We start from the raw sequence: 57,671 nt of genomic DNA on the forward strand, positions 1-57,671 counted from the left end.
AAGCTCCACCGTCCAACCTCTTGTTTCGTGTCCCTCGGTGGTACTTTTATAATATAGCATATCAGTTGTTTAGAAGTCAACACTTTTTTAAAAGTTTTTTTAGCGTGATTAAAATTTAATTTACCTTTAAATTAGTGCGGCAACTGCGCAACGATTTCAAATGATAGCATAATAGAACATTCTATGCAACTATATTATTTCTTTTTTTCTATTACATGAATTAACTCAGCGATAGAAGGCTTTAACCAATCCTGCTTCTCCATTACAATTACATCACTATTGTCGTTTTTCAATTGAAGGCTTACCATATTCGGATGGATATTAGCACATAAAAAATATATCTGCTTATCAGGTTCCTTTAGATCAGTAATACGGCCCAGATAGAGCTTCAGATACTCATATAAGATAGATCGATGCTGGATAGACAAAATGTCAGAAGAACTACGATAGCTTTTTCCTGTTAGCTCTTTTACATCTCGAACATCTATACTATTAACTAATGAAGATACAAACAAGTACACCTGTCCGCGGTCAATCTGATATTGTTTACATGCTTCTCTGGCAACCTTATCAATTATTTTATACCAGGCTTTCCCACGGAACCCACCCAAATGCGGAAACAGTTTAATAGCAAGCAAGACCTTCCCAGCCTTTTTCCCAATAATAAAGCCCCCATCCAGTTCAAATTCTATAACTGAACTATGCTCCATCAAAAAACGCAAAAAAACCAACTGAATTTGCTTAGAGAGGCGACAGGATGATTTCCTCTTTAACGCACACTCTCTTTTAATGATCTCTTCCTCTTGATAGACAGCTACAATGCGCTGAAATAATCTCATTTCCATCGAAAGATTCATTTTGTGCTTCAGCCTTGATTGGATCGCACTCCTCTTCTCTTCATCTAAAAGTTGAAGCAATCTTTCCAAGGCCTGAGCAATCCGTTCTAATTCCATATTCTCCTGGAGACTTATCATTATCCTCTCTCCTCCTTGGCGCATCCTTTGATTGTAAGACATACCCACTTGCCTCCCTATTCCACTGACGACCTTCTCGCATAAATTTTCTCTCTCGATCGGAAACGATTTACATGAATGATCTCTATCATACGGGTGAATTTGAGTTCAAACGCTGCTTTTCTCTGCCGTGCTCAATCTCCACAACGCACCTCATTGACAGTCTCTCTTCAGCTGGGTAGTATATCCATGAAGCCGCAACTATTTACAGAATAGAACGTCTTTCCTTAGGAGGGAGTCAGTTGAGTAACTTATCCAAAAAAAAGCTAGAAGCCGAAATCAGCGAAGCTTTTATTAAATTTCAAAGAGAGCTGATTGGACGTGGCCCCCAAGAAGCCAAAACATATATCGTTAGTGACATGATCATTTCTCGCTTTAAAGGAGTCCTCACTGTAGAGGAAAAGCATTTGTCTCATCATGAAAAAGGCCGACGCGTCGTTAAACAAATGCGTGAAATCCTACGTGAAATGTACAGTCAGGAAACCGAGGCAATTGTAGAAAGAATTACGGGCCTTAAGGTTCTTTCCAGCCACAGTGATATCAGTACCAAAATGGGTGAACGGATCGAAGTGTATGTACTGGACAAAGACCTAGAAAAACATCTGCAAGATAATACCTCCAGCAATTAACAGCCTCCCCCATACATGAACACGTAAAGTGAAAACACTCCTCCGCGTTATAGGGGAGTGTTTTCATCATCTTCAGCATTATCCAGCAACCAGCGATACCCGCGATGCTTAGGACTACTGATAAACACATAATGTGCCCCTAATCTCCGATACAGAGCAGCATACCGCGGTAGCTGCGTCATAACATATACGCGACAAGTCCCCAAACTAACGAAAAATTCAATCACTCGAAACGAATCGTTCCATTCATCAGGAAACAAGTACACCTGTTCAAACGAAGCAAGCTTTGTTTCTTCAGGAGCAAATCCCTGTGTAGCCACTTGACGAAACCCTTCTCGAACCATGTCATTTTTCAACGCTTCCCGATAAAAGGCCACAATCTGCAAGCCATCTACTACATTTCGATCTATCTCATGCTTGCTAGCGCTTTGAACAAAATCACAAAAAGCTTCTCCACGGCCTACAATAAGCATACTTTTCATCCTGCTTTCGCCTCGTTCATTCAAATCACTGTGTGACTGGATAATGATCCGCAACAACAAGAACATCCATATGGCGTATTTGCCTTAATAATTTTTGTACAACAGAGCCAGTTTTTATTTCCTCCCATCTCGTCCGAGCAGAATGACCGATGATGACCTGCGTAACGTTTTTGCGATCCATCTGCATGACTAACTCACGAAAAATGTGTCTTCGTTCTTGCACTTGATAAATTTCAAACGCGCCACCCATACGTTCCGTTAAATACTTTAGTTTGTCTAGTAAATCAAGCTCATCTGGAGTAAGGGGTTTATGATCCTGTACATACGCGACATACCAATCTGCCTTTAGCCGATAAGCAATGCGAAATCCGCGTCGTATTAATCGCCCACTGTCTTCACGTAAATTTACACAGACAAAAATAGTCTCTTGTTTTCTCCACGGCCCGCGTAACGCCCCTTTACGTTCCCAAGACTCTAAACGCTCATCCACATCATCCGCCACTTCACGCAAAGCTAATTCACGTAAGGCAATCAGATTTCCAAGCTGAAAAAAGCGATTTAGCGACTGCTCTACCTTATCTAAATTATAGATATTGCCCTCTTTCATTCTCTCTTGTAAAGCTTTTGGAGAAATATCCACCAGCTCAATCTCGTCTGCATCGTGTAAGATATGGTCAGGAACTGTTTCCCGTATTCGAATCCCTGTGATCTGTTCAACACTATCAGTTAAACTTTCTACATGCTGAATATTCATGGTTGAAATCACGGAAATGCCAGCTTGCAGAATGTGCTCGACATCTTCGTATCTTTTTGAGAACCGGCTAGTCGGAACATTGGTATGAGCTAATTCATCCACTAGAACCACTTCCGGATTGCGCCTAATAATAGCCTCAGTATCCATTTCTTCCAAATATACATTCTTATAGGGTGTCACCTTCCTCGGAATAGTCGCTAGTTTCCCTATTTGCTCATGGGTTTCTTTGCGCCCATGTGTTTCCAATAACCCAATTACAATATCTATCCCGTTTTGTAACAGCTCATTCGCCTCGCGAAGCATGGTGTATGTTTTTCCTACACCCGGCGCCGCCCCGACAAAAATTTTTAACTTGCCACGTTTTATTCGCTTAATCTCCTTTTCCATCTCCTCTGTCGAAAGACGACGAAATGGATGAGGAACAAATCCACGGCGGCGTTTAGCAGGGAGAATCCGTCCCCCACCGGTTGCCGAACGATCTGCCACGATGAGGACATCTGTATTTTTGCTTTTGCGTAAGATCTTGTTAATGATGGACCCATGTAAAATTTCTTCCCATCTGCTTCGCTTGGAGTGCCCCATGACAATCCGGGTAATGTTATGTTGCAAAGCGTACTGTACAATCTCTTTAGCAACATCACTATCCTTGGATAAAGGGACCTCTTTAAAGCTTGCTCCCACTTTTTGCGCCAACGTAACCATTGAGCGTTTAAAGGTCGCCTCTTCCTTGGACATCATCCGTTTGCTATTACGAAAGCATGCGATAAGAAGCTCAGCCCCTAAGCGTTTAGCTACCTGTTGTCCTCGACGAATCAAAATCGAACCATTCCAGTGATACTGCACAGTAACCAGAATACGCTCACTCGCTCCAGACGGGCCAAGCATCCCCTGTTGTTCACGATACTTGTCTAAATCATCATTTACTTCCCCAGCCACGAAACGCAATGCCAATTCTCTTAGCACAGCCAAATTATCATGCCGATACAAACGCTGATGCTTTGACTTAAGCTTAGACAACGTTTCTCCTTGATCAGATGAGTGAGGTAAAATCCTTCCCTCCTGCAATCTCTTAAGAATGACTTCCGGTGTAACATCCAAAAGCTTTACCTCATCCGCTTCGGCTAACGTCTCATCCGCTACACAATCGGCTACATGAACAGGTACCCCTGTTAATCGCTGGGCTATGCCTTTCAGTCCCTCGAGCTCGTAGATATTAAGCGTAGTAATCACACTTATATTGTGTTCTAACAGGTAACGAACGTCCTCGATCCGAGTACGACGTATCGCTTCGGGTCGATTCCGATGTGCTAACTCATCCACCAAGACGATCTCTGGGTCACGTCTAACGATTCCTTCAACATCGAGGTCCTCCTTCAAAATGCCCTTTTCTTCCCAAGCAATCGCAGGTACTACGTCGAGTCCTTCCAGCTTCTCGTAATTTTTCCCTTGATTAATGGCACGTGAATGGATCACACCAATAATCACATCCAAGCCTTTTTTCCGGAGGCGTTGCCCTTCTAACAGCATGTGGTAGGTTTTGCCCGAACCACTAACCGCCCCCAGAATAATTTGCAAACGGCCTTTATGAATTTCCGAAATAGAGCGCAAGATTTCCTCTGGCGTTTTTCGGCGAAAATCATCCATACTACTTCACCTGATCCAGCGCCATGTTTAACTCCAAGACATTTACTCGTTTTTCACCAAACAGGCCCAATGAGCGATCCTCTGTGTGGTTACGAATGAGCTGGTTAAGCTGATCCGCAGTCAAGTTGCGCAAGGCTGCAATGCGCGGCACCTGAACACGAGCCGCCTCTGGTGTAATATGCGGATCAAGTCCTGAAGCTGAGTTCGTTACTAAATCTGCCGGTATCTCGGCCTGCCCAATAGTCGGATTCGCAGTCAAGAAAGCTGCTGCGTCTTTTTTAATTCGTTCTACTAATGCTGGATTGGAAGGAGCATAGTTATTCGAACCAGAGCCAGCGGCGTTATATTCTATAGAAGAAACACGTCCAGAAAAGTATTTCGGGTCAGTGAATGATTGACCAATTAGCTTTGACCCTACGACCTTCCCAGTCGCATCCGTAATCAAGCTTCCATTTGCCTGTGCCGGCATTAATGCCTGAGCCAGACCTGTCATGAGCAAGGGATAAATAACGCCGCAGATCAATAACAGCACGAGACTGACTCTTATATTTTTTAACATAATTACTCCTCTTTTCATTTATTAATTTTTCTATTGCAGACCAACTACCACCAAGAGCATATCCAATAGCTTAATACCGATAAAAGGAGCAATGATTCCGCCTAATCCGTAAATAAACAGATTGCGGGATAAGAGCTTGGTTGCACTCATAGGTTTATATGTAACACCCTTCATTGCTAACGGTATTAACAAAGGAATAATAATCGCGTTAAACAGCAATGCTGACAAAATGGCGCTTTGGGGTGTAGCCAGTTGCATGATGTTCAACGCTTGCATCTGAGGAATTGCCGCCATCAGCATCGCCGGAATAATGGCAAAATACTTGGCAATATCGTTTGCAATACTAAAAGTAGTAAGAGCTCCACGAGTCATAAGAAGCTGTTTCCCTATTGCCACTACCTCGATAATTTTGGTCGGATCAGAATCCAAATCAACCATGTTCGCAGCTTCTTTCGCTGCAACCGTTCCGCTATTCATCGCTAATCCCACATCAGCTTGAGCTAATGCAGGTGCATCATTCGTACCATCACCCGACATCGCTACCAGCTTTCCTTCCGCTTGTTCCTTGCGAATAACCGCGATTTTGTCCTCTGGTTTGGCTTCTGCAATGAAATCATCCACACCAGCTTCGCGTGCAATGGTAGCTGCTGTTAACGGATTGTCACCTGTACACATCACAGTCCTGATTCCCATACGCCGCAGCTCCTCGAAGCGCTCGCGCATACCCGCTTTTACCGTATCCTTTAAATAAATGACGCCCAATACTTGGGTACCATCTGCCACTGCTAATGGAGTGCCCCCTTCCCTAGCAATCTGATTCGCTGTCGTATCCAAATCACTGGGAACTTGACCGCCTTCCTCTAGAACATAAGCTTTAATGGCATCAACGGCCCCTTTTCTTACCACACGTCCATCTGAAAAATTAGTCCCGCTCATCCGGGTTTCCGCTTTAAATTCCACACCCTCTGTACCTGAAATGCGCCACTCCGATTCAGGAACTCCCATTTTTTTAGCTAATTCTGCAATTGATCGTCCCTCTGGTGTTTCATCATGCAAGGAGCTGTGCAGGGCTGCCCGATATAGCTCTTCTTGCTTTGAACCGCCTACTGCCAAAAATTCAGAGGCCATCCGGTTGCCATATGTAATTGTTCCGGTCTTATCCAAAATAATGGTATTAATATCTCCTGCCGCTTCGACCGCTTTTCCTGACATCGCAATCACATTATATTGGGTGACCCGATCCATCCCTGCAATCCCAATTGCAGATAATAACCCACCAATGGTTGTTGGTATAAGGCAAACCAACAAAGCCACCAAGGTCGCAACTGGAATCGCTACATTTACATAAGAAGCAATTGGTAACAGTGTCGTACATACGATCAAAAAAATTAAGGTTAAGCTCACCAAAAGAGTATTTAAGGCTAGTTCATTAGGAGTTTTTTGCCGTTTTGCTCCTTCGACCATACTGATCATTCGATCTAAGAAGGATTCTCCTGGATCTGCGGTTACACTTACCGTAATTTGATCACTAACCACGCGAGTACCGCCAGTAACCGAACTAAAATCTCCACCGGCCTCCTTTATGACTGGGGCCGATTCGCCCGTAATAGCCGACTCATCGACTGATGCTACTCCCTGAATAATCTCACCATCGCTTGGTATTAGCTCATTGGTAGTAACGACAACAATATCGCCCTTGCGTAGCTCTGTGGAATTAACCACTTTTATGACTCCATTTTTTTGTAATAGATTTGCTTTCATATCCTGCTTACTTTTTTTCAAGCTATCAGCCTGTGCCTTACCGCGTCCTTCCGCCAAAGCTTCAGCAAAATTCGCAAACAGGATAGTCACAAATAGAATCACGCTCACGATCCTGTTGTAAAAAACATCGGACTCGCCACCAAAGGCATTTGGCATAACGCTTAAAACGAGGGTAACCACAAAACCTATTTCCACCACAAACATAACTGGATTTTTAACCATCAACCGCGGGTTAAATTTCGTAAAGGCATCAATCATTGCCTGCCAAACTATCTCCTTGGTAACCAAGGATTTTCGTTGATTGCTCATAGTGAAGGACTCCTTTTTTCATTAGCGTATCGACAGCCACTCAGCAACAGGGCCAAGGGCAATCACAGGGAAGAATGTTAACGCACCTACAATCAGCACCGTAGCAAGCAGGATGCTCATGAATACTGTATTATCCGTGCGGAAGGTGCCAATGGTTTCCGGCACAGGTTTCTTCATCATAAGGGAGCCTGCCACCGCTAGCATTAAAATAATAGAGAAATAGCGTCCAAATAACATGACGAGACCCGTTGAGATATTCCAGAATGGCGTGTTATCAGATAGCCCCTCAAATCCCGAACCGTTATTAGCTGCTGAAGAAGTAAATTCATATACCACTTGGGAAATTCCATGGAAGCCAGCATTTGAAATGGAGCTTGTTCCTAGTTCGCTAGCCAAAGCAACCGCAGATGGAGCTAGGATGATTAACGGATGAATCAAAATAGCGATTGCGATTAATTTCATCTCTTTACTTTCAATTTTGCGTCCCAAATATTCTGGTGTACGCCCTACCATCAACCCTGCTAAAAATACTGCCATAATGGCATACATCAAAATGTTCATTGTACCGACACCATCTCCGCCAAACACGCAATTTAACATCATCTGAGCTAAAGGAACCATCCCGCCAAGTGGTGTTAAGGTATCATGCATGTTATTAACCGTTCCTGTAGTAGCCGCTGTGGTTACCGCAGTAAATAGAGCCGACTGTGCAATGCCGAAGCGAACTTCTTTCCCCTCCATGCTGCCACTCTCCTGAGACAGCCCCGCTTGAGCCAACGCTGGATTTCCATTCGATTCCGCAACATACACAATCGTCAAGAAAGTTAAAAACATCAGGAACATAGCAATAAATATCATAAGCCCTTGTTTTTTATTGCATGTCATAGCACTAAAAGTAAACGGTAAGGAAGCTGGAATGAGAAACATACATAAGATTTCAATTACATTGGTTAAAGGTGTAGGGTTCTCAAAGGGATGTGAAGAGTTAACTCCAAAGAATCCTCCTCCGTTTGTACCAAGGTGCTTAATAGATTCCATGGAAGCCACAGGGCCACGAGCGATTTGTTGTTCTGCCCCCTGTAGAGTAGCAGCCGTCACTGTTGGACTCATCGTTTGAGGCACCCCTTGAGCTACCAATAATAAGGTAACAACCACGGCCAAAGGCAATAACACGCGAGTATGTGCCCGAATCAGGTCTACGTAGAAGTTGCCAATCTGCTTTTGTCCTGTAATTCCTCTCATAAAGGCCATCACAACCGCAATACCAGTGGCAGGCGTTGTAAACATCAAATAGATAATAACCGTCATTTGGGACAGATAGGACAAGCCTGACTCTCCACTATAATGCTGCAAGTTCGTATTTGTTAAAAAGCTGGCTACTGTATTAAAGGCAAGCAACGGCTCCAAGCCATCAATCCGACTAGGATTCCCCGGCAAAAACCCCTGAAATCTAACAATGAGATACCCAATCGCAAACATGACAAGATTGCTAAGCAATACTGCTCCTGCGTACTGTTTCCATGTCATTGCTCTCACTTGAATACCTGAAGCTCTATATATAATCCGTTCTAATCCACTGAATATTCGGTCTACTTTGGTTGCCTCCCAGGAAAAAGCTTGCGCCAAGTAACGACCAAATAAAATGGCTAGGACCAGCAAGATTCCTAATACTGCGGCAATTTGCAACAAATCCACAACAGTTCCTCCTAACGTTTCTGCAGTTTACAGCTGGTGCTATTAATACTTTTCAGGACGAATTAATGCATCAATGAGGTAGAGAATAACCCCTGTAACGATGATCATGAGTATAGTCACCGCTTTTCTCTCCCTTCTTCTGTTACCACTTTGTCACAGAATGCCATCGTCCCAAAAAACAGACCGAATGCACCTGCCACCAGTAAAATTGCAACAATATCCATCCTTTTTCCTCCTCTGCCAACTGTCTGATCAACGTTCGACAATCTTTGGTTCCCCTGTGTTCTCCCTTTTATTTGAAGTCCACCTTGGAACAAAAAATAGACCAATGCTTACTCCTATCCAGACGGCAAAAAGAACATGATACAAACCGTAAGTCACAGCCTATCCCAGCGAAGCTTACCTATTGCCTCACCAGAGCCTGCCTACTCATTTGTTATAATGTTCAACCGTCAAAAAAGAAGCACTCATTGGTCTACCTAACGCCCAGCTAGCCATCGCTCTCTTTGCGTTCTGTCTCCCTAATCCTCTTTCGTACAGTTGTACGTATGATGTTTGAATTAAATGTAAGCAAAACAAAAAGACCTACGCTTTTAGCTCTGAGGGAAAAAGAAAAAAACCCTCAATAAATACAGGTGGTCTCATTGACCTCCTTCGCTTTAGCCGACGAAGTTAGCTGACGGGTAGGATGGCGAAAGAGTTACTCATCCCTTCTACATCTAGTAGAATTAACCCCAATAAAAAGTGGGTCCTCCGTTCCCGAATGCCTCGGGATTTGGCCGTTATGCTATTGGGTGCTTACGAGTCTTATTATACGTCCTCGCTTATCTTCTGTTAACAGTGATCTAGCTACAAAAACTGTCAATTTCATGTAAAATTACGCATTTCTGAGGAAACAATCTCACATTTCCTCAGCCAATCTCATTATTTTATTTATTTTCTTTTGTTTTCGTATTTTGTACAAGCCGATGCCTATCAACAAATTGAAAAATCTCCTCCACTTGATCAATGAAAAAAACAGGAATAGACATCTTCGGTAATGGCAGCCAGCTTACTACTGCCAAGATGTTTTGCACCTTGTCCAGCAACTCCTTATCTTTCTCTCGCCGGATTACCACGATTTTCGGATAGGACTCCCGTTTAAAGCCTTCCACTATGATCAGCTCGGCCCCCTGTTCGCTCATCCTCGAGATAAGCTTGGGGAGCGGAACTGCTTGATTTTCCATCCAAGCGGTTTGTGTAGCCGATTGAATAGCTACCATAGGCGCTCCTGCCTGCCGGAAGTTCCATGTATCTTTTCCCTGATCATCTAATTCAAAGTCATGTCCATCATGCTTAATTACACCCAGTCGTACTCCCATCTGTGTAAAACGCTCAATTAACTTGCATACCAATGTCGTTTTGCCTGAGTTGGAATACCCCACAAATTGAATAACAATATCTGTAGATTCCATTTGATTTACTTCATTGTTCATTTGTTTTCTCCTAACAAATTTTTGCTGTCCCATACTTTTTTTGCTTCTTCATAATCAGCAGGGGTATTCATATTAAAGGTAGTCAGATCATCCCAGCATTCATCCGTTGCTTCCTTTACCATCATCTCTTCTAACGCATGCATTACCCGGAAATCTTCCCGATCCAGAGCTGCCTTCCAAATTTCTTTGGTTTGTTGATGATAAAGCCCAAATAACGGCTGTAATCGCCCGCCCGCTTTCGCTACTACAGCATTTACATCTTTATCTAAACGATCGTTTAAATTTTCGAATAAACGTTGTACATGCTCCGTACGCAAAAATGGCAGGTCACAGGATACAACCAAATACCACTCTTCCTGCCTTACAGACATACCCGAATAAATACCGCTGATCGGCCCATGTGAAGCTACGATATCACCTGTGATAAACACTTTTGTTCCAAGCTCATTGATGGGAGGCAATCGTTTTCGATCATTCGTCACAATCACACAGGGGCGACCCAGCGGCAACATCTGCTCTAGCATATGTAAAATGAGTGGTTTCCCCTGCCATTCCAGTAGTTCTTTGGGCTTACCCATACGGCTGCTTTGTCCCCCTGCTAAAATTACAATACATAATGAATCCACCATTTTTCATCACCCCGCTTATTTTTCATACTTCTTTCATACATTTATGGACAAATGGCAAAATAGTTATGATGCTATATTCATATGCAACAGTAATTGATATACTAAGACCGTACCTTGTAACAAGTATCACTTACAAGAGAGAAAAGTATGAAGTGAGGGAAAATCTTCATGCCTGTAGAAACGAAAACCTTCGTGGATCAAATATCTCGAGCATTTTGGGAAGATATGAAACGTATGTCGACCCTCGTAGAAAGTATTCCGGGTAAGCCGTTATTTTTTGACGGAGACCCTGCTGATTATGTTTATTTGGTAGAAAGCGGTAAGGTCCGGCTATCTAAGACTAGCACAGACGGAAAAGAATTAACCCTTCAAGTATATAATCCGGGTGAGTTATTTGGTCTGTTCGGGCTGTTTAATTCATCCCTGTGTTATAGTGCTACTGCCGTGGTCCTGCAGCCCGGCGAATTACGAGTCATCTCTCGTGCGTCCCTAGAAGAGCTTCTCACTGCAAACGGTGCCTATTGTGTAGAGTTCCTGCGTTGGATGAGTCTAGAGAACCGCCGTATGCAATCTAAGTTCCGCGATCTTTTATTAAACGGAAAAACAGGTGCGCTCTATTCAACTCTCATTCGCATGTGTAACACATACGGCCGCAAGCTTCCACACGGTATCCTGATCGATCTATCACTAACCAATAAAGACTTAGCTCAATTTATTGGACTTACACGGGAAAGCGTTAATCGGTTATTAGGTGATTTAAAAAAACTAGATGTAATTGAACCTCTGCCAAATGGCTACATTCTAGTAAAAGACATTCACTATTTACGGGAAAAAATATGCTGTGATGATTGTCCACCAGATATTTGCCGTTTGTAGCGCATGCCTATATTACTTTCATTTTAATGAAAAGAACGATACACAATCAAATACAAGAAGCCTGTTGAACGACTCAACAGGCTTCCTTTTTTATTTTTCGATATCTTATTCAGCAATGTAAGACCATTTGTAATCGACGAAACCAAGTGCATCAAGCAATACGCCTTTTACTTTGTCATTTTGAATCCAGTTTTGTGTACGGTAGTAGATTGGAATTACAGGCATTTCATCCATGATGATTTGCTCTGCTTCAGCAAACAACTGTGTACGTTTCTCTTGATTTGGTTCAGAAGCAGACTTGATTAATAGCTCCTTGTATCTTGGATTTTCCCAGTTTGTATCATTGTTACCGCCCTTTTTATCACGGTACAGCTCTAGGAAGTTAATTGGATCATTGAAGTCAGCAGACCAAGCCATACGCCCGATTTGATAGTTACCTTGGTGCAGCTTATCAATGTATACTTTCCACTCAGTATTTTCCAGTTTTACATCTACGCCCAAATTCTTTTTCCATTGGTCTTGGATGGCTTCTGCAATTTTCTTGTTACCTTCCAACGTATTAAAGGATAGTGAAATTGGAGGCAGCTTGGTGATGCCTAGCTCTTTCATGCCTTCGTCTAACAATTTTTTAGCTGTTGCTGCATCGTTATCTTTAAAGTAGCCTTCTGGTTTAATTGCCATAGTTGGAGGCAGGATACCAAGTGCTGGTTGCTCTCCAGCTTGCGTAATGTTTTCTACAATCGCTTTACGGTCTACCGCATAAGCAAAGGCTTTACGAATTTTTGCATTAGTAAACGGTGCTTTTTCTGTATTGAACTTGTACCAATAAATGGATGCAGTAGGTTTCACCTTCAAGGCACCCTCTGCTTTTTTGATAGGCACAACGTCTGTCGGCAAGTCTCCAACTGGTTTACCTGCCCAATCCAAATCGCCGTTTTCAAACATGGAAAGCTCTGTATTGCCATCATCAATCATGGAGAATTCAATTTTTTCCATTTTTACTGAATCTTTATCCCAGTAGTTCTCGTTCTTGGTCAACACAATCTTACTCTTATGCTCCCAAGTATCTAGCTTGAACGGACCGTTACCCACGTGGGTTTTTGCGTTTTTCGCCCAGTCAGGATTTTCGGTATCTACTTTTTGATTAATTGGATAGTATGTGTAGAAGGCTGTTAGCTCCAAGAAGAATGGAGTAGGATTTTCTAACGTAACTTCTAATGTGTTATCATTAATAGCTTTGATACCTACATCTTCAATTTTTCCTTTACCCTTATGGAATGCTTCTGCACCCTTAATGTAATAAAGCTGGTAAGCATAGCTAGCTGCTGTTTTTGGAGTAAGAACGCGTTTCCAAGCATATTCGTAGTCTTTAGCAGTAACAGGGTCACCGTTAGACCACTTTGAATCACGCAATGTGAATGTATATGTTTTTAAATCATCTGAAATTTTAACATCGGATGCAACAGAATTGTGAGGCTTGCCGTCTTCACCCAAACGAGTTAGACCATCAAAGGTAGAACGAACAATCGCCCCGGAAGTAGCATCTTCTGTAAGACCAGGATCAAGCGTAGGAGGCTCAGATGCAAGGTTTAAATGAAGGGTTTGATTGCCGCTTGCTTTTGAATCTTCAGACTTTTTAGATTCGTTACCAGCCGGAGCAGCTCCATTACCGTTACCTGCACCACAGCCTGCAAGAGCGGCACCTAATACAAGAACGGAACTCATCAACACAAATATATTTTTCTTCATAGTTGTACATCCCCCTTTTATGTTTATAGCGAAAGATATGAATAGATTTTATACTAATTTTATTTTTACGTTTTATCAAATAAAACAAAATTAAATATTATTAAATCTATTAACATAAACAAAAGAGTCATTACGTAAAATATGCGTAATGACTCTTTTGTACATTTTATTTTTTTTCATATCCATTTATCACTACATCTAGCTTACCTGTACTTGGGTCAATGATTAAACCATGGATTGGCACCGATGGAGGCAGTAACGGATGATTAAGGATCATATCGACACTCTCTTTGACAGCATCGGTCACGTTATCAAAACCTCGCAACCACTTTTCCAAATTTATTCCAGCGCTTTTCAAGAGATGTAACGAATCTGCCGAAACCCCTCGTTCTCGCACCTTTTCTAAAAAATGCGTAGGATTAATCGCACTCATTCCGCAATCGTAATGACCTACCACTATGACTTCTTCTGCTTGTAACTCATAGATAGCCACTAAGATACTTCTCATAACCGCCCCAAACGGATGAGAGACAATAGCTCCTGCTGTCTTAATAATCTTGACATCTCCATTTTTGACGTTCATTGCGTGAGGAAGAAGTTCGACCAGTCTTGTGTCCATACATGAAATGACAACCAACCGTTTATCAGGAAACTTGGTTGTTGTGAACTCCGTATATCTCTGATTTTCTACGAACTTTTTATTGTACTCTAAAATCTCTTCAAGTTTTCCCACGCTTCTTCACCTCGACTTTTCTCTCAATTTGGCCTACCCATTTTCTTAGATGCTGTACGTATTGGTAGGTTTTTTTGTACCTTATTATTTTCGTGATTTATCTGTCCAATCCCTTTTTGTAGACAAAATATCTACAACTGCGTAACAGTTTGATAGATCAAAAATATATTTAACGCAATAATAACACCACTTATCAGCCATGCAATAGCAGTAACCCACTTCTTATTAACAAACTCACCCATTTTAGCTTTGCTACTGGTAAACTGCACTAGTGGAATAATCGCAAAGGGGAGCTGGATAGATAAAATGACTTGACTTAGTATGAGTAATTCTGTGGTTCCTTTTTCTCCGTATAATGCTGTGACAATCACCGTCGGAACAATCGCAATCAGGCGAGTAATTAAACGTCGAAGCCACGGTGTTATCCGAAAATTAATAAAACCTTCCATGACAATCTGACCAGCCAATGTACCCGTTAAAGTGGAATTCTGACCAGATGCTAGCAAAGCTACCCCAAACAGGATACTCGCTGCTGTTGTTCCTAGCACAGGAGTCAGCAGATAATAAGCGTCTCCAATCTCAGCTATATCTGTCATGCCAGCCTGATGAAACGTGGAAGCTGACAAAATCAAGATAGATGCATTGATAAACAAGGCGAAGAATAAAGCAATCGTTGAGTCCAACCGAGCATATTTAATCGCTTCCCGCTTGCCAGTCTGCGTCCGTTCAAAGTCACGAGTTTGGACAACAGAGGAGTGCAGATACAGATTATGCGGCATGACAGTTGCACCAATGATCCCAATCGCGATATAGAGCATCGCAGGATTTGTTACGACTTCAGTACGCGGGATAAATCCTTGCATGATCTCGCTGATTTGAGGCTGAGCCAATAGGATCTCAACTCCGAAGCACACCCCAATGGTGCCGATTAACGCAATAACAATAGCCTCTATATAACGGAATCCTTTATTTTGTAAAAACAATACTAACAACACATCAATAGCAGTAATCAACACCCCATATAATAACGGAATGCCGAATAGCAAATTCAATGCAATTGCTGATCCAATCACTTCTGCTAAATCGCACGCCGCAATGGCAATCTCGCACAGAACCCATAAAACCATTGCTACTGGCTTGGAATAGTGATCCCGGCAAGCCTGAGCTAAGTCTCGACCTGTTACGATTCCCAGCTTTCCTGCGAGGGCTTGTAAAAACATTGCCATTATATTCGAAAGAAGAATCACGGACAAAAGTGTATAACCGAACTGGGAACCTCCCGCCAAATCAGTTGCCCAGTTTCCAGGATCCATATATCCTACAGCAACCAGATAACCCGGTCCCGCAAAAGCTAAAAATTTACGAAATTTGGACGCATTTTTGGGTACACGCATTGAACTGTGCACTTCTTGTAAGGAAGGCTGGGTAATCCCTCTTCTCCATCCTTTTCCCTGCTCTGATGCTACCGCTTCTCGATGCTGATCAGACATTTGAGATCACTCCCTTCCCAGCTTACCCCTTTTATTTACATGTGCTTGTTATGCTGTCTTCCCTTTTACCTTAATAACCGTAATAACCGTTTTTGCACTAAGGAAACTTTGTAATAATTATTATAAACACCTCATTTAAAATGTAAATAGCCCACTCCTGCATCCTATTCACAAAAAGGGGTTTCTGTTTGTTGTTTCCCTAACATAAATGGGCTATACTAAATGGGAATTAATTCTTTATCACTACTTTTGCGTAGAAAGAGGGGAGTGTAGTAATGAACAGAAAGAAAATCGCCGGACTATTTCTACTATTGGCTCTTATCATAAATACGTTGGCCGTCCTTACTATTGGTTTTGTGGCCTATTCCAGCGGAAGCGCATCATCCCAAGATGTCATGAATATCTTCTTTGTCTATAACACATCTGGCGTTCCCTTTTATTTCATCCTATTTATCATTTGGATAAACAACAATGAAGAACGCCATTATCAAAAATAGTCCATTTTTTCAGCAGTGAGGCCCCTACCCAAGCACTTTATTTATGGATACATAGGATAAAGTACATCTGATTGGGAGGGATTAGACCATGAGTATTTTCAGCGGATCCAACAACAACTTCGAAATCATCTTGGTTCTATTTATTCTATTGGTAATTATCGCTTGCTGGTGTTGCAATAAGTAGGCAATGTAGATTGAGAAGTATAACCTTGCCTGATCATAGGCACGCAGCAACGTCTAGAAGTGTTTGTAACCAAAATAATCAAGCTTGTTTATTTATGTATAACAAAAAAATCCAGGGTACACTCACCCTGGATTTTTTACTTTGGATTCATTAGGAGCCTTGTAGACGCAAAGATGTATCTATTTCCTCGTCTCCTAATCGTTTCATAAAGCTTTGACGCCAACTAGCAGATAATGCTTCAACCTTCAAAATTTGCTTTATCGCTTGTTTATTCTTTTTATCGTGGTGCATGATCTGATTAGCAAAGGCAATCGAAATGCCATGAGGATCTTTTTCAACCAATGTCATCGTGTCTTCTTGTGAAATTTCTCCCTCTTGTAAAACCCGCAGATAAAAACCCGTATAGCCTGTATTTTGTACTTGTACCGCCAGATCAATTACATCATAGCGCTTTGCCAATTTATAACATGGCTGTCTTGGCTGAGTGACTTGTACCACAGCACCGCCAATCCGGTAAACATCTCCAATACAAACCTCATCCTCTAGCAATCCTTCTATGGTTAAGTTTTCTCCAAAGGCAGAGGCCGGCAATGCCCTGCCCAGTGTCTTTTCCCAATAGGGATAGTGCTCGGATGCATAAACGCATACTGCTTTATCTGCCCCGCCATGATACTTCAAATCGGCTTGAGCATCCCCCTGTAATTGGGTTTTTGAAAGATAGAGAGGCCCTGTTACTGGTTGTTTACATATGCTTGTTACTACCTCTTGTCCTTTATAAGAAAGAACCTGAGGTTGTCCTACATTTACAGAAAGAATTCTGACTTGTACCTGCGACATGGTGTTTTTCCTCCTTGGCTTTCTAATATTAGCCATTATACAAGGTATGCCGACCTAAATCAGTTTGTTTTTATGTTTCGAACAGCCATGACAACGTAAACAGCACCTAACCCCCAGGTAATCGGGCCAATAGGAACAGGCCATGCAGCCACCACTAGAATCCCTTTAATCAGGAAAGGCACTGTCAAACTGAAGATCGCTAATTTAAACGCTTGACCAAATGTTAATTCCTTTTTCTGTAGGTTGCTTATAATGTAGGCCAAAATACCAAGAATAAATGCGGTAAACATTGTGCTAAAAATCATGTAAATAAAGATACCCGCAAATATAGTGATCCAGATTACCGTTTCCTTGGTTATAAGCCAGTCAACCAGTTCCGTAAATTCTTGCTTGCTTATGTCACGCAAACCAGAATTCAGATAATTTGATTCTCGTACAACAATACCATTTTCAATAAATGTTGCCTTTACCTTCCCAAAAATCACTACATACGAACCTTTGGGATAATTCTCTGCTTTAACTTGGTTGTTAGGGTCGAAGATAAACATTTTGTTAGGGGAATAAATCGGGTGATCAGTCTGCATGTTCAACACATCATCTTTAAAGGTAAAATCCGGTGTGCTGTTTAGTACAGCCTGCGCCTCTTTTAAAAACATGTTTGATGTATGATAAAAACGAGAAAAACCAAACACGCTAATCAGTAAGGCAAGAAACAGGAGAAATCCAAATACGGCCCCAGCTTTCTTGTTTACAAGCTGGCCAAGGTTATTTGGCTTTAACAAACTAACTTTTAATGATTCAAACAAAATATGACCTCCCTTTTTTGCAGATAGATTTTATTATCTCATATCCATCTGCCTAAACCTCGTAAATCAAAATGATGTTTACTTGTTTATATTATAGAGGGAACCAATAGCCTTCTTCACCAAGAAGAATAATCATTTCCCCATTATATGTAAATAGTAGAATTAGTTATTATAACATGTTTGATTTTTTGATTAAAATGTAACATCTAAGTCTTTTGTCCGTGTTACTCTAAATGTAACTGCTTAGGAAAAGAACGGAGGAGAAATCGTGTCATATACCATATTAATCGCCGATGATGAGAGGGAGATTGTTGAACTTTTAACGCTCTACCTGGAGAAGGAAGATTTTCATGTCATAGAAGTTCATAATGGAGATAGCGTTTTACCCGTTTTGGCTCAAAAGAAAGTGGATTTGATCATCCTTGATATTATGATGCCTGGAAAAGACGGTTTTCAGCTTATTAAGGAGATCAGGCAAGCCTATAATATTCCCGTCATGTTTTTATCAGCACGCACGCAGGATCATGATGTGATCTTAGGTTTAGGGCTTGGGGCAGATGACTATATCACAAAACCGTTTAATCCTTTGGAGGTGATTGCACGAATTCAGGCTCTTCTTCGCCGTGTTCATGAATTTACCCCTACTGTGGAAGTCCCTGTAAACCCAGAAGAGCAGCTTATTAAAATTGGGAAAATGACCCTAGATAAAGCGAGCTGTCTCGTCTATCGACATGAGGAAGCTATTTCACTGACTTCTATCGAATACAAAATACTAGAACTCTTGATGGTTAATGCCGGTCAGGTTTTTACCAAAAAGAAAATTTATGAAGCTGTCTGGGGCGACTTCTATGCCAATGATGATAATACCATCATGGTGCACATTAGCAAATTACGTGAGAAAATCGAGGATGATCCAAAACAACCAACTTATATAAAAACCATTCGAGGATTGGGGTATAAATTTGAAAAAATGGTTGAAGCCTAAAAAATCGCGTAGTCTCTATACTTCTCTCATCCTTGATTACTTTGTTTTTAATTTTTTTCTATTGGTTGTTCTAATCGGGCTTGCCATCTATCTTCTCAACGCTACCTTCAATCATATCGAAAATATGGATATTGTTGATGTAAAAATTGATGCTGCCAATTACAAGCAGGAGGATCAACGTAAGGAGCTACTGCCGCATTTAAAAAGCATTGGAGGCTGGTTGGAACACCTCAATGCCAATAAACAACTCGTTCGGGTATACGGCAACAAGCTGGATGATCATAAGTCCTATTCCGAGAATCAGTTATTCGAGCTTTTGCAAAACCATGAGCAACAGCCCTATTACTACTCGATGTACCAGAATACTCTTGATCCAAAAACACCGTATTTATTATTAAAGATACCCAGGAACAATATCCTTGTGTCTAAGGACCTTAAACAGATCGATATTTTCGATCCATTTGCGAAAAGCTTTATGACTTATTTAGGCATGTTTGGTTTCATCATGCTGATTTTTATAGTGTTGTATATTTACTGGACAGCTCGCCGCATTAAAGCTCCGCTGATTATTATTTTAGACGCGCTGAAAAAGATGACAGATGGTGACTATAGTGCCCGTATTAATCTAAAGGCTGAGCATGAATTTGTACAAATCCGCGATACCTTTAACTATATGGCGGATGTACTGGAAGAGACACGCCGTGAAAATGAAATCCTAGAAAAGGGCAAACAACGGATGTTAATGGATATCTCCCATGACTTAAAAACACCGATCACCAGCATTCAGGGTTATGCTAAAGCCTTAAAGGAAGGAATGGCGGCGGATGAGGAACGAAAACAACGCTACCTGGAATATATCTATCAGAAATCAATCCGGGTAAATCACCTTATTAATAATCTGTTTGAGCTGCTTAAATTGGACGCTCCTGATTATCGACTGCATTTACGTTTAGAAGAGATTACAGAGTTTGTCCGGGATATGGTTGTTTTGCATTATACCGAAATGCTGGATAAACAATTTCATCTGCAATTAGACATACCCGAGCGAGAAATCTATCTGTATTTTGATCGGATTCAATTAACTCGTGTATTAAGCAACTTATTGGTGAATGCAATTAAGTACAATCCCGTAGGAACAACGATGCGTATATCGTTGTCAGAGGAAAAATATTATGTGGTCATTAAGATTGCGGACAATGGAATCGGAATTTCAGAAGATATTAAGGAAAATATTTTTGAACCATTTGTCCGTGCTGATTCCTCCCGTCCTAGTGAAGGTGGAACTGGTCTTGGCTTATCTATAGCTAAGCGGATCGTGACCAAGCATGGGGGTACAATCAAGCTTACCTCCACTGAGACCGAAGCTACAGTTTTTGTCATACGTTTACCCAAGCCGCTTAACTAATTATGTATCAAAATAAAAAATCGGCAGAGTCCTTATCACTCTGCCGATTTTTTCATATAGATGATGATGCTTATTTCTCGATGGTAATAATATTTTCTTCACCGCGTTTTACCAAAGCGCCCGGTTTAACAATAACTTGCTCCCCTTCTTGCAAATTGGTAAAAATAATTGGTGTAATCACAGAAGGTACTTTTTCCGCTACCTCTGCTAGTTGAACACGCAGTAATGGCTGTCCTGCTTTAACTTTGTCTCCTTCTTGAGCTAGAGCTTCAAAGCCCTCACCCTCTAGCTTCACCGTATCAATTCCAAAGTGAATCAGAATCTCACGTCCATCATTTGCAGCGATACCAATCGCATGCTTAGTTGGGAAGAAGGTAACAATTGTTCCATCCACAGGAGATACAACCTCTCCATTAGTTGGTTCAATAGCAAAACCATCTCCCATCATCTTTTGAGAGAAGACCTGATCAGGTACATCTTTTAGCTCTAGCATTTTACCTTCTAGTGGTGAAACAAAAACAGTAGAAGCGCTTGACTGCTCAGAGACAGTTTGTGGAGCTGGCTGACTTGCAGGTTTTTCAACCGGTGTGCGCCCAGCCATTACATCTTTGATCTGTTCCTTCAATTGATCGGATTTTGGTCCAAAGATCGCCTGAATATTGTTACCAACTTCCAGAACCCCTGCTGCTCCCAGCCTTTTTAATTGTTCCTTATCTACATGCTTACTATCGTTAACAGATACACGCAAACGAGTAATACACGCATCTAGATTACTAATATTAGCGCTACCGCCCAACGCTTCCAATACACCTGCGGCCAATCCAGAGGTTTGGTTATTACCAGCCTGAGTCTCTACCTCATCTTGGCGACCAGGTGTTTTGAGATTCCACTTTTGAATAGCAAAACGGAAACCGAAATAATAGATAACTGCAAGCACCAAACCTACTGGTATCACTAGCCACCATTGTGTTTTGTTTGGTAACACCCCGAATAGCAAGTAGTCAATAATTCCTCCGGAGAAGGTCATTCCAATTTTTACATTCAGGATTTGCATGACCATGAAGGAAAGCCCAGCAAAAACTGCGTGAATAGCAAACAATACTGGTGCTACGAATAAAAATGAGAACTCAATCGGCTCTGTAATCCCTGTCAAAAAGGCTGTAAGCGCAGCCGATCCCATAATCCCGGCTACCATCTTTTTGTTTTCAGGACGAGCCGTATGATAAATGGCCAAAGCCGCCGCTGGCAATCCGAACATCATAAACGGATACTTTCCTGTCATAAATGTTCCTGCTGTTAACTGCACATTGTCCTTCACTTGAGCAAAGAAGATCGCTTGATCCCCGCGAACAAGTTGTCCAGCTTTGTTTACGTACTCCCCAAACTCAAACCAGAATGGTGAATAGAAGATATGATGCAAACCAAACGGAATAAGAGAACGTTCAATAAGACCAAAAACAAATGCAGCCACGGTTGGATTAGAATCCAACATCACATGTGAGAATGCATTAAGAGCTGATTGAATTGGCGGCCAAATAAAGATAAGGACAAGACCTGTTATTAGAGCAGCGACCGCTGTAACGATCGGTACAAATCGTTTTCCCGCAAAGAAGCCTAAGAACGGCGGTAATTCTATGTTATAAAATTTCCGGTACAGATTAGCCGCAATAACCCCCATAATAATCCCACCGAAAACACCTGTTTGCAGGGTAGGGATTCCAAGCACCATTGCGTAGGCTTTATCATTCTGCGCCATTTCGGCAGTTACACCAAGGAAGACACCCATAACCTGATTCATAATTAAGAAGCCAATGATTGCAGCTAGCCCAGCTACCCCTTCACCACCTGCTAATCCAATGGCTACCCCTACTGCAAATAAGAGCGCTAGGTTTCCAAAAATAATGGAACCGGCCTCTTCCATAACTTTTGCGACTAATTGGATCGCTGGTCCTGATAAAAATGGCAGTTGCTCCAGCAAGGCCGGGTTTTGCAAAGCATTGCCGAATGCTAGGAGAATCCCTGCGGCTGGCAGGATGGCAACTGGAAGCATAAGTGCCTTACCTACCTGTTGCAACACCCCAAAGATCTTTTTGAACATATACGAACCTCCTTTACTTCAAAACCCCATTTACATAGATGACTTGGTTATTTGAAGTATGCCTATTGGACAAACCTACTATGTAAGGAACCAAAAAATAATAATTTGAATCTTTTAGAAACCTACGTAATAGAAAATTTGTCATTTTAAAACATAAAAGAGTTTCAGATAAAAAACAAGATGTCTAGGTCACAAAAATAAGAACAATTGTATATTTCGTTCAAAAAGTTAATAAAAGAACCCTTATTGAAAGCAAAAAAAAAGATGTCCCCTCTTACACAAGGGTCCATCTCTTTTTCAACAATGATAGACTTTCTTATCACTAGATAACTCTGTATCCAATTAATACTACAATGACTAGCAATACTAATGAGCCAACAAAGAAAATAAAGTTCGGCTTGTGTTTATCTGCACGTACCAGTGCCATCTCCATCAAGCCGATGGTACAGACGCCCAAAAGGCCTTTTATGATGAATCGAATGTCGCCCAGATAAAATTTGAACAAGAGCATAGCTCCAAATACAACGATTATGATGTACATAAGTCGAAGTATCATATGCAGGATTTTCGCAATTTTGTTTTTATCTAATCTGTAAAATACATAGGCAAGAATTAATAATACAAGTGCAGCTTCCCAGCCACCTACATGCGATGCCAACATAGCTTCATACCTCATTTAGTAACCTCCTATGCTTTTTTTATTTCCAGCTAATCATATCATACGAATCTTACCTTTCCAAACATTCGATATCCATATGTCTGTTTTTAAAATGATAACTTTTGATCAAATGCAACGATCCTAGATAAGGATATAATGATTCATTATGGTGCTCTGTCATTTACTATCTTTCATGCATGAAAACATAAAAAAAGACCATCTTATGTGAGGAGAAGGTCTTGGTCAAATGTACATCTGTGAACTTCATTTACATGAATATATTCTGTGTTACAAACTCTCTTATTTATTAAGCTCTAAAACAATTTGCTTTCCATTAAACAAAACTTCTATTACCGCCATTGCGATTTCTATTGATTTCTTCATCATTCTCATGTCTGTCATCTCCTCAGTGGTTAGGTTCGTTTCTTATTTCTTGTCTTGATTGTAGTAAAAAGAAGAAAGGCTCACCATCGAATGAGATTACAAAAAGCTTACATGTTTGTAAGCATGCTGTCTTTAGAAACACAGGAAGCCTTATATAAGTGACCTTCACATACTTTTCACAAAAAAGACTGGACTTTGAGGTTTATTAGTATTATTATTAATTTATAATTAATATAAAGTAATACAAATTACAAAAAGGAGTTGTTCTTCTATGGCACAACAAGTAATGGTAAGCAATCAAAAAGTAATTGACGTTCTTAATCGCCAAGTAGCAAACTGGAATGTTTTATTTGTAAAGTTGCACAACTATCATTGGTTTGTTAAAGGTCCCCATTTCTTCACTTTACATGAAAAATTTGAAGAATTGTTTAACGAAGCAACAACTAGAATTGATGAATTGGGTGAACGCGTCTTAGCTATTGGCGGTAAACCAGCAGCAACATTAACCGAATACGCAACACTTGCAACCATTCATGAAGCTTCCTGTAATGAATCTGCTGAGGAAATGGTTCAAGCAATCATCAATGACTTCCAATCCCTGATTACTGAATGTGAAAAAGGAATGGACATCGCTCAAGAAGCTGGCGATGAAAGCACTAGCGATATGTTGCTTGGTACTATTACTGAGCTTCAAAAACACATTTGGATGTTAAATGCTTATCTCGGTAAATAAACACTTTGCCAGCATGAATTGAACAGATAAAAAAGAAGCTCCCCAGCTAGCATCACGCTATGCTGGAGAGCTTTTTACATTTATCATCAATTGTCATTAATGCAATCTATTGTCCGAGTAATAAACTAATAAATACCACAATAATAGCAATCGGCACTATATATTTAAGTAAGAAATACCACGCTTTAAACCAGACTACTTTACCAGTTGAACCCTGCTGTACTTCTGCCAGTAAGATATCGCGTTTCATCTTCCAAGCTACAAATATAGAAATAAGTAAGGCTCCAAGCGGCATTAAGATATTACTTACCAAGAAATCTGCTGCATCAAAGAAGCTTTTGCCAAAGATGGTTAGGTCACTTAACACCCCATATGCTAAAGCAGAAGGGATTCCCAACACAAAAATCAGTAGACCTATCTTCCAGGCCGCAGAAGCACGCTTTGCCTGATTGCCCTTTGTAATCGCGGCTACACTAATTTCTAGCATGGAGAATGCGGACGTTAATGTAGCAAACAAGAACAATAACAAGAAGATGGTCAAGAAAAAGGCTCCAAACGGAATATGATCAAACACTGCCGGCAGAACCACAAATAAAAGTCCCGGACCTTCCGTAGGCTTCATTCCTAATGAGAAAACAGCCGGGAAGATCGCCAAGCCCGCTAACAGAGAAATTACAATGGTCAAGCTTACAATGGAAACTGTAGATTTTGGCAAGCTCTCATTCTTCGGTAAGTAGGAACTGAAGGTTACCATAACCGACACACCTACGCTTAACGAGAAGAACGCCTGTCCCAATGCATACAAAATGGATTTAGAACTTAATTCGCCAAAATTTGGTTGTAGAAAGAAGGCAATTCCTTCCCAAGCCCCCGGCAACGTAACGGAACGGACAATAAGGGCAAGAAAAATCAAAAAGAGTGCCGGCATCATATATTTGTTAGCTTTTTCGATCCCATTCGAGACTCCTCGGGACACAACCAAAATCGTAATCATCATAAATAAGAATTGAACCGACAACACTAGCCATGAGTCTGAAATGGTTTGACCAAATAGTTGATTATAATCCAACCCTTGGCCAAGTAATTGACCCGTAATGCTTTTTATGAAATACAGAAGAATCCAGCCACCTACAACGCTGTAGAAGGATAATAAAATAAAGCAAGTTATAATACCCAGCCTACCTACCCAGTGCCATGGGGTATTAGGTGCGATTGATTTATAGGCAGAAACAGCATCTTTTCCCGTGCTTCGTCCAACTATTAGCTCTCCTAATAATAAAGGAGTACCCAATAATAGCGTAAATAACAAAAACAGTAAGAAAAAAGCCCCTCCACCACTCGTACCAGCAACATAAGGGAATTTCCAAATTGCCCCTAGCCCAATTGCTGATCCTGCGGCAGCCAAAATAAAACCTAACTTTGAAGTCCACTGTTCACTTTTTGACATGTTTTTCTCCTCACTGCATTTGATTTCCGTACATTATAACAAACTTCACATCAAATGGTATGTTTATTTGTAAAATAATTTAGTTTCCACTTTTTTTGAAAAGATTGAACCCAGATGCAGCGCCTTCCTAAGCTTGAGAAAACCGAAAACAACCCGGAGCTTATGTCCGGGTTGTATCTAGGATGGTAACTTACAGGATATTTATCTACTTTTAACCAGTATATCTACAGCTTCTTTAATTACCTGCTCTGGATCATTTCCCTTTTCTAATTCTTCACGTATACAATGCTCCAGATTACTCGCTACAACTAGTCCAATTACACGGTCTACAGCGGTGCGAACAGCCGAAAGCTGGGTAACCACATCTCGACAGTCCTTATCCTCTTCCATCATCTTCAGTACACCGCGCACCTGACCCTCTATTCGCTTCAATCTATTTTTGACGGAATCCTGATAGTCCATGCCGTTTCACCTCGCTATTTGATTATCTTTACTCTTAAATAAACAAATTAAGTCCCGATTCCTGCGCATCGCTCAGATATGAAGCAACTCCGGCCACATCTACTCCGTCAATTAACTCTTCTTGTTTAATCCCCATAATATCCATGCTCATAGCGCAAGCTACTAGTTTTACTCCTGCCGCTTGAGCATTCTTCATTAGGGTCTCTAGGGAATCTACATTTTTCTTCTCCATAACATGCTGCATCATTTTCGTCCCCATTCCAGCCATGTTCAGCTTCGACAAGGTCAGTTTATTGGCCCCTTTTGGCATCATTATTCCAAACATTTTTTCCAGTGTATCCTTCTCAACTGCCGGCGCATGTTCACGACGCAAGATGTTAAGTCCCCAGAAAGTGAAGAACATCGTCACCTTTTTCCCCATAGAAGCCGCTCCAGATGCAATGATAAACGAAGCCATCGCTTTATCTAAATCACCGCTAAATACGACCATTGTAGCTCCGGTTTTGTCAATTTGCTTTTCAGCGTTGGCCTTTTGCATAGCAGCTCCGGCTATTGAGGTGGGCAAGTTTGTCCCCTTTTGAATAAATACATGAGCTACTTTATTGCTATATTCGGAAGAGAGAAGGGTATTTCCTGTTTTATTGCACCACGCGGCAATATCAGCCATAAATCCAGGATCGGTGGCTTTTACTTCAATTATTTGTCCGTCTTGGGCTCCTGATACAGCCTGGAAAACCTGCATAATAGGACCGGGACATTGTAACCCGCATGCATCAATCGTAATCGCCGGACTATCTATGTGAGACGCTGATATTTGGGGGCGCTTTGATTGTGATTGAGCTTCTGTTGCAGGTTTTCCAGCGGAATCTCCTGCCGCTGGTGCTACATCCTCTTTTCTTGGGTTGGGCGTTTCTTCTGTCGATTTGCCCATCCGATATGTTTTATATCCACCATCTACGTTTTTTACCTGATAGCCATATTCACTAAGCAGACGTGCCGCTAAATATCCGCGTAATCCTACTTGGCAGGATACATAGATCGTTTGATCCTTTGGCAGCTCAGCAAGGCGATTGCGCAGCTTTGGCAGAGGAATATTAATAGAACCCTTGATATAACCGGCTTCTCTTTCAATCGGCTCCCGTACGTCAACCAGTAATCCACCGTCTGCTACAATTTGATCTATCTCATGCCATTGCACAATGTCAACTAAGCCGTCAGCAATATTGCTGGCTACATATCCTACCATATTAACCGGATCTTTAGCAGAGGAATATGGAGGAGCATAAGCAAGCTCCAGATCAGGAAGGTCGTGAATGGTTAATCCTCCTTTTATCGCTGTTGCTATCACGTCAATGCGTTTATCGGCTCCATCTGCTGAGATGGCCTGCGCTCCGTAGATTTTGCCTGTTGTTTTATCAAAAAGCAGCTTCATCCAAATAGGCGCCGCACCTGGGTAATATCCAGCATGAGAAGCAGGATGTACATGGATGGCTGTATATTCGATCCCAGCTCGTAGTAAGGTTTTTTCATTATTTCCTGTAGTGGCGACAGTAAGATCAAACACTTTTGCAATTGACGTCCCAAGTGTGCCGTTATATTGAACATCGCGACCATTAATATGATCTGCTACTAAGCGTCCTTGTCGATTGGCCGGCCATGCAAGCGGTATGTGCGTTGGCTGATTATTAATATAGTCTGTTACCTCTACCGCATCACCAATAGCATAAATGGCTGGATCATCCGTTTGCATGTGCTTATTGACACGAATAGCTCCACGTACCCCTACAACAAGACCCGCTTCCTTTGCTAGCTGAGACTCGGGCTGTACACCAATGGCTAAAATGATCATGTCTGTCACTAATTCACGCCCACTGCTGAGACGAACAATCCTTCCTTGATCGCCAAAAGCCTCCACTCCATCCTGCAAAAGCAGCGTAATGCCTTTAGCCCGCATATGCTCATGTACCACAGCAGCCATTTCAATATCAAGGGGTGCCATAACCTGCTTACCCATTTCGACTAGCGTAACATCAAGTCCACGCTCGGACAGATTCTCAGCCATTTCCACACCAATAAATCCGCCGCCAATAACAACGGCGCGAGTAGGCTGTTGTTGATCTACATAGCTTTTAATCGCATCCGTATCTGAAACACTTCGCAATGTGAATAATTGCTTTGCTTCATCAATTCCTGGAATAGCAGGTCGTATCGGTTTTGCACCCGGAGACAGAAGCAGAATGTCGTAGCTCTCTTCATATATCTCTTTGGATTGCAGATTGTGAATCGTAACCGTCTTTTTCTCCCGGTTAATATGAGTAACTTCGCTTCTAATGCGAATATCCATGTTAAAACGCTGAGACATTCCCTCCACTGATTGTAAAAAGAGCTTGCTTCGTTGCTCGATGACCTCGCCAATATAATAGGGAAGACCGCAGTTGGCATACGAGATATGTTCACCCCGTTCAATCATAATCAGCTCATCCCGCTCACTTAACCTACGCAATCTAGCTGCCGCTGTTGCTCCGCCAGCTACTCCACCTACTATGATGATTTTCTTTTTCATAAGTTGTTTGCTCCTTTTGTATGTTGAATGTCATTTCCTGTATTAAAACCAAAGATACCCCATAGGGTATTAATCAAAATAAAAAAATATCTCAATCATACTTACATGCAAAAGAGTTTTATACCCCCATGGGTATATAATAAACTCTAATCTTCTTCCAAGTCAACAGGAGATTAAGCGCTTAAACGAAATAACATTCCAGATTATAAATAAGCTGGTAACCGAAGAAAATTCATCTCGTTACAGCGAGATATGCTACAATAAAAGCTGGGTGAAAGCCTTTTACTTTATCCAGAGGAGTTTTGAACATTATGATCATCAAATTCATTCGTCTACGGTAATGTGAGGTACAGTTCATGTTAATCTCAACCATTTTTTCGAAAATGGCTTGAGCTTGTTTGACTGTGCCTTTTTTCATTCACCGACTACGAATGAATGAGGTGTTTTTGTGTCCAAAACGAAGAATTCCAGAGAATATTCCAATCTGATTTTAGAGGCTGAAGATATCTTTAGATGCCCGGTTTGTAAGAATCAAATGCGAAGGGTTAATCGAAAAAGTCTACTATGCATCAAGGGTCATAATTTTGATCTCTCTGCTCATGGATATATCAATTTATTAACGAGAGCCTCAAACACAAAATACAGTAAACAAATGTTTAAATCTAGAAGGACAATTTGCAAAGGTGGATTTTTTGATCCTTTGAATGAAATCATAAGCGAAAGGATCATGACCGAAACCAAGAAAGAACGGATCACTATACTAGATGCTGGATGCGGAGAAGGCTCGCATTTATCTAGCATTCAGGGAAAAATAAGCAAACATCATACATGTAAAGCTTTAGGAGTAGGTGTAGATATTTCTAAAGAAGGTATTAGCTTGGCTTCGCGGGAGTATCCAAATGCAGTATGGTGCGTTACGGATATAGCACATTGCCCCTTTGCTAGTGAACAATTTGATTATATTTTAAATATATTATCGCCATCTAATTACTCTGAATTTATAAGAATGATGGCTGATGACGGTATGGTCATAAAGGTCATCCCTAACAGAGATTATCTGAAGGAATTGAGAGAGGCTTTTTACAAGGAACCGAATAAGCAGAGGTACTCCAACGACAACACACTGGCTCTCTTTAAAAGTCACTTTCAGCTTGTAGATGTTAAGCAAGTCCGCTATCGTTTTGCTTTGGATCATACCTCCATCGAAGCTCTGCTTCAGATGACCCCATTATCCTGGGGAGCAACGGAAGAAGGAATTAAAGCATTCCTACAAACGGATGTATTAGAGATAACCATTGACCTGACGATTCTATTCGGTAAAAAGCATCGCAGCTAGCGGTTATCAATATGTAATCATAATAAAGAGCTTTATCGCGCATCTGCTGCGTGATAAAGCTCTTATTGTTAGCTGCTTATTTAATAATAAAAACCGGGCACGGTGCTAATTGTGTAATACGATGGCTAACGCTACCTAACATCAATTCCTTAAAATCTCCCAGCCCGCGGCTACCCATCATGATTAAGTCAGCATTCTTTTCTTTAACCAAAGCGAGCAATTCGTTAGCCGGGTCCCCTTGAAGCAGGATAGCTTCACATTGAACTCCTTCTTTTTCCGCCGCTTCGCATGCTTGATCTAGTATTTCTTGACCGTATTTTTTGGCTTCTTCCAGATATTCAGATTGAACGTCATGAACCATAAATACTAATTGACTAGCTACATAGGCAGGTAATTCTTTTACAACATGCACAAAAGTGAGCGAGGATTTATTTTCACGGGCAAATAGAATCGCCGCTTCCTGTACTTTTGGACTTAACTGCGAACCATCCAAAGCTATCACCATTTTATCAAACATCATATGGCCTCCTTGTTATATCGGTTCTTTATTATCATTGTAGCATGTAGATCAGCAAGGATTTCATATATTTATGAAAAATCCGGAAACGTTTTGCGAAAAAAAATGACCAGCTCCAAGTTAAAAGAACTTCCTCGCAAAGGATAATAGCATAATTGCGGCTACCACCATGCAAAGAATAAATAATCCCTTTTCTTGTTTTTTAAACGGATCCATCTCTTCTCCCCATTCCTTCCACCATTCTCCTTAGGTTACCCCTATTATAGAAGGAGAACTCAGCCTTCCCTCTTCTTTTGGATGTCCGTTCTGTGAAGAATTGCACAAGCTTTACCAAAGCAGTGAAAGATCCACAATATCTGTGGATCAATCTATATAAATAGTCCGACCTTCCCGACTGCTTTTAAAAGCCGCTTCAATTAGAAAAATAGTCATCCGCGCCTGTTCTGCATGAACGGGTGCTTGCTTGCCTAAACGAATTGCCTCGTGAAGCTGATCATAGTAACAGTGATAAGAGCCCCTTTCTGAGACGATTTTTTCTGTCACAGGCTTACCTTCAACCATCGTGGTTAGCTCTCCTTGCCATTCTTTTTCTTCCTGACCCCAATTGGACGAGTTGAGAGGCTGATTGTCACGAATAGCCCCCTCCTGCACATCAAATCCAAACTTTATATAGCTCCCCTTATCACCATGCACCTGAAAACGCGGTCCCGGTTGAACTGTCAGCATGTCAGCGTGTAAAATCACTCGCAAGCGATCATAATGCAGGATGACATGAAAATAATCATCTGTTTTAGCCCCAGGACGCTGTGCTTGTACATCTGCTGTAACCGCTTGGGGCATGCCAAACAGCATAACAGCCTGATCTAACAGGTGAGAGCCTAGATCATACAAAATGCCGGAGCCGGAGCCTGCGTTTTCTCTCCACCGATCACGTACTTCAGGCCGATACCGATCGAAATGAGATTCAAAATGATAGATTTCACCTAGTCGGCCTTCCTGACGCAGGCGTTTGATTGTCAAAAAATCGTTATCCCACCGTCTGTTTTGATAAACACTTAGCACCTTACCTGTCGGCTTATTTAGCTCAATGAGTTCATCTGCCTCTTTGGTTGTTACAACAAACGGTTTCTCAACCACAATATGTACCTTTGCCTGTATCGCTTCTTTTACCATATCGTAATGAAGCGATGTAGGCGTCGTAATGATGACCAATTCCACTTTGGGATTTTGCAATAGCTCATGCAATTGCGATGCAACCTGCACATCCCCTAGGTCTGCTCTTACCTTTTCTGGTTTGGAAGATAGGACTGCCACAATCTCATAATGCTCTGATGCTTGTAGAAAAGGAACATGAAAGGTAGTAGCTGACGGACCGTATCCAACAATACCAACTCCGATTTTCTGCATGTGAAATTCCTCCTGCTAAGAGAATTCTATCTCTTTATTTTACCCATGATGATCTAATTGTCTTATCATAAATGAACGCGACTGCTTGTTAAGAAATTGAGCGCCGCACTGAATAATCTTATGAATAATAGTCCAACTTATGCACAAAAGATTACTAGTTTTTGGTCTTCTCTAATGAAGTCATCCTGCTTTATAATGAGCCTAATAGAAGGTAATCATATCGATCATCTTTTGCTTCTATCCAATCTTTGCAAAATACTTGGCAACAGATCAACTGGCAAAGGAGGTTGTATCCATGTCGCTCGATAAACGAAGCGCTGCGATTTTGCATAAAATTATGCAAGCAGACTCATATGTAACGGTACAGGAGCTCTTAGAATCTCAAGGAATTTCAAAACGTACGCTTTATTATGATATGAATAAAATAAATGATTGGCTGAAAGAAAATCAACTCCCTGATGTTCAATATATCCGAAGCACCGGCTACTATATAGACGAACAAACCAAGCAAAAAATACCTGATAAGCTGCAAGGTATGAAGAAATGGCAATATGAGTATTCCGTTAAGGAGCGCAAGGCTTGGCTAACCATCTATCTTTTAACTCAGGAAGGACGAATCCTGCTTGAAGATTTGATGAATCGGCTAGGTGTTAGCCGCAACACCACCCTGGATGATTTAAAAAAATTAAAAACGGAGCTTCAGGCCTTTCATATATCGCTCCATTTTGACCGCAAGCAAGGCTACTTTATTCAGGGCGAGGAACAGGATAAGCGAAAGGCGCTCATTTTCTATCTCTCTCAGGCCGTAACAACCCAAAGCTGGAATCAACTCGTCTCCCACATTCAAACCGTGGCGCATTCCACTTCCATGGTAGAAGAGGAGCAACAAGAGGATTTCTTGAAAACAAAAGAAATTCAAGTAATCCGTGAGGCTTTATCTGTTTGCGAGCGCCTATTAGGCATTCAATATACCGATGAGGTTCTGGAGAGCTTAAGTATTCACATCCATCTGTTCCGTAAGCGCTTCAGCCGTGGACAGCATGTCACCATTGATATGGAAGAGAAAGAGGTATTGAAAAAGACAAAGCATTTTGAAGCGGCGACTTATATTAGCAATGAACTGTCTAAAACCCTGCACATTGATATACCAGAAGATGAGACCTATTACATTGCCACGCATCTCTTAGGCGCTCGCGTGATGAACCAATATCATTCGGATCAGGAGAATTCTCATACTCAAATGCTGTTGGAAGCGGTTCAGCGCATGATTACTGATTTTCAAAAGTTCGCTTGTATAATGTTTGAAAATCCGGAAGGGCTGAAACGCGATTTAATTCTACACCTTAAGCCTGCCTTCTATCGAATCAAGTATGGAATTAATATGGACAATCCGCTGATCGATTCCATTAAAACGCACTATCATGAGATTTTCTTATTAACACAGAAGGTTATTGTTCATTTTGAACAGCTAGTTGGGCAAAAGGTATGTGAAGACGAGATCGCTTATATTTCGATGCATTTTGGAGCGTGGCTACGTAAGCAAGGAGCCAATCCGGCACCACGAAAAAAAGCACTGATCGTGTGCCCAAACGGTATTGGCACCTCACTGATTCTGCAAAACCAATTAGAAAACCTATTCTCTTCTATAGACATTTGTAAAACGGTTTCCTTACGAGAGTATGAAGCCCGCTCTTATGATGTTGATCTGATCTTTTCTACTACCACCCTGACAAAAAGCGATGCGCCTGTCTATGTGGTAAATCCAATTCTTAATGACGCGGAAAAAGCTCGCTTATTAAGACGAGTAGGAGCGTATATTTCTGACAAAGAAAAGCAGCCGACAGAGTCGTTAGAAGGCATGATGTCTATTATTCGTCGTCATGCGGTGATAAAAAATGAAGAAGCTCTCCATCAAGAGCTAAAGGAGTACCTACTGGAACCTGCTGCATTACATAAGGAGCTTACCTATAAGCCCACTGTTGCAGATATCCTCACAAGGGACCAGATTCAGGTAGCACGAACCGTTGCCAACTGGGAAGAAGCGATTCGGCTTGCATCAGCACCTTTAGTCCGCAATGGAAGTATTCTCCCATCTTATGTAGACGCCATGATTCGCTCAGTGTATGATCATGGACCATACATTGTAATCGCGCCCAAAATTGCTATTCCGCATTCCAGGCCGCAGGATGGTGTTCAACGTTTGAGCATGAGCCTCCTACAATTGAAGCATCCCGTATCCTTCTCGGAAAGGCCGGAGCATTCGGCACAGCTATTTATTGTACTGGCTGCTATAGATAATGAAACGCATCTGCGCGCATTGGCCCAGCTAACAGCGGTTCTTTCTTCTCCAGAAGCATTACAGACCTTGTTGCAGACCGATCAAATTGATGATGTTCTTCACTTATTAGAAATTTACTCTCAGCACCAGCTGCCTGCTGGATTATAAAAATAAAGCAAAAACCAACCAAAGCGTCTGCGATGGTTGGTTTTTTCCATTTTCCTCATACCTTAACCTCTGACATTGTAAGTGAAACAGATTGAGTGTTCACCCTTTTAATCGCTTGCTGTTCAGCTGGCTTGAGGGGGAAAAATCGAAGGGATGTAAGATTTACATACAACGACTGAGAAGAATCCTTCCAAAGCTCTCGATACCGCTCTTCACCAAGCTCTAATTCAAACAGCGTACCATCTTCCGCCAGCTGACATTCTAATCGGACAAGCGGACCTAATGATGAGACATGTAATACAGTAGCTTCAGCCCAGCCCTCCCCTTTTGGAATGCTCGATAGCTCCATTTGGTGGGGCCTGATGTACCCAATCGCTTCGGTATGATTCCAGTTCAAAACTTCTTCTGATTTCCATGCTAGCTGTCCTATGTGAATAGTCCCTTCATGTCCACAGACACGAAATTGATTGACCCTTCCTAAAAAGCTGCAAACAAAGGGATTGCCAGGATTCTGGTAGACTTCGATCGGCATTCCCACTTGTTCAATTTTACCCTTATTCATAATTACCACTTGATCTGCCATCTCCAGGGCTTCTTCTTGATCATGTGTCACGAACACAGTAGTGATTTTCAAAGTATTATGCAACCGCTTAAGCCAGCGACGCAGTTCCTGACGCACCTGCGCGTCGAGTGCCCCAAACGGCTCATCCAATAATAATACGCTCGGTTCAATAGCTAATGCACGAGCTAATGCTACTCGCTGTCGTTGCCCGCCAGACAGTTGACCGGGAAAACGTGATTCCAATCCATCCAATTGGACTAAACGGAGAAGTTCCATTACCTTTGCTCGAATCCTGTCTTTAGAAGGACGCTTTGCACGAGGCCGTACCTGTAAACCAAAAGCAATATTATCAAAAACGCTCATGTGGCGAAATAGAGCATAATGCTGAAAAACAAACCCTACTCTTCTTTCCTGAACCGTTGTTTGTGTAGCATCTACTCCGTCAAAGAGGATAACTCCTCGTTCCATTTGCTCAAGACCCGCAATGAGCCGCAGCAAGGTAGTTTTTCCCGATCCTGAAGGTCCCAATAGCGCAACTAGCTCTCCGCTTGGAATCTGTAGGTTAATATGATCAAGGGCAGAAAACGTCCCGAAGCTTTTGGATACCTGTTTAATTTCAATGCCCATGTACACTCTCCCCCGTTTCATAGCCCCAGACAGGTGCGTCTGCCTTCCTTTGATTGTATTGCCGTTCTGTTTTCCATTCCATTATGCTCTTGATAATTAGTGTCACAATAGCTAAAAAGGCTAATAGAGTGGCTACCGCAAAGGCGGCTACAAAATTATATTCGTTATATAAAATTTCCACTTGCAGCGGCACCGTGTTCGTCATCCCGCGGATATGCCCTGATACGACAGATACCGCACCAAATTCGCCCATGGCACGTGCATTACACAGAATAATCCCATATAACAGTCCCCATTTGAGATTAGGCAATGTGACCCGCCAAAAGGTTTGCCATCCCGTAGCTCCAAGTGACAAAGCTGCTTCCTCTTCCTCATTGCCAAGGGATTGCATGGCTGGAATCAGCTCTCGCGCTACATAGGGAAAAGTAACAAACATGGTTGCTAAAATAATACCTGGAACCGCAAAGATGATCTTGATATCGTAGGCTTCTAACCATGTTCCCAGCAATCCTTGCGTACCAAATAACAGGACAAACAAAAACCCAGAGATAACAGGAGAGACAGCTACAGGCAAATCAATGAGGGTGAGTAGCATGCTTTTCCCCCGAAACTGATATTTAGCAATTGCCCAAGCCGCAGCAATCCCAAACAACGTATTTAGCGGAACAGAAATTGCGGCTACCAGCAGAGTAAGCTGTATAGCTTCTACCGCATCCGGCTCGGCGATCGCCTGCCAAAATGGTAGGAGGCCGTGCTTTAGTGCCTCCGTAAACACGGATAACAGCGGCACAATCAAAAACAATCCTAAAAACAGCACGGAGATTACGATCATGAACCAAGCCCCTGGATGTTTATCAATATCAGGCTGGTTAGACAATGACATGTTGTACCCTCCCCTTTTCTATGTGTCCATTCGGTACATTTTCCGGCTCCACCACTGTAGGATATTGGTTAAAAGCAAAATAACAAATGATAGCAGAAGCATGACCGAAGCAATTGCTGTTGCACCTGCGTAATCAAACTGCTCCAGCTTTGTCATGATTAAAAGCGGAGTTATTTCCGTTTTCATCGGCATATTTCCTGATATGAATACAACCGATCCATACTCCCCAACTGCTCTAGCTAGGGCTAACGTGAACCCTGTCAGCAAAGCAGGTACAAGCTGAGGAAAAATAACCCGCCAAAACGTAATCCACCGAGTGGCACCAAGACTGGAGGCCGCCTCTTCCATTTGCCGATCCACATCATGCAATACAGGTTGCACAGTGCGAATCACGAACGGAATTCCGATAAAGATGAAGGCAACCGTAACCCCAAGTGAAGTAAAGGCAACCTTAATACCCAGTGGCTCAATATATTGACCGATCCAACCATTAGGTGCATAAACCGCTGTAAGCGAAATACCAGCTACCGCAGTGGGCAGGGCAAAGGGCAGATCAACCAGTCCATCAAGAATTTTTTTACCAGGAAAGCGATAACGAACCAGCACCCAAGCGATCAGTAAGCCAAACACTGTATTTACTAGGGCAGCCCCCAAAGCGGCTAAAAAACTAAGCTTATAGGATGCTATCACTCGGTCGGCAAGTACAATAGATAAAAATTGATCCCAGCTAAGAGAGCTAGTCGATATCACAAGCACAGATAAAGGAAACAGCACAAGAAGGCTCACATAGACAACCGTATACCCTAGCGATAGACCGAATCCCGGTATGATACCCGACTGCTTCCGTATGTTTTTCATTTGTACACCACCTTGTGTCAGCTACGTCTATTATTCGATTATGGCTGATAGATTTGGTCAAAAATTCCTCCATCGGCAAAATGAGCTTGGTGAGCTTCTTGCCAATTTCCAGCTATCTCTTCAATTGTGAAGAGCTTGATAGGAGGAAATTGATTAGCATATGCTTTAGCTACCGACTCTAAGCGTGGTCTGTAAAAGTTCTGAGCTGCAATTTTCTGCCCTTCCTCCGAATACAAGTATTTTACATAAGCCTCTGCTACCTCTTTCGTTCCTTTTTTCTCAGTGATTTTATCTACAACGGTCACTGGCGGCTCTGCTAAAATACTGACGGAGGGTACGACAATCTCCACTTTGTCCCGCCCGATTTCATTGATAGCCAGAAATGCTTCATTTTCCCAAGCAAGAAGCACATCGCCAATCCCCCGCTCTACAAAAGTCGTTGTGGAACCGCGCGCTCCTGAATCTAGAACTGGCACCTGCTTGAATAACCGCTGTACAAATTCTTTAGCCTTTTCGTCACTGTCGTGGCTGAGCTGTTTGGCATAGCCCCAAGCGGCTAAGTAGTTCCATCTTGCCCCTCCTGAGGTTTTCGGATTAGGAGTTATTACTTGAACGTCCTGTTTTAGCAGATCGCTCCAATCCTTAATCTGCTTTGGATTCCCCTTACGAACCAGAAACACAATAGTGGAGGTGTAAGGCGAGCTTTTTTGTTCCAAGCGGGATTGCCATTCCTTTTGAATCAGTCCCTTTTTTGCAATCGCATCAATGTCATAAGCGAGACCCAGCGTGACAACATCAGCTTCCAATCCATCAATAACCGCGCGGGATTGCTTGCCCGAGCCACCATGTGATTGTTTTATGGTCACGGTTTGGCCTGTTTTATTTTTCCAGTAATCAGCAAAGCTTTTATTATAATCCTGATAAAATTCACGTGTCGGATCATAGGAGACATTTAGCAGCTCAATAGGCTTTGACGAGGATTGATTATTGCTAGAAACGGCTGTGGCAGTACCTGCTGTTTTGGCTCCCATATCATGATTTGAACCTGTAGAGGATGCTCCCCCTCCGCACCCTGACAGTATAAGCGCCAAGCTGCCCGAAAGAAGACAGGTTAGCCACCGCAGCCGCTTTTTACTGCTTAGAAATGTTGCTTTCGTTATGGTTGCAGAGCTTATTTGCATTTAATTACCCCCTTCATCTTGTCTAATCGTCCAATGAGGCATGTTGTGCTTGTATACAAAAAAGACCCCTTCCGTTCACTCTCCACTGGCAAACGTAAGGAGCCTTCGGTTGTCCGATCGGCACTCTACCCTTTTTGTTTTTTCGAAAATTCTTTCTTTTCTAGCGAATAACGATGACGCTCTACTCTCTCAATTTGTGTAATGTTTGAATCATGAATCGTAATATGCACGGAGCCATACTCAATATCTTTCAAAGCATCTGAAATTTTCTGCATCCATAGGTCTTGTCGACTTGCCTGCTGTTCAGACATACCGTTTGCCTCCTTCTTGCCTGTTCCCCTTTTTTGATAGACACCAAAAATTAGGAAACTTTGTATTTGAGTTTAATCACATAATTCCTATCTGTCAAGTTGGAATTAAATAAAAAAAGCATCTTTCCTGCGACATGCACAGAAAAATGCTTTGATGTGAAAACAAGCGTTTAGCAAAGGAATAAACACAATGACTACCGTTTCATTTGCAAATGGATTCCCTGCCGCAGCTCAATAAAAAATTGCTCACGCTCTATCAACAGCTGTTCGGATTCGTCCCTGCTTATCTCTGTAAACACGATCTCCTCCCCGGGCCTCATCTGCGCCAAAATTGGTAAATCAACTGTAGCTACCTGACCAATTCGCGGATAGCCTCCCGTCGTTTGCCGATCGCCAAGCAAAATAATCGGATACCCCTCTGCCGGCACTTGAATGGTCCCAAAGGCAACAGCCTCCGATAATAATTCAATTGGATCTGCTAATTGAAGAACAGCTCCCTGAAGACGATACCCCATGCGATCAGATTGAGATGTGATTTTATAGGAGGAATGAAATAAATTCCGTTGGCTCTCTGAGGTAAACAAGGAAAAATGGGTTCCCCGACTAATGCGCACTTGCGGATTTCTTCGGTACGTTGCTAGGCATTCGGCACTAACACTCCAATCTACACTTGCCCAGCTTCCCACAGATGGCTTCTTCGCTAATCTCTGGTGCCAATTCTTTAGAAAAGCCCGCGTCACATCAGCTTGCTCACCTACTGCTAGATAGTCGCCTGCCTGCAAGCTTCTGCCCTGATAGCCTCCCATTCCGGCGCGAGCATATGTACTGCGGCTGCCTAGCACCTGCTCAACCTCAATACCGCCTGCAACAGCCAGATAAGCCCGACAGCCAGTCCGACAGCCTCCGCCTTTCATAACCGTACCCGCTCTGATAAGAATAGGACGCCACATAGGTAAACGCTCACCATTGATCGTAAAAGACAAATCTGCTCCTGCAATTGCAATGAGACTATCGTGCTCAAAAGCTAACTCCGCTCCTGTAAGCGTCATTTCTAACGTTGCAAGCTGCTCTGAATTGCCCACTAGCATGTTGGCAATCCGCAAGGCTAAAGGGTCCATCGCTTCGCTAGTCACAACCCCGTATTTTCGAAATCCAAACCGCCCTTGATCTTGAATGAAAGTGAGTAATCCCGGTTTAATTACGCGTATGCTCATGACTGTTCCCCTCCCCACTCCAGATATTCCTGTTGGGTAATCGGGCGGAAACGAACTGTATCACCTGCCCGTAAGTAACTAGGCGGATTCTGCTTGGCGCGAAACAACGCAAGCGGAGTCCGGCCGATCAACTGCCAACCACCCGGGGTTTCGATTGGATAGACCCCCGTCTGCTCTCCACCAATACCTACTGAGCCAACCGGAATCTGCAAGCGTGGAGAAGCTCTCCTTGGCGTAGCTATTTCAGTGGACATTCCTCCCAGGTACGGGAACCCGGGTGCAAAACCGATCATGTAAACCTTATATACAGCTGACGAGTGAATACGAATAACCTCTTCTGGAGTAATCTGATGATATTTGGCTACCTCTTCTAAATCTGGCCCATATTCTCCCCCGTAGCAGACAGGAATTTCAATTAATCGTGATTGTTGCTCCAGCTTGCTTGTATGCTCTGCTAACATCCCATTTACTTTATTGACTACAATCTCATACGCGGTGCTGTTTGTCTGTTGGTTCACTACCTGTTTAACCATGATAGGATCATAATAAATCGCCACGCTTGTAAAAGCCGGTACAAATTCAATCATGCCGGGAAACGGATGTTGTTCGATATGAGTAGCAAAAGCCTGTACAAGCTGGTAAATATCCGCATCCTCATTATTCGCTAATTGGAATTGCACCAGCACTGCTGCATCTCCCAGCGGCAGAATCTGAACAGACCATTTTTGCTGGATCGCTTGTTCTTCTATCTGTTTATCTGGCTGTTGCACCTGATCACCTCTACCATTTCTCTCTAACTGATCTGTCCTTCTATCGCCTTAATATCCTGCTCGACTCCTACACTGGTACGAACGATAACCTCCAAAGCTTTTTTCACGCTCATCAAGCCCATGCTTGGCTGTCCGGGAAACCGAACGGCCTGTTCAGGTAAATAAGGAATATGAATAAAACCCCCCTTTGTCCTTGTAAAACGCGTAGCTATCAGATGAGCTAAGCCATAAAAGAGATGATTGCAAACAAATGTACCCGCTGTCTGAGAAACGGAGGCAGGAATCCCTGCCAAACGAACCTCTTTGACAATAGCTTTGATCGGCAACGTAGACCAGTAAGCTACCGGACCTTCTTCTATAATGGGCTGATCGATTGGTTGATTCCCCTCATTATCTGGAATACGGGCATCATCTACATTAATCGCTACCCGTTCTACCGTAATGTCTGGGCGTCCGCCTGCCTGTCCGACACAAATTACGACGTCAGGCTGCACTTCGGCCATGCTGTTCTCCAAGACTTCCAGAGAACGATGAAAGACAGTGGGAATTTGTTTGATGAATACCTCGACATTAGGAATATCAAGCTTGTGGCATTGTTGCACTGCTTCCCATGCAGGATTGATTTGTTCCCCGCCAAAAGGATCAAAACCGGTTAACAAAACTTTCTTCACCATGATATTCCTCCTAAAACATCAAATAGTACATTAAAAAGATATTAATTCCTAACAGCAATAAAGCAGTCGGAGCCTGCGCTTTTATCACTGCATTTTTATCGGGCAAATCTAAGAGAGCCGCTGGAACAATATTAAAATTGGCTGCCATCGGAGTAAGCAACGTGCCACAATAACCGGAAAACATACCAATTGCCCCCAACACGGCTGGGTTTCCGCCGTGCATTTGAACTAACAAGGGCAGCCCAATCCCAGCAGTCATGACGGGAAAAGCCGCAAATGCATTCCCCATTACCATCGTGAACAAGGCCATCCCCAATACATATGCAACGACAACTAGGAAACGATTATCCACCGGAATCGCAGAGCTTACCAGATCAGCGATCACTGTGCCCACTCCTGCGGCTCCAAATAAGGCCCCCAATGTGGCTAGCATTTGCGGCAGGACAGCAGCCCAGCCGATCGCATCCAGCAAACGGCGAGACTCTTTTACTGGCTGAATCCCTTTTGTCTTGGTAATGCTCATCGCTACCAGTAACGAGACTAAACACGCGACTCCTAAGCTCACCAGCGTAACGTTCTGTTGATCGAGTAAAAACATTTCGCCTATTTTCGCATTTTTCAATAAAACACTGCCAATCACAGTCACAACCGGGATCAATAGTGCGGGGATAAACAAACGATTCCCAAAACGTTTGGCACTAGCCTCTCTTTGTTCATCCGTTGTTTGCTGATACGTTCCCAAACGTACTCCGCCCAAACCAGCAATAAGCGCCATTAAGAGTACAATGATGCCCATGACTAAGGAAGATACTAGCTTGCCTCCTAAAAAGGAAAAGGCAAATAAGGCCCAGAAAAGGGAGGTGGTAAAACGACGAGGATTACTTTTGTCTCTTAACGCTAAAATCGCAATAATGACTAGAAACACGCCGGCAAGATAATAGATAAAATCTAACTGGATGAACATAGCGGTCACCTTCCCTTCCATGTATTACTACGCACTTTTGCTCAGTTTTTTGCTTTCTTCCATGTATCTTCTGATTTTTCCATCAAATAAATATAATCTCGTGCCATGAATCAGGAAGGCCGCAATTGCGGTTGGAATCCCCCATACTGCTATATGAAGAGGTTCAAGCGAGATGCCGTTTTGTTGGAAGAAGCCATGCATTAATAGGACGGCACCAAAAGCAATAAAAATGTCTTCTCCAAAAAATAAACCAATATTATCTGTAGCTGCTGATTGAGCTTTAATCTTGTTGCTGAGCTCTTTAGGCAATTGACCGTGTTTGTTCTCGGCTGCTCCTTCCGCCATCGGAGCTACCAACGGACGAACCATCTGAGCATGTCCACCTAAGCTGGTTAGTCCTAGCATGGCAGTCACTTCTCGTACAAATAGATACAAAATCAGCAATCGACCCGTAGTAGCCGCTTTTACTTTGCGAATTAATCGCTGCGACTGTTCCTTTAGCCCGTACCGTTCTAATAGACCGATAATTGGCAATGTTAAAATAAACAACGATAAATAGCGGTTCTTTTCAAAAGCTTCTCCAAATGTAATTAAGATTTGTTCAAACGATAAATTCCCTGCAAGTCCCGTAGCAATCCCTGCCACTGTAACAACGAGTAGTGGATTAAAGCGCAAAGCAAATCCGACAATAACAATGAAAATTCCGATCAGTGATAACATGTACAACCTCCCTTTATCTCATGGAATCTACCTGTTTATCTCTATTTGGTAAAACATTTTTGTTTACTCTTTTACATAGCCTTATGCTTGATGTCCTACCGTTTCAACTCTGATCTGTTCGTTTTCCAATTGTGATCGAATCTGTCTGGCAAAGGATAGCGCATGAGCTCCATCACCGTGAATGCAGACGGTATCCGCTTGAATCCTAACATCTGTTCCTTGCTGTGAGATAACTTTCCCTTCTTTAACCATTCGAATTACTTGACTGACTGCTGCATTCGTATCAGTTAAAACAGCATCGGGCTGTCGGCGGGAGGTAAGCGATCTATCGCTTTGATAGGTGCGATCGGCAAATACCTCATGGGCACTGCGTAATCCAAGCTTTTCGGCTGCCTTAAGCAATCGGCTTCCTGATAGCCCGTACAAAATTAATTCTGAATCCAAGCTATACACCGCTTCTGCAATCGCTTCGGCCAAGCTCTCACTTTGTGCCGCCATATTGTACAAGGCTCCATGCGGCTTCACATGATGCAGAACACCTCCTTGAGCTTTCACAAAGGCATGCAGGGCTCCTATCTGGTATAGCACCATATCATGTGCCTCGCGTGGTGAAATGTCCATCGTACGGCGGCCAAAGCCGATTAAATCGGGCAGTCCGGGATGTGCTCCAATCGCCACCCCTTTTTCCAGAGCCATGCGAACGGTCTGACGCATGGTGGATGGATCTCCTGCATGATAACCGCAAGCGATATTTGCCGAGCTGATAAATGCAAGAATCTCTTCATCATTCCCCATCTGGTACGCGCCAAAGCTCTCTCCCAAATCACAATTCAAATCTACGCGATACATTGCTTCCCCTCCCTTTGAGTTCTACTGTTGTGATACTTTGATCTGCCAGCATCACCCGTTCCGAAATTCGGAATAATCGTTCCATTTTTTATATTTTAACTCATTATAGATTTAGTTTAATAGATTGACAAGAAGCAATTTACAGAAAAAACTACCCAACAAATCGCTAGGTAGTTTTGAGTGAAAGCTATGCCAGCTGGGTCCATCGATGTCGGGGATACTCTCTTTGCCCACCAAGTGCACGCGAGATTCGTTCAGCTGTCTCCATTGTTTCTTTAATTAGCAAGGGCAATTTGTCAGGTTGAAAGCGCACCTCAGGACCTGCAACACTAAGACCGGCTATTAGTTTGCCTCGATGATCAAAAATAGGAGCAGCCACGGAGACGGTTTCGTTCTCTAATTCCGAGTAACTGATCGTATAATAATTTTGACGAGACTCTTCCAGCTTCTTCAATAGCTCCATGCCGTTCGTAATGGTCCCTTTCGCAATACGCTCAAATCGAACGTTTTCCAGATATTCTTCAATTTCTGCATCTGGAAGAAACGCTAAAATAATCCGTGAACAGGCCCCCGCATACAAGGGAGAGCGCCTCCCTACTTTCGTATACAACCGTACCGGATGCCTGGTATCTAGCTTCTCGACATAAATGGCATCCAATCCATCCTTCATAATAAGATGAACAGCTTCCCCCATCTCCTCTCTTAGCTGATTCATCCAAGGAAGAGCTGTTTGGCGAATATCTAACCGATCGGACACCAGCTGACCATACTGCAGAAAGGTTAACCCCAGCGCATACCGCCCCTCATCGTCCTTACGAAGGAATCCCATCTCTTCAAGCGACCCGACCATACGATGCACAGAGGTCTTTGGCTTATCGGTTAATTCTACTAATTGAGCTAGTGTTAAATGTGGATGAGTAAGAAATAGAGAAAGTAAATCTAATGCTTTCACCACTGTCTTATTTTTATGCTGCACCTTCTCCTCATCCTTTCTATGATTATACATAACTCACGAAAATTTATATTATTATGACATATCTTATTACAGGGAGAAGGACTGTGCCAAGCAATTCTAATCAGAAGGCAAAATAAAGTACCTCTGCTCACCTTATGTCAAGCAAGCACGCTGATCTTTTTCCAACCTATTCGCTATAAAAAACCTGAAAAAAGTTTCAAACCTATACTGCTTTTATGTACAAAAAGAAAAAAGCCCGCATTGCCAGGCTTTTACTCCTGCTGTGCAAATGCTAGCTTTTATCGCTACTCATCTTAACCCCACGTATTTATCGTATGCTTGAAACACCGCTCGACTAATATTTGATGCAGAGCGCCCTCCATATCCGCCCTCTGGTACAACCACTGCTACTGCTAGCTTCGGTTTGTCCGCAGGTGCATAGGCGATAATCACACCATTATTGACTCTTGCGTGCTTTTGCCATTTCGTAATGGATTTCCCGTTTGAATTCTCCGAAGTGACAGGAACGTAAATATCCTGTTCAGATGTACCTGTCTTGGCTGCCACCTGATAGGGAAGACCTCGAAATGCATTGACAGAGGTTCCGCCTGGTTGTGTTACCTGTATCATTCCATTGCGTAAAATATCCCAATGTACTTGCGGTTGCTCGATTTTATTTAGAACCTTAGGCTTGGGCTGAAACACAATGTTTCCTTTTTCATCTACGATTTTATCGATAAGCTGAGGCTGTAGTCGAACTCCATTATTGGCTAATGTCGCGGCATATTGAGCTAGTTGAACTGTCGTGGCTCGAACCTGTTGTCCAAAGGAGGCTTGTACCATGGCAGCCAGTGGCCCATAGTTTTGATTCATAACTAGATAATCCTCTTTGCCCTTATTCTCACTCGGTAGGTCCACTTCCGTCAACACGCCCAAACCAAATTGCTGATAGTACTCCTGCAACAGCGAAACTGCTCTGTTCCCCTCCTTTTTAGCAACACCTTCTCCAATGCGCGCCATATACGTATTCGAGGATTTAGCTATCGCCTTTACTGGATTGAGCACACCGTAATTATGACCGTTATCGTTTTTTATTCGATCGTTTCCACGACCATAGTAGTACGTAACCGGATCGGTCCATTGATCGCTCGGCGTAATGATTCCTTCATGTAAACCTAGCAATACTGTAATCGGTTTCATCACAGAGCCGGAGGGTACGATTGATTTTGGGTGTTTATTATTTTCCTGTTCCGCTGAAGGGCCTGTTAATGGCCGAACATCGTAGGGAGCTTCACGAATCGTCCCATTGGTAACCGAGTATTTCATTTGCTCATAAGTAGCCTGATCCGGTCCATGCACCCAAACATTTGGATCATATTCAGGATAGCTGACCATCGAAACTACCTTACCGGTATCCACTTCCATCGCTACTACATAAGCTGTTTTCGCTCCAGAAGCTAATGAAACGCTTCCTCTTAGCTTGGGGAGGAAGTCTTTAATGAAATCTCTAATTTCTAACTGTACACGCTCATCAATGTTTAAATACAGACTTTGACCACGTATGGGAGCCTCTTTCTTTAGCTCGCGTTGTACGGACTGATCGGCCGCCACCTCATATAAGCGATAGCCATTCTTTCCGCGTAGCTCCTTTTCATAGCTGCGCTCGATTCCGTCTAATCCAACCAATTGATCAGGAAGATAATTCTCCTGCTCAGTTTTATAAAACGAACTGTTCAAATTTTGGGCTACATGATATGGACGAACGTAGCCAATTGTTTGTACAGCTATTTGTTTGGCATCGTATTCTCTGATCGATTTCGTTACCACATCTATCCCTGGTAAATCTCCCCGATGTTCCTCTAAATAAGCAATTTCCTCTGGTGTCAGGTCATACTTAATTTCTTTTTCCATATACTTCGGAGCATTACGAGCAATGTTTTTTCGCTGCCCATTCTCCCAGATGAAGCCTACATCCAGCTTTTTAATAATTGCGCTTTGTGTCATTCCTCGGAGAACTTTTTCAAGCTTCTGGGCTAATTCAATAATCTCCTGCTGCTTTATACCCTCTGGTTCATGAAAAACTGCTGTAAATGAAGCTCTGCTATGTACCAGGAGCTTGCCATTTCGATCATAAATATCGCCGCGAACTGCCGGGATTGGGTCTTTTTTGAGGGAGCGAGAGCTTAGTACCTTTTCAAACTCGCTCCCCTGTATAATTTGTAATTGAGCCAATCGCAGAATAATCGCGGAAAATAAAAAGAAGGTAATCAGAAAAATCCATTGCATACGCTTTAAGCGCTGTTCCTGATGCAGTTTTTGTTCTGCTTTATCCACAAAAGGCTCTCCTTATCTTTCTGCTGTCTTTTCACTAGGAATCCCTGCCGGTTTCCTGAGCAAAGATTCGTTTAACCTTGGGATCAAGATAATGACTGCCACCTCGACCTTTTACATTTTCTATCATCATCGTTAGTAATAGCTTTGGCTTATCTACATTAAACACAGCCATCCAGCCATACTCCAACCCATCCTCGCCCTTTTTCGCCTTTAACTCAGCTGTTCCCGTTTTTCCTGCCACACGAATACCCGATGGTTTAGCAAACCTTCCTGTCCCTTGTGAATTTTCCATGACTTGAATCAGGTCAGCTTTAATCAATGCTGCTGTCTCTTTCGACATTACATTTTCCTTCCAAAAGGCTTGCGGCTTCACTTCCTGCTGGGTTAGGGCGGGGTAGACTATATTTCCCGCATTTACAAATGCGCTATAGGTCAACGCCAGATGAAGAGGTGTCATCGTTACTTCTCCTTGCCCATACCCGGAATCAGCTAACTGAATTTCATTTCTGATATCCTGATTAGCTATTTTTGATTTCCTTAATGGATAGGTAACCGGCAAATTTTCACCTATACCAAACTTTTTTGCTCCTTCTAAGAAGACCTGCTGTCCCATCTGTAGTGCCGCTTGCGCAAAATAAATATTATCGGAATACACGAGGGCTTTTTCTAAAGTAACGGGGCTATGAGGATCTTTCACTCGCGTTACCCTGTATTTCCCCCATGAGGAGTCCTTTTGCCAATGCAATCCCTTGACAGTCATGCCTTGCTCAGGCTGGATACTTCCTTGTTCAAGTCCAATCGCCGCCGTAATAGGCTTAAAGGTTGATCCCGGTGCAAACCCAATAGCAAACCGGTTAAGCAGCGGTTTAGCTGGATCATCATTTAGCCGGGTCCATTCCTTATTGGACAATCCTCGGATAAACGCGTTAGGATCATACGCTGGTGTACTCAGCATCGCCAGCACTTCTCCAGTAAGCGGATGAATAGCCGCCGCTGTTCCCGCATCATTCTTCATTTCCTCATAGATTGCAAACTGGAGATCAGCATCAATGGTTAAAGCGAGCTTCTGCCCATCCTGCGCTAGTTTTTTTGCTAGCACTTCCTTTTCCTGTCCCTGCTCATCCGCTATAATAATTCGCGCACCTGGCGTACCGTGTAATTGTTCCTCATAGACCTGCTCCACGCCCGCCTTCCCAACCAAATCCGTAGCACGATAACCTTTTGGCTCGTATAGCTTCCATTGCTCTTCATTCATACTGCCGATATAACCGATTAAATGAGCTGTAGCTTGACGATAAGGATAATAACGCACCTGTTTCTTGCGTAGCATTAAGCCCTCGATCTTTTCTAATTGATCTAAGCGATCGTCTTCCTTAGCTTGCGTTGCTAATGGAACAAATAACTCCGGCTTCACCCATTTTGCATTTCGTTTCGCCGCAATTTGTTCTACGGTCATATCCAATAGAGCGGCGGTTTTTTGTTTCTGACCGTCCGAATTCTTTTCCCATTTTTCAGGTATTAGCCCTACTTCATAAGCGACCCCTGTTGTAGCTAATAAGATTCCATTACGATCAACAATTTCCCCTCGCTGTGGCAGGATGGTTTGGACCCTCACCTTATCTTTCTCCTTCATGCTAGGAAAAATGAGGGATTCATTCCATTTGATATACCAATCTTTTTTTCCACTCTGATTTTCACGTACCATCGTTAGCTTATGTGTAAATGTCAGAGGACCAGCGACTGTATTCATGCTAACTTGGTAGGACAGGTGAAGCTCCTCGTCTTTCGTGATGGATTCACGTCCCATTGAGATATTCTTCACTTGCACATGGTTGGCTTCCATTCCGTTATAAATGGTTTCATAGCGGCTTATAAATGCCGCCTTTGTCATGTTTTTCTTTGTATCCAAGGCTAATTGCTCATACATTTGGGCAAAGTCCTGTTTCCCCCAGTTATCCAGATACTCCTCAAAACGTTTTTCTGCCCGATCCTTTACAACACGAGGATCATCTTCCATCAATTTGGCGTAAATAAAAATTCCTCCTACAGCAAGAAGAACTCCAACAATAGAAAAAAAGAGTATTCTTTTCATGATAAATCCACTCCTTTCTCCTAAAGATAGGTCATACGTCATCCAATAAACATATTGTTCCAGCATTAGATCGCTGATAAATCGCTCATATATACATGAAACAGCCCTTCGTCCCATCAAAATTGCACATAGCAAAAAGCCAGAAGAACAACAGACCTCCCTCTCTTATCAGAACGGAATTCCTCTGTTTTGTCTTCTGGCTTTTCTGCTTTTTATAAGTCCAACATATATCCATACCGTGGTATGGTGATAATTTTATCACCGTACTCACCCAACCTTTTACGTAAACGGTAAACCAATGCATTAATCTCGGCTCGACCTACATCTGGCAATCCATCCACTGTAGATGACCGTTCTGGCCACACATGTACTTTCATCTCATCATAGCTAACAGCTTGATTTACACGCTCGTACATAAGCATCAACAGATCAATATCTTTTCCCGATAAATAAAGACGAACTCCATCCAGCAGGATTTCTCTTCTCTCCACATTGATGGTTAAGCCCTTCACATCCGTACTCCCATTGCCTGCCACTGGCTCAGTCTGTTCCATCGTTTGATCCTTACTCGCACCCAATGGTCGAATAAACTCCCGTGTTACATCCAAGTCATTTTCCAATGTAAAGAAAATAAATTCTGCCTCTCCCTTTGCCAATGAAATACGATCTCCGTATTGTAAAACATGCGGGGCATTCTGGAGCGGTTGCCCATTTACCTCCGTGCCATGTTTGCTGTTTAAATCATAAAGAACGTATTGATTTTTTTCTTGGCGGATGACAGCGTGCTGTCTTGATATAAATAAACTGGTAAAAGATAAATCAGGTTGATACGTCGCCCCACGCCTACCAATTGTGCATTCGGTTTCTGTAATGAATTTTTTGACCGCCGTCTGGTTGGAATCTCCCTTTTTAATGAAGAGATATGCTTCTACTCCCAACATGATATCACTCCAAATAACAGTTAATCCTTCACTCTATTATAAACGATTCTTATACGTCAACAAGAGCTGCTTGGTTTGCAGCCCTTGTTGTTTCCCTTTTTCATCCTATTTGTTCTGGGATGGTGTTGGGAGCATGTTATATTTTTTGAGGATTTGCAATGTAATATTTTTAGCCTTTATACCTGAAGAGCTTCCTTCCCCATTCACATTGGTAACAAAGATATAAGGATGTCCCTCTATTTTAACAAACCCTACAAACCAACCTACTGCTGGTGTATTGCGTGTCCCTGTTTTTCCGTAAAGCGTGTATAAGTCCTCATCCTGCTGGATCATCATGCGTTTCACAGTCTTCATTACCTGCTTGTCAAACGGCAATTCTTCTTTATACAGCTTTTCTAAGAAATCAACCTGCTCCAGAGGTGTGATCTTTAAGGTACTGTTTAGCCAAAATTTATCAATTCCGCCGCTGATATCCTGATTCCCATAGGCGGCTTTATGTAACCATTCCTTCATGCGTTCCGGACCAATATCACGAGCTAGCTGTTGATAGTACCAGACTGTTGAATAGCGCATCCCCGAACCAAGCGTATGATCCTTGTTCCAGACATCAAGATCGCGCTTCACGCCATCCCAGCGCTTCACCGTATATTCATCGTCCACTGCTTTTACTTGAAGACCTATTAGAGCATTCATGATTTTAAAAGTAGACTCAGGTGCTTGCGGTTGTTTCGCTCTCTCTTCATTAAAAATAAAGGTCGAATTTTTCTCCAAATCACGCAGGATAAACGTACCTTCGTCGTTTGGAAAAAATTCCTTCACTTCCATCTTGGATAAATCAACGATCTCTTTTTTCTCAGAAACAATTGCCGGTCTTTGCAGCTCAGATTCCTTTGCCATTACTGAACATCCAGCCATGGCCACACTTAGAAGTAACACCGCGCCATATTTAAATAGTTTCATGATCGGCACCCCCACTGTATTTTTTCCTTCTATTTATAACGATGTAAAATGTTCTATACCGCTTCCTGCCTATACCAATATATGCTAGTAAAGGCACTAATAACATGCTTGAACCGTTATAAACTCATGAGAATCTGATGATAAAATGATGATACGGCGCTCAGCTTGACTGACACTTTACCAAATGATACTCTAAACGCGACTCTTGACCGGGATAACGATACGTAATGGAGGTGTATGTGTGACATGGGACTTCTTCGGGTAACAAACGTCAGCAAAATATACGGGGGAAAAATTCCCTATCGCGCTTTAACCGATGTGAACTTCCACATAGAAGAGGGAGAGTTTATTGCCATCATGGGGCCGTCAGGGAGCGGAAAAACGACCCTATTAAATCTTATTGCCACAATTGATATCCCCACCACTGGAGATATTCTATTAAATGGTGAAAATCCTCATAAGATCAAAAAATCAAAGCTGGCAGTGTTTCGCAGACGTAATTTAGGCTTTGTGTTTCAGGATTTTAACCTATTAGATACGTTGACTCTGGGCGAAAATATCTTATTGCCGCTCGCGCTTGATTTTTACAAGATTCCTGAAATGAAACAGAAATTGGATGAAATCGCTACTCAGCTAGAGATTAATCATATTTTACAAAAGCGCCCCTACGAGGTGTCAGGGGGGCAAAACCAACGTGCTGCCATTGCGAGAGCCATCATCCATTCGCCCTCCCTTTTATTAGCAGACGAGCCTACAGGTAATCTGGACTCCAAATCAACCCGCATCGTTATGGAGACCTTTCAAAACATTAATGCTATCAAAAAAACCACCATGATGATGGTGACACACGATCCTGTAGCTGCTAGTTACTGTGATCGAGTTTTATTTATCAAGGATGGCAAACTATATAATGAAATTCAACGCGGAGAAAGCCGTCAGGTGTTCTTCCAGCAAATTTTAGATGTTCTTGCGCTTTTAGGGGGAAGTACCTATGACCTTTCTACAATTCATCGCCACTAATGTACGTCGTAAATTCAGGTTTTATCTGGCGTATTTTTTAAGTGTTGCATTTGTCATTATGATTTATTTCACCTACGGCATGTTCATTTATCACCCCGGAACAACCACAGAAGGTCTACATCATTTAGTGGTTAACGGAATGACCGCAGCCGAAGTAATCATCTTTTGCTTTTCCTTTGCTTTCATCTGGTACTCCACGAATATTTTTCTTAAGATGCGGAAAAAAGAATTTGCCGTTTTAGCTATACTTGGTATTTCACGCTGGCAGATCAATTTCATGATATTTATGGAAAACCTGCTGTTAGTCACGTTATCCATGGTGGTTGGCATTGGATTTGGCCTGCTATTCTCCAAATCCTTCTTCATATTCGCTTCAGCCATTCTTGATATGGACGAAATACCATTTTATATACCAACTGAAGCTCTTTTGCTTACGATCGTTTCCTTTTATACTGCATTTTTGCTTATTTCCTTTTTTACTCTGTTTACAACGAAGCACCGGAGTATCAAGGTTTTACTTGATGAATCCCGCAAGCCGAAAAAGGAGCCTAAGGGATCGGTTATTTTGGCTCTTTTCTCAATCCTTTGCATTGGATCAGCCTACTATATTACGTTTACCCTTAAGAACGATATCTTTGAGGTTATCAAGTGGATGTTTATAGTCATTCTCTTAACCTGTATCGGTACTTACTTCTTCTACTCCCAGTTTGGAGCATTCCTGATTAATTGGGTTAAAAAAAGACCCATTCTCTACTGGCGTGGAACCCGAATTATTTGGCTGTCCGATCTGGCATACCGCATTAAGGATAATGCCCAGATGTTTTTTATGGTAACCATTGTCTCCACTGTCGCATTTACCTCGGCAGGAGCATTGATCAGTGTCCTAGGTATACTTAATATGGTCAAGGATACGCTTCCACTGACGATCGAGTATTACGATCACAATGAGAAGCTTGAGGGTAAAAAATCGACACAAATCATTGAAGATCATCTAGCCAATTACCACGTAAACTATGAACGAGTCGAGGTAGAGGATTTATATTTTTCCAAGCCTCCTCGTGCAGATGTCATAAGGATATCGGCTTATAATCAATTAGCAGCACTGCTAGAGCGTGAAACGTATCAAATTAAGAAGGGAGAGGCTCTTTGGATTAGAGCGAGCTATTTACCCCAGGATGACAGCCCTGACCTTCTTGCGAAAGACGGCAAGCCTTTTCGTTTGGTAAAAAAGATAGACAAGCCAGTCCTTTCTTATCAATGGAACACGATAGCTGTATCCGATGAAGACTTTGCCTATTTGAAGGAAAAAGCCTCCTCTAACTATACGGTTGTAGGCTATGTGGTTCATGAGTGGAGAAAGGGAGGCCCTATCAATAAAGATGCGATAGCCTTCTCAAAAGAAATCAGCCAAAAGCTAGCCAAAGACCAGCAACCTTTAGTTCGTGACTCCTACTATGCTGAAGCAAAGCGGGCCGTTAGCAGTGCGTTATTTATCGGCTTATTTGTAGCTGTCATATTTTATGTTTGTGCAGGCAGCTTTTTATACTTCCGACTTTATATGGATCTTGATCGGGATAAACAATATTATCAAACAATCTCCAAGATTGGCTTATCCATAGAAGAATGGCAAAAAAGCATGACTATCCAAATCGCTCTGCTCTTCTTTGTTCCATTCACATTGGCTATCGTGCACACGTCAGTAGCTTTAGTCGGTCTGCAAAAGGTGTATTCCAGCGGCACCTTCGTTTCGATTTTCAAAACATCAATTGCAAGCATTCTGATTTTCTTTGTACTTCAGCTTATTTATTTCTTAATTGTTCGCTCTCACTTTTTACAAAAATTAAAAAGACATATTGTTTAGAGATACAAAAAACAACCATTGCTTATCCTGCTAGGCAATGGTTGTTTTTGATTTTCCATAGAATTAAGCTGTTGCTTTGTCCTTACGTTTAAAGCCGTACGTCATCTTTCTCCAGATAAACTCTAACGGCCCCTGCTTGAACTTCAAGAAATACAGATTACTTATGATCAATTGAATAGCAAGGATGAGCATCGCCATGTAGAAGGATTGAACTAATGTATAGCCATTTGACCAACCAAATAGAGAAATGATCACAGATCCAATGATATTTTGTGTGAAATAGGAAGTTAACCCTAGGCGTCCGTAATTAGCAAATGGTTTTAACATCGTAGCCACTCGCTCATTGCGTAATAGAAGGAACAAAGTGCTCATGTATAACAAAGCCATTGGATACGTATCCATGCGGGAGAAAAATGGCTGGAGTATTTCTTGCAGAGGGTTATCTGTAAAATGGCACCACAGAATCCCTGCAAAAGGAACGATACTCAGTACGAATGTAATCAACTGTGTACGTTTCAGCAGGTGTACATGCTTATCTACTTCCGCTACAATCTTTTGTTTTCCTACATAAAGTCCCAGTAAAAACATCCCCAAAATGGCAAAAGTATCGCTCTTTAAAGAACCGATAAACTCTGGCACTGGATTACCAAGATATGTTTGCACAGCCGCAATTCCACTAGCTAATACTGTTACAGCAAAGAGTCCCATTGACCAGATCAGTATGGTTTTCGCTGATCTGCGATAGAAAGGTATCAATGCAAAGCCCAAAATAGCATAATAGAACAGAATATCTCCAAACCAGGTAAGGATGTGCAAAATACCGAACAATAAGAGTGCTGCCAGACGACGAACAAAAAGAATAAACGGTTTATCTCCACGTGCTTCTGCACGACTCATGAAAATATAGAAACCAAGTCCAAACAGGAACGAAAAAATACTGAAAAATTTCGTTGTAATAAATAAATCATATAGAAGGCGTAAGGTAGGATCAAAAGCATGCTGACTTATGCTTTGCCCTTCAATGTAAGTCATATAAGCTGGTGCATTCACCAGCAAAATACCCATGAGTGCAATTCCACGCAGGATATCCATCGAAACAATACGCTCTTTTTTTGTGACCGATAATGCGGTCATAGACATCAGTCCTTTTTTATCATAATAGTTTCGTTCGCTAGCGACTCGTTGTCATTATTGTAATGAATACTAGATTTTTTAACCATGTATGAAGATTACACACCTCTTACATTTTTGTAAGGTTTAATAAAAAAAGCTGCCCAGTATTTCTCTGGACAGCCTTCATTACTTATGAAGCTTGATTCTTAATTTGTGTATGGTACAGGTTATAGTAAAAGCCCTGTTGTTCCAGCAATTCTTTATGATTGCCTCTCTCAATAATCTCTCCTTGGTTAATGACCAAGATTTGATCTGCCTCCTGAATGGTGCTCAAGCGATGGGCAATCACGAAACTAGTGCGTCCTTTCATCAATGCTTTCAAGGCTTTCTGAATTTGCATCTCGGTTCTTGTATCAATACTGCTGGTTGCCTCGTCCAAAATCAGAATGGATGGGTCCGCTAGAATCGCCCGCGCAATGGTCAGCAATTGCCGCTGTCCTTGACTGATATTGCTAGCATCCTCCGTGAGCTTCGTATGATAGCCTTCTGGCAGGCGTTCAATAAAGGAATGAGCATTCGCCATGCGAGCTGCATACATGACCTGCTCGTCTGTAGCATCCAGCCTGCCGTAGCGAATATTTTCGATTACAGTTCCCGTAAAAAGATAGGTATCCTGTAACACCATCCCGATAGAGGAACGCAGATTTTCTTTATCAATCAGACGTATATCCCGTCCGTCTACGATGACACTTCCCTGCTGAACATCGTAGAATCTCATCAATAGATTTACAATTGTTGTTTTACCTGAACCAGTAGGGCCTACTAGAGCGATCATTTGTCCAGGCTCCGCTATCAGATTAATATTTTGTAAGACAGGCTTATCTGGCTTATAGCCAAAAGTTACATCCGTAAACTCTACTTTTCCTTCCACCTTTTCAAGGGAATGCGCCACTGCTTGATCCGCGAATTCCGGTTCCTCATCCAGCACCTCAAATACACGTTCTGCACCAGCAAAAGCTGATTGCAGCATGTTAAATTGATTGGCCATCTCATTTAGCGGACGAGCAAACTGCTTCGAATAATTTAAAAAGGCAGTTATGATCCCGATCGTGATAGCACCTTGTACAGCCATGTACCCGCCGATGCCTGCAACCAACGCAAAGCTGAGATTATTAATAGCATTCATCAGTGGGGGAATGACTCCAGAGAAAACCTGCGCTTGAGCCCCCACTCTTTTCAAACGCTGATTTTTTTCTGCAAATTGATCGATGGTTTGTTGTTCACGATTAAAAGCCTTGACCACCCGTTGTCCCGAAATCATTTCTTCAATATATCCGTTTAATTGTCCCAGCTCTGTCTGCTGTTCTAAGAAGAGCTTACGAGTACGCTCTGCGATTTTTTTTGTAATAAATAAGCCAAGTGGAACTACAATGAGACTAACTAATGTTAAAGATGGACTTAGCGCCAGCATCATTCCAACGGCCCCTATTACGGTAATGAGACTGGAAAAAATTTGTGTTGTTGCTTGCGAGAGCGTGTTATTAATATTCTCTACGTCATTGGTTAGACGACTCATCAAATCACCGCGGGGTCTTTCATCAAAAAAGCGCAAAGGCAGGGTCTGTACCTTATCAAAGATATCCTTCCGCATACTCTTGACTGTCTTTTGCGAGACACTTGCCATCAAATAAGTTTGTACCCAAGAAGCAAGCGCCCCCAAAATATATACGATGATTAGGCTGCCGACAATCTTGGCTAACAATGGGAATTGAACCTGTCCCGTGGTAATCCCCATGCTATCAATGGCCTTTCCAATCAGCAAGGGTCCCATCAAGGCAAAACCGGAGCTAGCCAGTACTAGGAAAAACACCAAGAATAACGACCAGCGTTGCTCTCGTAAATATCCCCAAAGCCGTTTGAGCGCCTCCATGGAATTTTTCGGTTTAACAACCGGCATGCCCGTCATTCCTTTTCCCATGGGCCCGCCCATTCCTTTTGAACGTTCCGGTCCTGATACTCCTCGATTCATCTAAATCGCCTCCTCTCTTACTTGGGAACGATAGATATCCTGATAAACATCCGAGCGTTGCAGCAGTTCTTGGTGAGTTCCAATATCTGAAATCTGACCATTATCTAATACAATGATTTTATCTGCTTCCATCACAGAGCTAATGCGTTGTGCAACAATAAAACAAGTCGTATGTCCTAATTGCTCTTTT

51 protein-coding genes, 1 pseudogene and 1 riboswitch (1 of these 53 running past the window's edge) are annotated in these 57,671 nt (G+C 42.3%); of the genes and pseudogenes, 12 read left to right on the plus strand and 40 right to left on the minus strand.

What is annotated here, in order from left to right; all coding sequences use genetic code 11:
- Positions 1-194 precede the first annotated feature (194 nt).
- Positions 195-974, minus strand: coding sequence for a hypothetical protein (locus QZ995_RS15290; protein WP_301808502.1), 780 nt, complete (start codon positions 972-974; stop codon positions 195-197).
- A gap of 281 nt (positions 975-1,255) precedes the next feature.
- On the opposite strand from QZ995_RS15290, the gene QZ995_RS15295 reads away from it, so the two are divergent.
- Positions 1,256-1,642 carry a DUF2294 domain-containing protein gene (locus tag QZ995_RS15295; RefSeq protein ID WP_003333597.1) on the plus strand — a complete coding sequence of 129 codons (387 nt, stop codon included), beginning with the start codon at positions 1,256-1,258 and terminating at the stop codon, positions 1,640-1,642.
- 47 nt (positions 1,643-1,689) lie between these two features.
- On the opposite strand, the gene QZ995_RS15300 is transcribed toward QZ995_RS15295, so the two are convergent.
- The 8 genes from QZ995_RS15300 to mobA form a co-directional block, all read right to left on the minus strand.
- A complete protein-coding gene (locus QZ995_RS15300; RefSeq protein ID WP_301808505.1) occupies positions 1,690-2,124 on the minus strand; it encodes a hypothetical protein in 435 nt (144 codons plus the stop codon).
- A 25-nt stretch (positions 2,125-2,149) separates the two neighbouring features.
- Positions 2,150-4,522 carry a universal stress protein gene (locus QZ995_RS15305; RefSeq protein WP_301808507.1) on the minus strand — a complete coding sequence of 791 codons (2,373 nt, stop codon included), beginning with the start codon at positions 4,520-4,522 and terminating at the stop codon, positions 2,150-2,152.
- A gap of 1 nt (position 4,523) precedes the next feature.
- Positions 4,524-5,081 (minus strand): potassium-transporting ATPase subunit KdpC, encoded by a 558-nt coding sequence (gene kdpC / locus QZ995_RS15310; protein ID WP_301808509.1) that lies wholly within the window; start codon positions 5,079-5,081, stop codon positions 4,524-4,526.
- A gap of 30 nt (positions 5,082-5,111) precedes the next feature.
- The gene (kdpB, locus tag QZ995_RS15315; RefSeq protein WP_301808512.1) at positions 5,112-7,151 is read right to left on the minus strand and encodes a potassium-transporting ATPase subunit KdpB; all 2,040 of its coding nucleotides are present in this window, start codon (positions 7,149-7,151) and stop codon (positions 5,112-5,114) included.
- 21 nt (positions 7,152-7,172) lie between these two features.
- Positions 7,173-8,846 (minus strand): potassium-transporting ATPase subunit KdpA, encoded by a 1,674-nt coding sequence (gene kdpA, locus QZ995_RS15320; RefSeq protein ID WP_301808513.1) that lies wholly within the window; start codon positions 8,844-8,846, stop codon positions 7,173-7,175.
- 42 nt (positions 8,847-8,888) lie between these two features.
- Positions 8,889-8,954 (minus strand): potassium-transporting ATPase subunit F, encoded by a 66-nt coding sequence (locus tag QZ995_RS23845; protein ID WP_081476729.1) that lies wholly within the window; start codon positions 8,952-8,954, stop codon positions 8,889-8,891.
- Positions 8,955-9,492: 538 nt separating this feature from the next.
- Positions 9,493-9,637: riboswitch (cyclic di-AMP (ydaO/yuaA leader) on the minus strand.
- A gap of 138 nt (positions 9,638-9,775) precedes the next feature.
- Positions 9,776-10,321, minus strand: coding sequence for a molybdopterin-guanine dinucleotide biosynthesis protein B (gene mobB, locus QZ995_RS15325; RefSeq protein WP_301808516.1), 546 nt, complete (start codon positions 10,319-10,321; stop codon positions 9,776-9,778).
- Positions 10,318-10,950 (minus strand): molybdenum cofactor guanylyltransferase, encoded by a 633-nt coding sequence (mobA, locus tag QZ995_RS15330; RefSeq protein ID WP_301808517.1) that lies wholly within the window; start codon positions 10,948-10,950, stop codon positions 10,318-10,320. The genes mobB and mobA overlap by 4 nt, the downstream gene beginning before the upstream one ends.
- Before the next feature lie 168 nt (positions 10,951-11,118).
- On the opposite strand from mobA, the gene QZ995_RS15335 reads away from it, so the two are divergent.
- Positions 11,119-11,826: a Crp/Fnr family transcriptional regulator gene (locus tag QZ995_RS15335; RefSeq protein WP_301808521.1), complete on the plus strand. Its 708-nt coding sequence runs from the start codon at positions 11,119-11,121 to the stop codon at positions 11,824-11,826.
- 105 nt (positions 11,827-11,931) lie between these two features.
- Here the strand turns inward: QZ995_RS15335 and QZ995_RS15340 are convergent, their stop codons facing one another.
- From QZ995_RS15340 to QZ995_RS15350, 3 genes are all read right to left on the minus strand, one after another.
- Positions 11,932-13,575: a peptide ABC transporter substrate-binding protein gene (locus tag QZ995_RS15340; protein ID WP_301808524.1), complete on the minus strand. Its 1,644-nt coding sequence runs from the start codon at positions 13,573-13,575 to the stop codon at positions 11,932-11,934.
- A 166-nt stretch (positions 13,576-13,741) separates the two neighbouring features.
- Complete coding sequence (locus tag QZ995_RS15345; RefSeq protein WP_003343324.1) at positions 13,742-14,308, minus strand: beta-class carbonic anhydrase; 567 nt, start codon at positions 14,306-14,308, stop codon at positions 13,742-13,744.
- Positions 14,309-14,439: 131 nt separating this feature from the next.
- Positions 14,440-15,798, minus strand: coding sequence for an Nramp family divalent metal transporter (locus QZ995_RS15350; protein ID WP_301808529.1), 1,359 nt, complete (start codon positions 15,796-15,798; stop codon positions 14,440-14,442).
- 275 nt (positions 15,799-16,073) lie between these two features.
- Here QZ995_RS15350 and QZ995_RS15355 point away from each other — a divergent pair, with 275 nt between their 5' ends.
- Positions 16,074-16,295 carry a hypothetical protein gene (locus QZ995_RS15355; protein WP_301808532.1) on the plus strand — a complete coding sequence of 74 codons (222 nt, stop codon included), beginning with the start codon at positions 16,074-16,076 and terminating at the stop codon, positions 16,293-16,295.
- An 88-nt stretch (positions 16,296-16,383) separates the two neighbouring features.
- Positions 16,384-16,479 carry a YjcZ family sporulation protein gene (locus QZ995_RS15360; protein ID WP_301808535.1) on the plus strand — a complete coding sequence of 32 codons (96 nt, stop codon included), beginning with the start codon at positions 16,384-16,386 and terminating at the stop codon, positions 16,477-16,479.
- A 150-nt stretch (positions 16,480-16,629) separates the two neighbouring features.
- On the opposite strand, the gene QZ995_RS15365 is transcribed toward QZ995_RS15360, so the two are convergent.
- Together QZ995_RS15365 and QZ995_RS15370 are read right to left on the minus strand one after the other, a co-directional pair.
- Positions 16,630-17,316 (minus strand): MOSC domain-containing protein, encoded by a 687-nt coding sequence (locus tag QZ995_RS15365; RefSeq protein WP_301808537.1) that lies wholly within the window; start codon positions 17,314-17,316, stop codon positions 16,630-16,632.
- A gap of 59 nt (positions 17,317-17,375) precedes the next feature.
- The gene (locus QZ995_RS15370; RefSeq protein ID WP_301808540.1) at positions 17,376-18,122 is read right to left on the minus strand and encodes a DUF1189 family protein; all 747 of its coding nucleotides are present in this window, start codon (positions 18,120-18,122) and stop codon (positions 17,376-17,378) included.
- 268 nt (positions 18,123-18,390) lie between these two features.
- Here QZ995_RS15370 and QZ995_RS15375 point away from each other — a divergent pair, with 268 nt between their 5' ends.
- On the plus strand, positions 18,391-19,107 hold the full coding sequence (locus QZ995_RS15375) for a response regulator transcription factor (protein WP_301808543.1): 717 nt from the start codon (positions 18,391-18,393) through the stop codon (positions 19,105-19,107).
- Complete coding sequence (locus QZ995_RS15380) at positions 19,085-20,512, plus strand: sensor histidine kinase (RefSeq protein ID WP_301808545.1); 1,428 nt, start codon at positions 19,085-19,087, stop codon at positions 20,510-20,512. The genes QZ995_RS15375 and QZ995_RS15380 overlap by 23 nt, the downstream gene beginning before the upstream one ends.
- Positions 20,513-20,582: 70 nt before the next feature.
- Here QZ995_RS15380 and ptsG read toward each other — a convergent pair whose 3' ends face one another.
- Together ptsG and QZ995_RS15390 are read right to left on the minus strand one after the other, a co-directional pair.
- The gene (gene ptsG, locus QZ995_RS15385) at positions 20,583-22,610 is read right to left on the minus strand and encodes a glucose-specific PTS transporter subunit IIBC (RefSeq protein ID WP_301808548.1); all 2,028 of its coding nucleotides are present in this window, start codon (positions 22,608-22,610) and stop codon (positions 20,583-20,585) included.
- A 322-nt stretch (positions 22,611-22,932) separates the two neighbouring features.
- The gene (locus QZ995_RS15390; RefSeq protein ID WP_301808550.1) at positions 22,933-23,286 is read right to left on the minus strand and encodes a DUF1516 family protein; all 354 of its coding nucleotides are present in this window, start codon (positions 23,284-23,286) and stop codon (positions 22,933-22,935) included.
- Between the two features lie 652 nt (positions 23,287-23,938).
- Here QZ995_RS15390 and QZ995_RS15395 point away from each other — a divergent pair.
- Positions 23,939-24,385 (plus strand): Dps family protein, encoded by a 447-nt coding sequence (locus QZ995_RS15395; RefSeq protein ID WP_437124744.1) that lies wholly within the window; start codon positions 23,939-23,941, stop codon positions 24,383-24,385.
- 106 nt (positions 24,386-24,491) lie between these two features.
- Here QZ995_RS15395 and QZ995_RS15400 read toward each other — a convergent pair whose 3' ends face one another.
- The 3 genes from QZ995_RS15400 to QZ995_RS15410 form a co-directional block, all read right to left on the minus strand.
- Positions 24,492-25,832 carry a sodium-dependent transporter gene (locus QZ995_RS15400; RefSeq protein ID WP_301808554.1) on the minus strand — a complete coding sequence of 447 codons (1,341 nt, stop codon included), beginning with the start codon at positions 25,830-25,832 and terminating at the stop codon, positions 24,492-24,494.
- A 201-nt stretch (positions 25,833-26,033) separates the two neighbouring features.
- Complete coding sequence (locus tag QZ995_RS15405; RefSeq protein ID WP_003333625.1) at positions 26,034-26,294, minus strand: metal-sensitive transcriptional regulator; 261 nt, start codon at positions 26,292-26,294, stop codon at positions 26,034-26,036.
- Between the two features lie 34 nt (positions 26,295-26,328).
- The gene (locus QZ995_RS15410) at positions 26,329-28,857 is read right to left on the minus strand and encodes a CoA-disulfide reductase (protein WP_301808559.1); all 2,529 of its coding nucleotides are present in this window, start codon (positions 28,855-28,857) and stop codon (positions 26,329-26,331) included.
- Between the two features lie 448 nt (positions 28,858-29,305).
- Here QZ995_RS15410 and QZ995_RS23850 point away from each other — a divergent pair.
- Together QZ995_RS23850 and QZ995_RS15415 are read left to right on the plus strand one after the other, a co-directional pair.
- Positions 29,306-29,464, plus strand: a pseudogene (locus QZ995_RS23850) (putative RNA methyltransferase); the annotation flags it as partial.
- A gap of 93 nt (positions 29,465-29,557) precedes the next feature.
- On the plus strand, positions 29,558-30,193 hold the full coding sequence (locus QZ995_RS15415; RefSeq protein WP_366919703.1) for a methyltransferase domain-containing protein: 636 nt from the start codon (positions 29,558-29,560) through the stop codon (positions 30,191-30,193).
- Positions 30,194-30,269: 76 nt separating this feature from the next.
- On the opposite strand, the gene QZ995_RS15420 is transcribed toward QZ995_RS15415, so the two are convergent.
- Together QZ995_RS15420 and QZ995_RS15425 are read right to left on the minus strand one after the other, a co-directional pair.
- Entirely contained in the window at positions 30,270-30,713 is a 444-nt protein-coding gene (locus tag QZ995_RS15420) for a universal stress protein (protein ID WP_082890955.1), read from the minus strand.
- Positions 30,714-31,073: 360 nt separating this feature from the next.
- Entirely contained in the window at positions 31,074-32,117 is a 1,044-nt protein-coding gene (locus QZ995_RS15425; protein WP_301808569.1) for an oxidoreductase, read from the minus strand.
- Positions 32,118-32,412: 295 nt separating this feature from the next.
- Here QZ995_RS15425 and QZ995_RS15430 point away from each other — a divergent pair, with 295 nt between their 5' ends.
- A complete protein-coding gene (locus QZ995_RS15430; RefSeq protein WP_301808572.1) occupies positions 32,413-34,563 on the plus strand; it encodes a BglG family transcription antiterminator in 2,151 nt (716 codons plus the stop codon).
- Between the two features lie 55 nt (positions 34,564-34,618).
- Here the strand turns inward: QZ995_RS15430 and QZ995_RS15435 are convergent, their stop codons facing one another.
- The 16 genes from QZ995_RS15435 to blaOXA all read right to left on the minus strand — a co-directional run bounded on the left by QZ995_RS15435 (position 34,619) and on the right by blaOXA (position 51,458).
- The gene (locus QZ995_RS15435; protein WP_301808575.1) at positions 34,619-35,752 is read right to left on the minus strand and encodes a sulfate/molybdate ABC transporter ATP-binding protein; all 1,134 of its coding nucleotides are present in this window, start codon (positions 35,750-35,752) and stop codon (positions 34,619-34,621) included.
- Positions 35,742-36,635, minus strand: coding sequence for a sulfate ABC transporter permease subunit CysW (cysW, locus tag QZ995_RS15440; protein ID WP_301808578.1), 894 nt, complete (start codon positions 36,633-36,635; stop codon positions 35,742-35,744). Before cysW ends, QZ995_RS15435 begins: the two co-directional genes overlap by 11 nt.
- An 18-nt stretch (positions 36,636-36,653) precedes the next feature.
- The gene (gene cysT, locus QZ995_RS15445) at positions 36,654-37,493 is read right to left on the minus strand and encodes a sulfate ABC transporter permease subunit CysT (protein WP_301808580.1); all 840 of its coding nucleotides are present in this window, start codon (positions 37,491-37,493) and stop codon (positions 36,654-36,656) included.
- Positions 37,494-37,531: 38 nt separating this feature from the next.
- Positions 37,532-38,674, minus strand: coding sequence for a sulfate ABC transporter substrate-binding protein (locus QZ995_RS15450; protein WP_301808582.1), 1,143 nt, complete (start codon positions 38,672-38,674; stop codon positions 37,532-37,534).
- A gap of 125 nt (positions 38,675-38,799) precedes the next feature.
- Entirely contained in the window at positions 38,800-38,949 is a 150-nt protein-coding gene (locus QZ995_RS15455; RefSeq protein WP_437124745.1) for a YezD family protein, read from the minus strand.
- Positions 38,950-39,179: 230 nt separating this feature from the next.
- Positions 39,180-40,199 (minus strand): biotin-dependent carboxyltransferase family protein, encoded by a 1,020-nt coding sequence (locus QZ995_RS15460; RefSeq protein WP_301808587.1) that lies wholly within the window; start codon positions 40,197-40,199, stop codon positions 39,180-39,182.
- On the minus strand, positions 40,196-40,969 hold the full coding sequence (pxpB, locus tag QZ995_RS15465) for a 5-oxoprolinase subunit PxpB (protein ID WP_301808588.1): 774 nt from the start codon (positions 40,967-40,969) through the stop codon (positions 40,196-40,198). The genes QZ995_RS15460 and pxpB overlap by 4 nt, the downstream gene beginning before the upstream one ends.
- A gap of 23 nt (positions 40,970-40,992) precedes the next feature.
- Complete coding sequence (gene pcp / locus QZ995_RS15470) at positions 40,993-41,640, minus strand: pyroglutamyl-peptidase I (protein ID WP_301808705.1); 648 nt, start codon at positions 41,638-41,640, stop codon at positions 40,993-40,995.
- Between the two features lie 13 nt (positions 41,641-41,653).
- Positions 41,654-42,607 carry a DUF979 domain-containing protein gene (locus QZ995_RS15475; RefSeq protein ID WP_301808592.1) on the minus strand — a complete coding sequence of 318 codons (954 nt, stop codon included), beginning with the start codon at positions 42,605-42,607 and terminating at the stop codon, positions 41,654-41,656.
- Between the two features lie 27 nt (positions 42,608-42,634).
- Complete coding sequence (locus QZ995_RS15480) at positions 42,635-43,327, minus strand: DUF969 domain-containing protein (RefSeq protein ID WP_301808595.1); 693 nt, start codon at positions 43,325-43,327, stop codon at positions 42,635-42,637.
- An 81-nt stretch (positions 43,328-43,408) separates the two neighbouring features.
- Positions 43,409-44,176: a LamB/YcsF family protein gene (locus tag QZ995_RS15485; RefSeq protein WP_301808598.1), complete on the minus strand. Its 768-nt coding sequence runs from the start codon at positions 44,174-44,176 to the stop codon at positions 43,409-43,411.
- A gap of 187 nt (positions 44,177-44,363) precedes the next feature.
- The gene (locus QZ995_RS15490) at positions 44,364-45,152 is read right to left on the minus strand and encodes an IclR family transcriptional regulator (RefSeq protein WP_301808600.1); all 789 of its coding nucleotides are present in this window, start codon (positions 45,150-45,152) and stop codon (positions 44,364-44,366) included.
- Between the two features lie 288 nt (positions 45,153-45,440).
- Positions 45,441-47,465 carry a peptidoglycan D,D-transpeptidase FtsI family protein gene (locus QZ995_RS15495; protein ID WP_301808601.1) on the minus strand — a complete coding sequence of 675 codons (2,025 nt, stop codon included), beginning with the start codon at positions 47,463-47,465 and terminating at the stop codon, positions 45,441-45,443.
- 34 nt (positions 47,466-47,499) lie between these two features.
- Positions 47,500-49,557 carry a penicillin-binding transpeptidase domain-containing protein gene (locus QZ995_RS15500; RefSeq protein ID WP_301808602.1) on the minus strand — a complete coding sequence of 686 codons (2,058 nt, stop codon included), beginning with the start codon at positions 49,555-49,557 and terminating at the stop codon, positions 47,500-47,502.
- A 212-nt stretch (positions 49,558-49,769) separates the two neighbouring features.
- Positions 49,770-50,498, minus strand: a complete 729-nt coding sequence (locus QZ995_RS15505) for an FHA domain-containing protein (protein WP_301808603.1) — start codon at positions 50,496-50,498, stop codon at positions 49,770-49,772.
- Between the two features lie 105 nt (positions 50,499-50,603).
- On the minus strand, positions 50,604-51,458 hold the full coding sequence (gene blaOXA, locus QZ995_RS15510) for a class D beta-lactamase (RefSeq protein WP_301808605.1): 855 nt from the start codon (positions 51,456-51,458) through the stop codon (positions 50,604-50,606).
- 246 nt (positions 51,459-51,704) lie between these two features.
- On the opposite strand from blaOXA, the gene QZ995_RS15515 reads away from it, so the two are divergent.
- A complete protein-coding gene (locus QZ995_RS15515) occupies positions 51,705-52,478 on the plus strand; it encodes an ABC transporter ATP-binding protein (RefSeq protein WP_301808606.1) in 774 nt (257 codons plus the stop codon).
- Positions 52,450-54,339: an ABC transporter permease gene (locus QZ995_RS15520; RefSeq protein ID WP_301808610.1), complete on the plus strand. Its 1,890-nt coding sequence runs from the start codon at positions 52,450-52,452 to the stop codon at positions 54,337-54,339. The genes QZ995_RS15515 and QZ995_RS15520 overlap by 29 nt, the downstream gene beginning before the upstream one ends.
- A gap of 63 nt (positions 54,340-54,402) precedes the next feature.
- On the opposite strand, the gene QZ995_RS15525 is transcribed toward QZ995_RS15520, so the two are convergent.
- The 3 genes from QZ995_RS15525 to QZ995_RS15535 all read right to left on the minus strand — a co-directional run.
- A complete protein-coding gene (locus tag QZ995_RS15525; protein WP_301808612.1) occupies positions 54,403-55,473 on the minus strand; it encodes a DUF418 domain-containing protein in 1,071 nt (356 codons plus the stop codon).
- A 169-nt stretch (positions 55,474-55,642) separates the two neighbouring features.
- Positions 55,643-57,481: an ABC transporter ATP-binding protein gene (locus QZ995_RS15530; RefSeq protein ID WP_301808614.1), complete on the minus strand. Its 1,839-nt coding sequence runs from the start codon at positions 57,479-57,481 to the stop codon at positions 55,643-55,645.
- Positions 57,482-57,671: the end of an ABC transporter ATP-binding protein gene (locus QZ995_RS15535; protein WP_301808616.1), read on the minus strand. 1,535 nt of this gene lie beyond the right edge of the window; 190 of the gene's 1,725 nt are visible here — the last part of the coding sequence; its start codon lies off the right edge, out of view; it ends in the stop codon at positions 57,482-57,484.

The organism is Brevibacillus laterosporus, assembly GCF_030489605.1.
In the GTDB taxonomy this organism is placed as follows: Bacteria; Bacillota; Bacilli; order Brevibacillales; family Brevibacillaceae; genus Brevibacillus_B; species Brevibacillus_B laterosporus_E.

Coding starts and splice junctions, on each gene's coding strand:
- QZ995_RS15455 (WP_437124745.1), bottom strand. CDS start 38,949: ATGCAGAAAATTTCAGATGCTTTGAAAGATATTGAGTATGGCTCCGTG.
- QZ995_RS15435 (WP_301808575.1), bottom strand. CDS start 35,752: ATGGGCATTGAAATTAAACAGGTATCCAAAAGCTTCGGGACGTTTTCT.
- QZ995_RS15475 (WP_301808592.1), bottom strand. CDS start 42,607: ATGTTCATCCAGTTAGATTTTATCTATTATCTTGCCGGCGTGTTTCTA.
- QZ995_RS15480 (WP_301808595.1), bottom strand. CDS start 43,327: ATGTTATCACTGATCGGAATTTTCATTGTTATTGTCGGATTTGCTTTG.
- QZ995_RS15365 (WP_301808537.1), bottom strand. CDS start 17,316: ATGTCGCAGGTACAAGTCAGAATTCTTTCTGTAAATGTAGGACAACCT.
- QZ995_RS15525 (WP_301808612.1), bottom strand. CDS start 55,473: ATGACCGCATTATCGGTCACAAAAAAAGAGCGTATTGTTTCGATGGAT.
- QZ995_RS15420 (WP_082890955.1), bottom strand. CDS start 30,713: ATGATGTTTGATAAAATGGTGATAGCTTTGGATGGTTCGCAGTTAAGT.
- QZ995_RS15425 (WP_301808569.1), bottom strand. CDS start 32,117: ATGCAGAAAATCGGAGTTGGTATTGTTGGATACGGTCCGTCAGCTACT.
- QZ995_RS15290 (WP_301808502.1), bottom strand. CDS start 974: ATGATAAGTCTCCAGGAGAATATGGAATTAGAACGGATTGCTCAGGCC.
- QZ995_RS15300 (WP_301808505.1), bottom strand. CDS start 2,124: ATGAAAAGTATGCTTATTGTAGGCCGTGGAGAAGCTTTTTGTGATTTT.
- QZ995_RS15350 (WP_301808529.1), bottom strand. CDS start 15,798: ATGTCTGATCAGCATCGAGAAGCGGTAGCATCAGAGCAGGGAAAAGGA.
- QZ995_RS15360 (WP_301808535.1), top strand. CDS start 16,384: ATGAGTATTTTCAGCGGATCCAACAACAACTTCGAAATCATCTTGGTT.
- mobA (WP_301808517.1), bottom strand. CDS start 10,950: ATGGTGGATTCATTATGTATTGTAATTTTAGCAGGGGGACAAAGCAGC.
- QZ995_RS15515 (WP_301808606.1), top strand. CDS start 51,705: ATGGGACTTCTTCGGGTAACAAACGTCAGCAAAATATACGGGGGAAAA.
- cysW (WP_301808578.1), bottom strand. CDS start 36,635: ATGTCATTGTCTAACCAGCCTGATATTGATAAACATCCAGGGGCTTGG.
- QZ995_RS15450 (WP_301808582.1), bottom strand. CDS start 38,674: ATGCAAATAAGCTCTGCAACCATAACGAAAGCAACATTTCTAAGCAGT.
- QZ995_RS15400 (WP_301808554.1), bottom strand. CDS start 25,832: ATGTCAAAAAGTGAACAGTGGACTTCAAAGTTAGGTTTTATTTTGGCT.
- QZ995_RS15410 (WP_301808559.1), bottom strand. CDS start 28,857: ATGAAAAAGAAAATCATCATAGTAGGTGGAGTAGCTGGCGGAGCAACA.
- QZ995_RS15520 (WP_301808610.1), top strand. CDS start 52,450: ATGACCTTTCTACAATTCATCGCCACTAATGTACGTCGTAAATTCAGG.
- QZ995_RS15530 (WP_301808614.1), bottom strand. CDS start 57,481: ATGAATCGAGGAGTATCAGGACCGGAACGTTCAAAAGGAATGGGCGGG.
- ptsG (WP_301808548.1), bottom strand. CDS start 22,610: ATGTTCAAAAAGATCTTTGGGGTGTTGCAACAGGTAGGTAAGGCACTT.
- QZ995_RS15505 (WP_301808603.1), bottom strand. CDS start 50,498: ATGTTGGGAGTAGAAGCATATCTCTTCATTAAAAAGGGAGATTCCAAC.
- QZ995_RS15395 (WP_437124744.1), top strand. CDS start 23,939: ATGGTAAGCAATCAAAAAGTAATTGACGTTCTTAATCGCCAAGTAGCA.
- cysT (WP_301808580.1), bottom strand. CDS start 37,493: ATGAAAAACATACGGAAGCAGTCGGGTATCATACCGGGATTCGGTCTA.
- QZ995_RS15335 (WP_301808521.1), top strand. CDS start 11,119: ATGCCTGTAGAAACGAAAACCTTCGTGGATCAAATATCTCGAGCATTT.
- blaOXA (WP_301808605.1), bottom strand. CDS start 51,458: ATGAAACTATTTAAATATGGCGCGGTGTTACTTCTAAGTGTGGCCATG.
- mobB (WP_301808516.1), bottom strand. CDS start 10,321: ATGAACAATGAAGTAAATCAAATGGAATCTACAGATATTGTTATTCAA.
- QZ995_RS15405 (WP_003333625.1), bottom strand. CDS start 26,294: ATGGACTATCAGGATTCCGTCAAAAATAGATTGAAGCGAATAGAGGGT.
- QZ995_RS15485 (WP_301808598.1), bottom strand. CDS start 44,176: ATGTATCGCGTAGATTTGAATTGTGATTTGGGAGAGAGCTTTGGCGCG.
- QZ995_RS15305 (WP_301808507.1), bottom strand. CDS start 4,522: ATGGATGATTTTCGCCGAAAAACGCCAGAGGAAATCTTGCGCTCTATT.
- QZ995_RS15460 (WP_301808587.1), bottom strand. CDS start 40,199: ATGAGCATACGCGTAATTAAACCGGGATTACTCACTTTCATTCAAGAT.
- QZ995_RS15500 (WP_301808602.1), bottom strand. CDS start 49,557: ATGAAAAGAATACTCTTTTTTTCTATTGTTGGAGTTCTTCTTGCTGTA.
- QZ995_RS15355 (WP_301808532.1), top strand. CDS start 16,074: ATGAACAGAAAGAAAATCGCCGGACTATTTCTACTATTGGCTCTTATC.
- QZ995_RS15430 (WP_301808572.1), top strand. CDS start 32,413: ATGTCGCTCGATAAACGAAGCGCTGCGATTTTGCATAAAATTATGCAA.
- kdpC (WP_301808509.1), bottom strand. CDS start 5,081: ATGTTAAAAAATATAAGAGTCAGTCTCGTGCTGTTATTGATCTGCGGC.
- QZ995_RS15340 (WP_301808524.1), bottom strand. CDS start 13,575: ATGAAGAAAAATATATTTGTGTTGATGAGTTCCGTTCTTGTATTAGGT.
- QZ995_RS15390 (WP_301808550.1), bottom strand. CDS start 23,286: ATGAGGTATGAAGCTATGTTGGCATCGCATGTAGGTGGCTGGGAAGCT.
- kdpB (WP_301808512.1), bottom strand. CDS start 7,151: ATGAGCAATCAACGAAAATCCTTGGTTACCAAGGAGATAGTTTGGCAG.